Here is a 57,671-nt window from a genome sequence, read left to right as displayed (position 1 = left end):
AACCAGGCCGGTTGTAACGGTACGCAGTGGTTCCTGGATCAGAGTGGTTATCATCTGGATCAGGTTTGTATCAAATACATTGTTAAGAACTGCAGATATAAGACCAAAACCGGATAACAGCAGGATGAACGGGATCAGAACGTTAAATGATTTTCCAACAGACGGCGGGATGCTGTCTCCCAGGTCGATCTGCAGCTTTTTGATCCCTGAGATCCATACAAAAAGTTCTGTTGCGATCAGGCCGATGATAACGCCCGCAAACATCGCCTGTGTTCCCACATTTCCAAAAGTTAAGGCGCCGGATACTGCTACGCTCTCGCCTCCTTCTAATGGGGTTACGCTGACTACATTTGGCATCATAACTACCAGGGCTGCCAGTGAAACAATCGCCGCTGCCATGGGATTATCAAAGCCTTTGTTTCTTGAAAGACAATAACCGATCACAGGTGCAATCAGCAGGGAGCTGATATTTAAAGTTCCGTTTGTGATCACAGTGCCCCAGTACTGGGCTCCTGTAAGAGTATCGCCGGATAACAGCCACACAAATACCGTATTGTTGATCAGCACTGCCAGACCTGCCAGGATATACAGCGGCATAATGGTAGCAAATGCATCACGCAGGGACCGTAAATGGATCTCATTTCCCATTTTTGATGCGAAGATCGTAAATTTCTCTACAAACTTTGACTCCTGAAATGATACCTCTTTCATACTTTTGCCTCCCTTTCTTCTAGCAGTCCCTTCATCCAGCGGGCTGACTTTTTAAGTTTTCTGGAATAATTCCCCATAAGATCTACTTCTATCATACCATATCTGTTTTTAAATGCATTATTCCAGGACCAGTTATCGATCACTCCCCAGTAGTGATATCCCAGACACTTTGCACCGTCTTCAATGGATTTAAAGATCCACTGGAGATGTTCTGTAATAAATTCGATCCTGTAATCATCCTGGATCTCACCGGATGCATCCCTGAAACGGTCTTCATGTTCTACTCCCATTCCATTTTCAGAAACAAAGAACTTAAGATCCGGATATTCATTTTTCATTTTCATTCCAAAATCATAAATACCCTTTGGATAGATCTCCCATCCTCTGTATATATTCATCTTTGCTTCTGGCCATACATATGGATCAGAAAATTTAGGGTAACCGTTTTCATCTGTCTTCTCTTTCGGTGCCTGGATCCTGGATGGATGATAATAATTAAAGCCCAGCCAGTCTACTTTTCCCTGCTTTAATATCTCTTCATCTCCCGGCCTTCTTTCCGGAGCCAGACCTTTTTCTTCCAATGTAGAAAGAACGTCCTCTGGCAGATGTCCTTCTGCCACCAGATCCAGCCACCACCGGTTGTTGATCCCATCCTCCATCCGCAAAGCTTCCAGATCTTCTGGCGTAGGATCTTCTCTTGTATAAGGCGGCGCAAAACAGTTGATCAGGCCGATCTTTGCATCCTCTCTTACATAGCCCTCTTCTTTTGCCTTTCTGAATTCCCATACAGCCAGACTGTGGGCAAGGGACAGATGATACTGAACCTGCATTCCTCTTTTTGCATCCTTTATAAAAGGATACCAAAAACCGTTGCGGTAGCGCTGATCTGGTTCTACGATGGGTTCGTTGAAAGTAAACCAGTACCGGATCTCTGAACCAAACTCACGAAAAGCGGCTCTGGCATAGGCTGCATAAGCTTCCACCACATCCCTGCTTTCCCATCCGCCTCTTTCAAACAGATAGGTCGGCATATCAAAATGATACAGGTTCATAAAAAGTTCGATCTGATTTTCTTTCGCACATTTACATACCTTATGGTAAAACTGTGCTCCTTCCTGATTGAGCTTTCCATCTTTTGTAAGAAGTCTGCTCCACTGCATGGAAGTACGGAAAGAATCCATATGAAGGCTTTTCAGAAGTTTAATGTCATCCTCATATTTCTCATAAAAATTGTTTCCTACATAGCTTCCCACTTTATTGTAGAAATCAGAAATTGAAAGATCTGACCAGGTATCCCAGATACTTTCCAGACGGCCTCCTGTTTTATAAGCGCCTTCTGTCTGAGGACCTGACATTGCTGCGCCTACAAAAAAGTTTTCCGGAATTTTAAGCTCCATGCCCATACCCCTTTCTTTTTTATATGTCATTTTCTCGTTTTGTTATGTTTAATTATTTATTTGTTATGACATTTGTTATTATATAATATTTTCCAAGAATTGCAAGGGTATTTTTTAAGTTTTTAAGCGAAATTTTAAAAGTGCCAGTTTGCTGTTTGCAGCATACTGACACTTTGCACAATTACTTTTTATATTTTTATTTGTTTTGCACATTGATTTTGATATTTTTCTGAAAATTTAATGAATACTTACACTTTTAAGTTCAAATCGATCTGCCCTGTGACGGGAAATAGAGTACTCAAAAATACGTCCATCATCCAGATATGCTACCTGTTCCACTTCCAGGACAGGCAGGACCTGATCACCTATATCCAGCCACTTTTTTTCCTGTTCTGTAGGCATGTCTGCCCTGGCGATCCGATGGGCACTTTGTATCTTTAAGCCCAGATCATTTTCCAAATAGGAATAAATAGAACTTTTTACTACATCTTCCGTAATACCTGTAATAAAATCCGTAGGCATGTAGGTGTATTCTACTACATAAGGTTTGCCATCCACCAATCTGGTACGGCATATATAGCAAACAAAAGCATTTTCTGCCACCTGCAGTTTTTCTGCCACTTCTTTACTTGCTTTTTTCAGGCCAAATTCATGGACATCCGAAGATACCTTCCGTCCTGCCTGGTCTTTGCTAAATCCACTGAACTGACCGGATTTTGAAAAGCCCACCTGGTCCGTCATGCCCGGAGCCACGGCTTTTACAAAGGTTCCTGCACCCCGTCGTTTTGTGATCAGACCTTTTGCTACCAGAAGCTCCATTGCCTCTCTTATGGTAATACGGCTGGCATCATAGATCTTACACATTTCCATTTCCTGTGGCAGTCTTGTATCCGGCGGGTAAGTTCCATCTTTAATTTTCTTCTGTATCTCTTCCGCGATCATCTCATATTTATACATGATATATAAACTCCTCTTCCTGTCTCGTCACATAGGTTATATCATTTTATAAATAAATTATAACTTACCAATTATAAAATTACAAGGAAACCACTTTTTATTTTATGCATTTGTATCCTCTGTTTTTTCAGCAGGCACTACCGGCTCTCCCGGATATTCGATTACATAAAATTCATATCCATTGATCACCCTGGTAGTACCATATACATCTTTTCGTTTGAAACCGCTTCCATAGTTAGCATGAACATGACCATGTAAAAAGTACTTTGGATGATATTTGTCCATCAGGTCTAAAAATGCCTTAAATCCTCGATGGGGCAGATCTTCCATATCATTTAACTTATATGCCGGGGCATGGGTCACAAGGATATCAAAGCCTTTGTGGCGCCACAGCTTCCACCAAAGTTTATGAATACGTTTCCTCATCATCTTCTCTGTGTACTGATTAGGTGAGTCCGGTATATATTCCATGGAACCTCCCAGTCCCAGAATACGGACTCCCTTGTATACAAAAATATCATCATCAATACAAATGCAGCCTTCCGGCGGTTTGTATTCATATTTTGTATCATGATTTCCCTTTACATATAATAAAGGGGCATGGCACAGAGTTGCAAAAAAAGTAAGATATTCAGGTTCAAGATCTCCACAGGAAATGATCAGATCAATATCTTTCATCCGCTCCGGGGCATAGTATTCATACAATAGCTTTGATTCCTGATCAGCAAATATCATTATGTTCATTTATTCATTCTCCATCTCTGTCTGCTCCGTTGCCTTAATGCCCTGAAGCTGCATCAGTTCCTGGGCGCGCTCATTCATTTCCCCGATCTTTGGAATATAGCCAACTACATTTTGCGCCAGCCAGTTCATAGTGATGATCTCCTCTGCATTTAAGCTCTTGCCCTGGGTGCATTTGGTGCTTCCATCCTGGGCATAGATCAGTCCGTCAAATGGATGGAAGCTGCCGGCACGAATGGAATTTTTCAAAAACTCGATCAGCCGCCTGGTACCATTTGGCATATTTTCAGAACAGATCACATCGATCACATCCGCTGACATACCCCACCAGTAGTTTACTGCTTTCTTGCCTTTCATGGCTTCGATCTCTTCTGTACTCTTAAATGCAAGACGGATGATCTGCTCATAGAATTTACCCCAGTGCCATACCGGCATAGCAAGGTTTGTCACTGTTCCATCTTCATTTTTCCGATACAGACCATATTCCCTGGACGGATGGTCCGGATTGATCATGTCATGGCCGGAAATATAATGGATCCCTTTTTCATGTAAAATATCTTCTGTATGCTGCGCCTCTTTCCTTCTGGCCCATTCCAGATGTACTTCCACATAAGGATTAACCATTCTTGCACCAAGGGCAAAGGCATTGATATCAGCTAACATTCCATAGGTAGGCTGCTCTGCAATATATCCCAGCCTGTCTTCCCTGGACAGTGCTGCCGCGATCGCTCCCATAAGGAATTTTGCCTCATACATTCTTGCATAGTAATTGCTTACGGAAGAATAGGACATATTAATGGAACAGTTGTAAAATTTAATATCCGGATAAAGAGCCGCCGAACGGACGCTCTGTCCTAACATCCTGGAAGTAATAGTAAAAATAATGGTACAGCCGGCTTTTGCCTCTTTTTCAATAGCCTCCGCCACCGCTTCCTCTGTATCTGCCTGATCTACTACCATAGTCGTCAGTTTTCCGGGGAATGCCTGTTCCAGATACATTCTTCCCAGTTCATGGCCATAGATCCACCGGGAAGTTTCTGCTGTTCTTCCATAGATAAATCCCACTTTCAGACCGCTTGGTATCTCTTCCTGAGGCAGGAACCATTTTAAGATGGCCGGTTTTTTATCTTCCTCTACTTCCTGGGGATCTTGGATCAGTTCGATCTTATTTCCTCTGTTGGCCAGCTGGATCTCTTCCCAGATACGCATCAACGCCCGGTACATTTCTCTTTCTGTCTGGCCTTTTACATTGTCATATCCATAAACTTCAATATAAACCAGAAAGGCATCTCCCTCTGTAAGCTTTAAGCGGTCTCCATGAGCCATGGAAAAGGCTTTGGCAAAGCGTCCATAGGCAGATCTGAAATATACACGGTCCTCTTCTTCCCACACCTGATCCGGCTTCATTCCCATCAGTTTCAGAAGTTCTTTGTATCTTCCTTCCTTGCTGAACCACACATCACAGTTAGAAGAAACCTTATAAAAATCCAGAAATTCATAATACAGACGGTTTTCCAGATCATCCGTCCTTTTAGGGATCAGACGGGTCACCGTTCCGGGAATACTGTAAGCACCCAGGTATTTCATAACACTGACTCTCTTATTTCCCTCCTGGACATAGAACCGGTTCATAAATTCATAGGCCACAATAGGATCCTGAATTCCGTCCTCTACCTGATGATTGTAAAGATTTAACCATTTGATCCCAAATTCAGACCGTTCCGGCAAAAGAGGCATAAAGTTGTTGGCAAAGGAATTGGACCGTTCCGCAGTCTTGGTTCCCACCAGTTTTGCCAGCGGAATGTCCATCGTTCCAAGGCTTACTGTGGATACAATATCCGTATAGGATAAAACATCATCCAACACCGGCAGATACGGGTATTCTCCCTTTGCCACTGCATCCTGATATTGTTTTTTACCAAGTTTTAACGCTGCTCCATATTCTGTATCCGACATAGCTACCTCCCCGTTTCCCTGATGTATATTCATGCATTATAGTAAGTTATTTTTGCTTATGCTCATTATAGCCTCAGGACTACTGTTGCGCAAGACACTTACCATTTATTTACAGTTAAACATATGTTATACTTTTTTAAGAAGCACCGCAACATGTACAAACCGAAAGGAGTTCCCACCCATGGAAGACCGTTTAGCTGTTATCAGCTGCATTATAAGTGACCCACAATCTGTTTCCGTTATGAATGAAAAACTTCATCTCCACGCCTCTATGATCATTGCCAGACTGGGAGTTCCCTGTAGGGAATACGGTGTATCCGTAGTCAGTGTTGTGCTCCATGGTACCCAGAATGAGATCAGCTCCTTTGCCGGAGACCTTGGAAAGGTAAAAGGGGTAAAGGTAAAATCCATTCAGGTGCCGGTAAACAGTACATCTGATTAAAAAAGCTGCGGACTCTCACATCCGCAGCTTTCTTAATCCCTTTAATATCTCTTCTGCCTTAAACAGCATATCTTCAATGGTAATGCCCTTAGGCTTTCTTTCCACATAGTGGAACACAGGCGCTTCACCAGGTACCAGTTTTAAAGCACCGCCATAGGAATTTACCAGATCCGGTATGCCTCCTACATTGATCTTCGCCTTCTGGTACATGGTCAGTTTCACTTCTTTTTCTTTTACCAGAATCTCTGTCACATAGCACTTATGGGCCAGCGCACGGACTCTGGCAATGACCAGAAGATTTTCCACACTCTTTGGAATATCCCCAAAGCGGTCCATCAGCTCATCCTGCATATCCATATATTCATCTTCTGTCTCAATGGCAGAGATCCTCTTATAAATATCCAGTTTCTGATACTCATTTTTAATATAAACAGCCGGAATATAGGCATCAATGTCACATTCCACACTGGTAGCATAGGACTCTTCCTCTGTTTCCTCGCCCTTTAATGCCAGAACCGCCTGATTTAACATTTTGCAGTAAAGGTCATATCCCACTGCTTCCATATGTCCATGCTGCTCTGCTCCAAGAACATTTCCGGCACCCCGGATCTCCAGGTCACGCATGGCGATCTTGATACCGGAGCCTAATTCTGTAAACTCACGGATAGCCTGAAGACGTTTTTCCGCCTCTTCTTTTAAAAGCTTATCCCGCTTATACATTAAAAATGCAAAGGATGTGCGGTTGGAACGGCCTACACGGCCGCGAAGCTGGTACAGCTGGGAAAGTCCCAGTCTGTCTGCATCATGGATGATCATGGTGTTGGCATTGGGAATATCAAGACCTGTCTCAATAATGGTAGTGGATACTAAAACATCGATCTCCCCATTGATAAAGTCCGTCATGATCCGCTCTAACTGATGCTCATGCATCTGACCATGGGCGAAGGTAACTACTGCATCCGGCACCAGTTTCTGTATCTTTGCAGCCACTTCATCAATATCCGTCACACGGTTGTATACATAATACACCTGGCCTTTTCGCGCCAGCTCCCTGTTAATAGCTTCCCGGACCATTTCCTCGTTGTATTCCATTACATAAGTCTGGATAGGTGTACGGTCTACCGGCGGCTCTTCCAGTACGCTCATGTCACGGATCCCTGCAAGGCTCATATGCAGTGTTCTTGGAATAGGGGTTGCAGTCAGAGTCATAACGTCTACATTTTCTTTTAACTGCTTAATCTTCTCTTTATGGGCTACGCCAAAACGCTGCTCCTCATCGATGATCAGAAGCCCCAGATTTTTAAACTTTAAATCCTTAGAAAGCACTCTGTGAGTACCGATCACAATGTCCACCATGCCTTTTCGCAGGTCTTCCAGCGTTTTTTTCTGCTGGGACGGGGTGCAGAAACGGCTTAACATGTCAATGCGCACCGGAAAATCCTTCATTCTCTGGACAAAGGTATTGTAATGCTGCTGGGCCAGAATGGTAGTAGGCACCAGATATACCACTTGCTTGCTGTCCTGAACTGCCTTAAAAGCAGCCCGAAGGGCGATCTCCGTCTTACCGTAACCAACATCACCACAGATCAGCCGGTCCATGATCTTTCGGCTTTCCATGTCCTTTTTCACTGCCTCAATGGCATCTAACTGGTCATCTGTTTCTTCATAGGGGAACAGTTCCTCAAATTCCTTCTGCCAGACTGTGTCTTCCCCATACTGATAGCCCTTTTGCGCCTGACGGGCTGCATACAGCTTTACCAGGTCCCTTGCGATCTCCTGGACTGCACCTTTTACACGGGTCTTGGTCTTGTTCCACTCCGTACCGCCTAACTTGTTCAGTTTCGGCTTTTTGGCATCTGCTCCGGCATATTTCTGGATGCTTTCCAGTCTGGTGGCAGGAAGATACAGATTGCCTCCATCTCCATACTCGATCTTAATATAGTCCTTAATGACCTTGTCCCGCTCTACTTTTTCAATTCCTTTGTAAATGCCAAGACCATGTTCCTCATGGACTACATAATCTCCTACTGCCAGCTCAGAGAAACTCTGAATAGCTTTTCCCTGGTAATTGCTCTTTTTCCGCCGTTTTTTCTTCTTTTCCGTGCCAAACATGTCACCTTCTGTAATGATGACATATTTGATCAGGGGATATTCAAAACCCCTGTGGATATTTCCGTAGGTAACCAGGATCTCACCTGGCGCCGCTTTATGTTCTTCCCCTGTTCCGTCCGGACAATAAGCCCGCAGATCATATTCACGCAGGTCACTGGCTAAACGGCTGGCTCTTGTCCTGGAAGCAGACAGCAAGACTACCCGGTAACTTTCTTTTTTCCACCGGGTCAGATCGCTTATAAGCATGTCAAAGCTGTTCTGATAGGAGTTGACATTTCGCACATCAAAGCTGAACTTTTCCTTTACCTTCATGCCCGGAAGCTTCTGGTCAAGACCTGTAAGCATTACAGTATAAGAACTTTGAAGCTTTGCAAGGACCTGGGCGCCTGCATAGAGAAGTTCTGTCTGCCCCGGAAGAAGATAGCCCTTTTCCAGGCGGTGGATCATGCTTTCACGAAATTCCTGCTCTACCGTCTCGCCTTTTTCCTTTAATCTTGCCGGTTCATCCAGACAGATCAGAGTATCTCCTGCCGGGAAATAGTCCAGAAATGACACAGTCTCCGGGCAGAAATACCGGATATAGGCATCCAGTCCATCCCGTTTCCAGCCTTGCCGGATCCCTTCTGTCAGTTCTTTGATAATACCCCGGATACGGGATGCTTCTTCAATCTGATGTTTGGCCCTTAAGGCTGCTTCATATTCTTTTTCTTCCTTTTCCAGACGTTCAATCCCTGCTTCTAACTGCTTTTTTGTTAAAATGGTCTCGGCTGAAGGATAAATGGTAATTTTTTCCAGCTGTTCCACAGACCGCTGGCTTTCCGGGTCGAAACTGCGGATGGAGTCCACCTCATCATCCCACAGTTCAATACGCACCGGCACTTCCTCTGTCAGCGGGAAAATGTCCACGATACCGCCACGGATGGAAAACTGGCCCATGCCGTCTACCTGGGCTGTACGCTCATACCCCAGTGCTGTAAGGCGTTCTTTCCATTCATCCAGATCCATGATCTGGCCGTTTTCCACAGTCACTGCCTGCTGCTTTAAAAATACTAAAGGCAGGAGATGATCCATAAGACCGTCCAGCGTGGTGACGACCACGCCTTCTTTCTCTTCCATCAGGTGCCGCCATACGGCAATACGCTGACGGGTCATCAGGTTTCCATGGATATCCGCACTGTAAAACAGCAGATCCTTTGCAGGATAAAGCCATACGTTTTCCGTAAAGCTGCGAAAATCATCATAGATCTCCCTGGCTCTCTGGTCATCATAAGTCACCACCAGTTTCCAGGGAAAACCCCCGTCTTTTCCCAGCCAGTACATCAGGTGTACCTTCTGGGAATCAAGGGTTCCCGTTGCCTGGACCGGTCCTTTTGCCTTTTTTAACGCTTCCTGTAGATTTTCATATTCCTGTAATTCCAATAACGGATTTTCCATGTTTTCCCCTTATATCCTGTTCCATTATCATTTCAGTCTGTGTTGTATCTGTTTCAACGTTTCTGTGTTCAATTATGCAAAAATATCTATTTGTGTCCATTAAACCGGTTCATAGCCGCATCTGGTCCCTCTGCGATCATAACCTCCACTGCCTCTGCCGCGTCTTTAAATGCCTGTTCCATTTTTTCACGGTCTTCCTTAGAGAAGCGGCTGAGCACATAATCTGCCAGATCCATTCTCGGCGGCTTGTCACCTACGCCTACCTTAATACGTGGAAACTCCTGGGTTCCCAGATGGGCAATGATATTTTTGATACCATTATGACCGCCTGCACTGCCTTTCTTGCGGATACGCAGCTGACCTACATCCAGACTGATATCATCATATATAACAATGATATGCTCTGGGTCCACTTTATAGAAATCTGCCGCTTCTCTTACGCTCTCACCGCTTAAATTCATAAAAGTCTGAGGCTTTAAAAGGATCACCTTTTCCCCTGCAATGATGCCCCTTCCATAAAGTCCCTTAAATTTCTTCTCATCCACAGATGTATTTAACTTGTCCGCCAGCACATCAATGGTATCAAATCCCACATTATGTCTTGTCTTCTCATACTCCCTTGTAGGGTTTCCCAATCCTGCTATGATATACATAAAATATTTTCCTTTCCAAAACACGCCTGAAAGCGCTAGATTCCACCCTATAGGGGGTATCTAACGCTCATTTTAATTAGTCGTTCACTTATTCTAGCAGATATAGCTTTCTTTTACAAGCCGTGATATTTCACATCTCTTTACATCCTATTTTCATACTTACATTTCACTTCCGGCCAGTGTCTCCTGTGCCCGCTCTTTTGTAAAGAGTCCGCAGGCTACCAGACGTTCTACCACCTGCTCCTGGCGTTTTTCTGCCAGCTCCAGATTGACAGTGGGGGAATATTTAGACGGTGCATTAGGAACGCCTGCAAGAAGTGTGCTTTCGTAATCTGTCAGGTCTTCCGGCTCTTTTCCGAAATAGCCTTCGCTGGCATCTTTGATACAATAATATCCGTTTCCGAAATAAATGGTATTTACATAAAGTTCCAGGATCTCATTTTTACTGTAATCCCGCTCCAGTGCAAAAGCCATAAATACCTCTGCTACCTTACGCTCCATCTTCTTTTCCTGGGTGAAATACAGATTTTTTGCCAGTTGCTGGGTAATGGTACTGCCGCCTTCTACAAAGCGTCCGGCCTTTACATCATTGACCATGGCTCTTGTAATGGCAATGGGATCGATCCCAATATGACCGTAAAATCGGTGATCTTCCACAGAGAGGACTGCATCCGTATACGTTTCCGGAAGATCAGAAAATACAGTATAGCTTTCCTTGGACCGTATCTCGCTTACCTTATCTTCCAGGCTGACCTGGGCAATGGCATCCTTATACATATCATAACCACGGATACCGGTAGTCACTGCAAAATACATAGCCACTGCACAGAGCACAGCTGTTACTCCTTTAAGCCAGTTAAACGCTGCACACTTCTTTTTCCCGGTGTTTCCTGCTGTATTGTATTTTCCATTGTCTTTTGTCCTCATCTGCTCACCTTCTCTCCTGTGCTATATAACTCAGGCTCAAGCACCTATGCGCTCTCCCGCCCGCGGCAGCGGGCGGGGCCTTCCCTTAATTACAGTATAGCACATCAGTATAAGCAAGTCTTTGAGGCTCCCTTAAAGAACTCTGACTAAAATCTGACTATTTCTAACGTTTTTCTAAAGAAGTATGGAAATAATTTGAAAACTGCATCTGGGCATCGGAAAGGGCCTCTTTTGGGGTCACAATTCCGGTATAAGCATTCTTAACTGCCAGTCCCAGGATGCTCAAAAACTTACGCTCATCAAAGGGTACAGAAAGCTCCGCCGGAAGCCGGTTCCCTTTTGAAATGGGGAAGCAGTGTCTGGTAAGCTTCAGCCATGGATAGTTATGTAAAACCTCATAATTATCATAGGTCCTGCGGCATGGGGATGTACTTCCCAGTAAAGCCGATGCTGAACAAAGCGGCTCACTGCACATCCATTTAATAAAAGAAAGGGCATCCTTCGGCCGCTTACAATATTTAGAAACACCTAAACTGCCGCCGCCAAGCACCGGGTTATTTCCCGGCATCATAGAGTACCCTACATTTCCTACTACATGGGAACTGTGAGCCGACAGGTCACTGGCATAGTTGCTGTACAAAATGGACATGGCAAAATTTCCTTCTGCAAACCGCCTTGCAGTCTGGGTCCACCAGCCACAGTACTCCGGCGATGTACAACGCCGCAGCTGTACTAACTCCGCAAGAGCCTGCTGGCACTGCAGGGAGTCTAAATGGATCTGTCCGTCCGCACCGTACAGGTTTTCCTGAATGGCAAATAATCTTGCCAGAAACTCAGAACCAGCCACACCGGTAGAGCCCAGTGTAATCGTCGATCCATAAGGAACCGGTGATGAGGGTGTCAGATCTCTTGTGAAAAATGCAGCGATCCTGTTATATTCCTCAAATGTCTTCGGCGGCTGCAGTTCTTCATGGAACTGCTCAAAATAGGTCCGCTTGCAGATAGGGCTTTCAAACAGGTCCTTCCTATAATAAAGAATCTGCACGCTGGGCGTAACCGGCAGCGCATAGATCTGACCATGTACCCGGCAGTAATGCTCCGGAACTCCTTCCACGTACTGTCCCAGGCTGTTTTCAATATTTTCATCGATCTCTGACAATGGCCGGAGAAGCTTCTGGGCAAACCAGGAAAGCCAGGTCACATCCAGTCGCAGGATATCAAAACGGGAGGTTTCATCTAACGAGTTAAATGCCTCATAGATTTCATCATAAGAGAGAATGCACACATTTACATCAATTCCCGTTTTCTGGGTAAACAGTCTGGAAAACGTTTTCATAATATAAGCTTCCGGGCTGTCCAGAGTTACAATATTTAATGGCTGGGTACTTTCCGGCTTTCGGATATTCACGAACCAGTTCTGAAATCCGTCTCCCGGGATCATCCAATTGGCATGTCCCTCTGTCCCGACATTATCCGGTATTTTTTCTGATGCCGTATTTTCTTCCGTTGCACTTTCCTGTGCTGTGCTTTCTTCCGCACCGGACTCCTCTGCCTTTCTGATCAGCATCTTTGCCGCCCTTTTTCCTAGCTGGCGGTAATTCATTTCATATTTAATAAAGTCATTTTCCGGAATGGTAAACAGCGGCGCCACCGTATAGATATCCGGTGAGCCCTCTTCTTTTCCATAAAAAGTGGTACACATATCCTTGGCACTTTCTGCAAATCCATAATTGGATATAAAGAATGCCTGGGGCAGTGTTCCGTTAAATATCTGCATGATATTCTGGTATTTTCTAAATGAGTCTGTCCAGATCTGGATCACCTGGCAGGTAGAACCTTCCATCATGGTCAGAAAGCCCCTGCAAAAATCCTTTTCACTGGAATAATCCGGATTTCCTGTAAGCAGGCAGATGCTGCGATACCCCGCCTGCAGTGCTTTCTCTGCCATAGCCTGTCCCGCTTTTTCATAATCAAACCCAATAAAATCAGAAGGGAAACCTGTTTTCCGGTCTACAAAAAGTACCGGAATATCCGAGCCATTATTCTGGGCCGGTTCCATTTCCCCAAAGATCCCATTATTTTTATAGATCGCCGCCTCGCTGGCAGTTCCCGCTACTGCGGAAATGCAGGCGATCCCCTTTACCTGCTTTACTTTTGCCTCTGAAAATGCAGTCGCTTCACTTTCCGGTGAATTTTCATTGGTCAGATGGCGGGATACAAGATAACCATGTTCCTGGGCATAGTCTTTAAAACTGAAATAAAAATCTTCATACTGCCTTGCCCGGGAATCCGGCATGATCAGAGCCAGGCAGTCATTGGTTCCCTTGCGCAGCAAAGCTGCTCTTTCATTTGGAACATAGCCCAATTGCCTTGCAGCTTCCATTACCCGGCGTATTTTGTCACTGCTTACGTTCCCTTTACCATTTAATACATTGGAAACCGTTCCCTGGGCCACGCCGGCCTTCTTTGCAATATCTTTAATGGTTGCCATATGTGTTCCTCCTGATATACGGTGCTGGTGTGGTCTGCATTTTACTGTCAGGTCCACTCTATGACCGGACCTTCGTTGCTGCTCTCACTTGTATTAACTATAACATATATCTTAAGAAATCACAATTCTGCCCCAGAAATTGAACCTTGTTCAATCGTATTCCCTGTAAAGAAAATGTAAAAAATGTATAGCATAGGTAAAATTGTTAAAGTAACATGTAAATTCAAAATATTTATTGTGCAAAAAAACAAAATAATATTTGACACGTTTCAATAATGATGCTATAGTGAACTTAAGAGCAAATCACAGACCTTAAAAAGTCTATCAATGCGAACAAAAAGGAGGAGTATCATGAAAAAGAAACTCGTACTTGCATCATCTGCCTGTTTAGTAGCCTCTGCTATGGCATTAGGCGGCTGCTCCGGCGGTTCCAAACCAGCCGAAACCAGCGCAGCAGCTGAGAAATCTGAGGCAGCAGCTGAAAAATCTGAGGCAGCAGCTGAAGGCGGTTCATCTGACGCAATGCACCTGTCATTCTACTCCCCAGTAAACGTAGGCGGCGATGCTGCAAAGCTGATTGAGAAGATCTGCGCAGACTTCAATGCTGAAAATCCTGACATCGTTGTAGATCCTGTTTATACCGGAAACTACGATGATACCGTTACAAAGATCCAGACTGCTATCCAGGGAGGCACACCACCAGATGTATTCGTAAGCCTTGCTACCCAGCGTTTCACAATGGCTTCCACCGGTATGGCAATGCCATTAGATGACCTGATCGCAGCAGACGGAGACGAAGGAAAAGCTTACATCGACGATTTCTTAAGCGGCTTCATGGAGGACTCCTACGTAGACGGCAAGATCTACTCCATCCCATTCCAGAGAAGTACAGAGATCCTTTTCTATAATAAGGATGCATTCAAGGAAGTTGGCCTTGATCCTGAGAAAGCACCTGCAACCTGGGACGAACTGGTTGAAGACGCAAAACTGCTCACCAACGAAAACCGTTACGGTGTTGGTATCGCATTAAACTCCGGTTCTGCACAGTGGACCTTCACAGGCTTCTGCTTACAGAACAGCAAGAATGGTGAGAACCTGATGGCTGAAGACGGAAAATCCGTTATGTTCGATACTCCAGAGAACGTAGAAGCACTTCAGTTCTGGCTTGACCTTCAGAACAAGTACGAAGTAATGGCTCCTGGCATCGTACAGTGGACCGATCTTCCTACTCAGTTCTTAGCTGGCGAAGTAGCTATGATCTATCACACCACAGGAAACCTGGCAAACATCAGCAAGAACGCTACCTTTGATTTCGGTACCGCATTCCTTCCAGGAAATGCACGTCAGGCAGCTCCTACCGGCGGCGGAAACTTCTACATCTCCAATGGTATCTCTGAAGACCGTGTACAGGCAGCTTGGAAGTTCATCAAGTTCGCTACTGAGCCAGAGCGCGCAGCACAGTGGGCACTGGATACAGGTTATGTAGCAACCAGACAGTCCTGCTTCGATCTGGATATCATGAAAGAATACTACGACAAACTGCCTCAGGCTAAGATCGCTTACGAGCAGATCCCGATCTCCAAGCCAGAGCTTACTACTTACAACGCAGCAGAGATCTGGAGAGTCTTAAATGACAATATCCAGTCTGCAGTAACTGGTGACGCAACTGCTGAAGAAGCATTAAGCGCAGCTCAGGAACAGGCAACAGAAGTTCTGTCTGAGTATCAGTAGGATAAAATGATACTTTTGAAATGAAGTTGGTGCTGTCGTGCTTCACGGCAGCGCCAATTTGTTTCATATTTTTACTGTTCTCTCGAAATCTGATAAATGGGGAATAAAAGATGAAAACACATACAAAAAAGCAGCGTGAACTGCGAAACACTCTCATAGGATGGCTGTTGGTAATGCCTTCCCTGATCTTTATGGCAGCCTTTACTGTATGGCCGGTCTTTCGGAGCATCTGGCTCAGCCTTACAAAATATAAGCTCGGTATGAGCGCACCGGAATTTATCGGTCTGAAAAACTATATCAGTCTGGCCGGATCTTCTCTTTTCTGGAAAGTAATGGGAAATACGCTGTTTTTTGCGTTGATCACCATTGTTCCCAGTATGGTAGTCGGTCTGTTTTTAGCAACCTTAGTCAACCGTAAAAGCCGTCTCATCGGTTTTGTCCGTACTTCCTATTTCTATCCGGTAGTTATGCCTATGATTGCTATTGCAAGTATCTGGATGTTTATTTACATGGCAAAAAACGGCTTACTTGACCAGATGCTCATCAGCATGGGCCTTCAGCCTATGAATATCTTATCCAGCAAGAAGACCGTTCTTCCGGCTATGGCCTTTATGTACGTCTGGAAAGAAGCCGGATACCTGATGGTATTCTTCCTTTCCGGTATCCAGAGTATTTCCACCGATGTAAATGAGGCAGCCCGCATTGACGGCGCTAACTCCTGGACCATTTTCCGCAAGATCACTTTACCTCTTCTTGCACCAACCTTCCTGTTTGTATCCACCATTGCTCTGACCAACAGCTTCAAGCTGGTGGACCATGTAGTCATTATGACAGAGGGCGCTCCAAACAACGCTTCCACACTGCTTCTGTACTACATTTACCAGCAGGGATTTACAAACTTCAACTACGGCGTATCTTCTGCACTGACAACGGTTATGCTGCTTCTGCTCATGGTAGTAGCACTTCCTCGTTTCTTAAGCCAGGACAAGAAGATCCAGTACAACTAAAGGAGGCCTTACACCATGCAGAAAAAACATTTGATCGGTGCCGGGATCACCGCATTTTCCGTTATTTTAGGCCTGCTTTGGCTGATCCCACTTATCTGGCTGATCGGAACCGCATTTTCCGTTCCATCCTTCCATATGACACTGTTCCCGACAACAGCGTTCACACTGGATAATATTAAATATGTATGGAATGCCATTCCATTTGGCACCTATTACATCAACACACTGACACTGGTAGTATGCACCTTTGCCGTACAGTTCTTTACTTCCACCCTGGCTGCCTATGCACTGGCAGTTCTGGATTTCAAGGGACAGGCGCTGGTATTTGCTGTGATCTTTATGCAGATCATTATCCCAAATGACGTTTTGATCACACCAAACTTCATGACTCTGTCTGATCTGAAGCTCATCGACACCAAGATCGGTATGATGCTTCCATTCTACGGCAGTGCCATGGCTATCTTCTTACTCCGTCAGCACTTTAAATCCATTCCAAAGGCACTGGCTGAGGCAGCAAAGATCGACGGTGCCAACACCTGGCAGACCATCTGGGGTGTATACATGCCATGTGCAAAACCGGCATATCTTTCCTTTGCCGTTATCTCTGTCAGCTACCACTGGAACAACTACCTGTGGCCTCTGATCGTGACCAACTCTCCTACCAACCGTACACTGACCGTAGGACTTGCTATTTTCGCAAAATCCAAAGAGGCTAACATGCAGTGGGCCAATGTGTGTGCTGCAGCCTTTATCATCATTGTTCCGCTTCTTCTGGCCTTCTTAGTCGCTCAAAAACAGTTTATGAGCAGCTTTGTAAGCGCCGGTATCAAGGAATAAAATATCATGGCTGAACTGTAACAATAATACCCATTAAGGAGGAAAGGCATGGAATTAAATTTTACCGGAAAAGGCAGCGCTTTTTATCCTCCCTTTAAGAATACGGGAGCATACATGCTTTCCGGAAAAGCGCTTTATCTTATTGACTGCGGAGAGACCATGTTTGATGTGCTTTATCACAAACTGGACCTGGCTTCCATTGAAGATGTTTATGTTATCCTGACTCATATGCATGCCGACCACGTAGGAAGTCTTGGAACCCTGATCTCCTATTTTTACTGTCTCTTTAACAAAGCCATTCATGTAGTTTATCCACAGGAGACCATTAAGCAGCTTCTTACATTAGAAGGGATCACACCTTTAGGCTACCATTACCATGAAACACTTCCCGAAAACCCGGCCGGACTGACTGCAGTTCCCGTGGAAGTGAAACATGCACTGGATATGAAATGCTACGGCTATGTTTTAAGTGATGGAACAGAAACTATTTACTACAGCGGCGACTCCTCAGAACTGCCGGAAGATATCAGAACCCGCTTCCTTGCAGGAGAGATCGGCCGCATCTACCACGACACCAGCACCCACGATTCACCAAATCCATCCCACTGCTACTACGGCAAGATGGAGAAATGGATCCCCCGGGAAGAACGCCACAGAGTATACTGTATGCACCTTGACAGTCCCTGTGAGGATATGTTGAAAGAGAAGGGCTTTAGTATTGTGGAAGTTGTAGAAGGATAAATCCACAAACGCAGAGACGTTAAAAAGGCGGTCCGGTTTCGATAACCGGATCGCCTTTTCGTATACTCTCTCCTCAGTTCAAAATACAGCAAAATCCCCTGGATTGTTAAAACATTCAGATAGTCACTTCACAATACATATTGATATACTCTTCAAATCTTGGCAACGCCAAAGTCAGTTCCCCATGTCTTGAACCATCAACTACACCTCTCTCCATAAGACGTTTCCGATACGTATTTAAAAGTTGCGGTGATACTCCCAAACTTTCCCGTATGTCACCTGTTTTATTTACTCCCTGAGAAATAATATAAACGATTTTGCGGTCCAGTTCTGATAACTCACTCCATATTTTTTCATAAGCATAAACCGTCAGTTCTTCATCAAATTTTGGTAAAATATCGTCTATAGTCCCATCATTTTCCCATTTAAGATATCCAAGTATCTGAAATGCAAATGGATATCCTTTTGTGAGCCGCGCCATGGAAGCTGCCTCTTTAGGCGGCAGTCCAAATACAGTTCTGTAACTGGTAGTCATAGCCGGAATGCTTAATGGTTCCAGAAATATTTTGGGAGCGCGGTATAAAAATGTCAGGCTTTTTTCATTTTGAAGATTGCTGATATTATCATATAATCCAGCCATTACAAGATAGACCGGATAATTTTTTGTAATGTAGATCTGAAAATTACTTACGAAAAGTTTTACATATTGATTATTAATGATCTCATCAATAATAAAAAGTACTTTTTTCCCCTGTTCTTTTACCTTTTCCAAAATATCACGCAGCATTGTCTCTTTATCTAATGTATCCCGTTCTTTATTGAAAGCAATTTCCGCAATCCCAATATTAATATTAATTCCCAAATCTATCCCCCGGATCTTCAGAATTCGGTTTAATTCCGATACCGCCCCTGAAATCAGATCCATATCTACACTTAAACGCAATACGATCCAGTCTTCCTTTGCATTATAGTGATCTCCTATCACTGCAAGAGAAACTGTCTTCCCAGAACCTCGAACCCCGGCGATCATATAAACCATATTAGACGGATTTTCCATATCAAAGGTATTTATGATCTTTCCAATCTGATCTGTACGGGAAATAAATTCTACCGGCTTCTGCCCAAAAGTCAGTGTAAATGGATTTTCTCCTTTCATACGTATTCCTCCACATCTATGTTTATTTGTATTTATTTATGTTTATTTGTATTTTTCATGTTTATTTATGTTTATTTTAATTTATAAATATATTATACCCACATTAATGCAAAAAACAAGGTCTGCATTCAAAAAGATCCCCCTGGCATATTCAAAATACGCCAGAGGGATCTTTCTCCTTCACAAATGATACATTTTACTAATATTTTCCAATATTACTTTGCAAACAGCACTGCTTTATAATGACGTTCCAGTGTCACTAACAGGATATTTCCAAGTACACCGATAGCCAGGATCTCTCCGATCCCTACAGTCAGCATGGCATATGGGATCAGGTCTGTAGAACCATATGCATAGCGCAGTACCCATGGAACAATAATGGTGTTGGAAAGGATCGGTGGAACACATACCAGCCATTTGTTCTTCTTTCCAAGATAGTAAGAACCAACTGCTCCAATCAGAGTTGCAATGCTTCCGAACACTACATCCAGTGATGCTGCACCGCAGAGCAGGTTAGCAAGAAAGCAGCCAATGGTAACGCCTGGAACTGCACTGGTTAAGAAGTAAGGCAGCACGCATAATACTTCTGAGACTCTGAACTGGATCGGACCAAAAGCGATCGGCGCAACGATCATGGTCAAAACCACATAAAGGGCTGCGATCAGCGCACTCTGGGTAATAAAGCCAGTTCTTGATTGGTAATACTGTTTGTTCATTTTTCAATTCTCCTTTAGTTTTGTTTTACGAGTGGAAGGTCACGAACACTCGATTCATTTTACGCCGGGAATCGGCGAAAGCCTTATAAGACCTTGGTTTTTCAGGCTTTGCAACGAGTAGAAGTATAGCACAGCAAAAACGCAAAATCAAGGTCACATTTTGATCATCTTTCCAAGATATAAAAGGGGGCTGCCTTAGAATCCCATCATGCTGAGTACCCCATAACATCCAATGGCGATGAGCGTAAATAAAGTTTCAATAATGGCTCTGGCTTAATCCTTTATCTTTTGCTTACTCTGCATTAAATACTTATTTTCTGAACCTTTCATTGAAACAAAAAATCTCCGGCAATGGAGATACTATATTCATACCTGCACTGTCGGAGATTTAAATATACTGCTAGTTTATCTTATTTATCCTTCCAGGTTCTCTGCGATCTTACGTGCTACATACACGCCGCTTGCAGATGCATGGGAAAGGGAATGGGTCACGCCGCTGCCATCACCGATGATATAAAGTCCTTTGTGACGGCTTTCCAGGTTCTCGTCTACATCTACTTCCATGTTGTAGAACTTAACTTCTACACCATAAAGCAAAGTGTCATCATTTGCAGTTCCCGGTGCGATCTTATCCAGGGCATAGATCATTTCAATGATGCCATCTAAGATACGCTTTGGAAGAACAAGGCTTAAGTCGCCAGGTGTTGCAGAAAGAGTAGGCACAAAGGTATTTTCCTCAATACGCTTTGGAGTGCTTCGTCTTCCGCGGATCAGGTCACCGAAACGCTGTACGATAACACCACCGCCTAACATATTAGATAGACGGGCAATGCTTTCGCCATAGCCGTTGCTGTCCTTAAACGGCTCTGAGAAGTGCTTGGAAACTAACAGTGCAAAGTTGGTGCATTCTGTCTGCTTTTCCGGATCCTCGTAGCTGTGGCCGTTTACAGTAACGATGCCATTGGTATTTTCATTTACAACAATGCCCTTAGGGTTCATACAGAAAGTACGTACATTATCCTCAAACTTCTCTGTACGGTATACGATCTTGCTTTCGTACAGTTCGTCTGTTAAATGGGAGAACAGCACTGCAGGAAGCTCTACGCGCACGCCCAGATCCACACGGTTGGACTTGGTTGGGATATCCAGTTCCTTACAGATATGTTCCATCCACTTGCTGCCGCTTCGTCCTACAGATACGATACACTTCTCGCAGTCATAAGACTTGTCATTGCTCCATACTCTGTATCCGCCATTTTCCAGGCACTCAATATGGCTTACAGGAGACTCAAAATAGAAGTCCACATGCTCTTTTAACTCATCATATAACCGGCCTAATACAACCAGGTTGATATCGGTTCCCAGATGACGTACAGAAGCATTTAACAGCTTCAGGCGGTTCTGTAAACAGACTTTCTTTAAATTAGTTCCGGCTGTAGAATACATCTTGGTGCCTTCGCCGCCGTGTGCCATGTTGATGTCATCTACATACTGCATCAGCTCAGTAGCAGCCTTCTTACCAATATATTCGTACAAAGTACCGCCAAAATCATTGGTAATGTTATATTTACCATCAGAGAATGCGCCAGCGCCGCCGAAACCGCTCATAATAGAGCAGGACTTACACTTAATGCAGGCTTTCACCTTTTCACCGTCGATTGGGCAGTGACGCTTCTTTAATGAATATCCGGAATCAAATACAGCAATCTTCTTATCGCTGCACTTCTTCATCAGCTCATAAGCAGAATAAATTCCGCCAGGACCGGCCCCCACAATAATTACATCATATTTCATTCTCAAAACTCCTTTTTACGGTAAACATATTGATTTATAACGTTTCGCTCCCATTCCCATAAAAATGGGCTACCTTTCTATTCTACCGTGTTTTGAGAAAAACTACAATAACAAAATCCCCTTAAAACCGCTTAAAAACAGGAAATACACTCAGGAACCAGGGCTTCCCCGCAGTGTTCCCTTACATAAGCCCTTAAGCGCTCTGTATCAGCTTCAGAAACGCCCCATACATCTGCCTGGAGTACCAGTTTATTGCCTTCGCCGTAGCGGACATAGGCCTCTGCCTTTGTAACACCGTCTGCGCTCTCTAAAGTCTGCTCCAGCTTATAAAGATCTAAGAACTTTCTGCCGGTAAGACCTTCCCGCATCACAGTGCGTCCGCCCTGTTCCAGAAATTCCAGGCGGCCGTCCGGCATGATACGTGCTTCCCTTCCTGTCTGGTACAGCATTCCCGGTCCATAAGGATTGGTGATCTTATCACTCCATCCAAGGGTAGGATGATCCATGATATACAGCTTGCCCCAGGCTCCAAATGGCTGTTTGCGGCAGCTTTCATCCAATACATATGCCTTTACCTGTTCATTTTCATCCACTCCCGGAATCAGCTCACAGCCGGCTGCTTCGTTGACTTTTCCTGCTTCTATATGGTAATGCAGCGGGAACAGATCTACAGAAAGACGGTTTTTCAGGTTTGCCGCCTGTCCTTCCTCTTCCATAGCTGCCACGATCTGCTCCATAACTGTCATAAACAGCTTCAAAAGTTGTGTGTCAAACCGGTTCTTCCAGTAACGCAGCTCATAATAATATCCCTTTTCATCCCACATAACCTGTAAATGGAATGGCAACGCATCTAGCTGTATCTTTTCACGCTCCACCGGCCAGCCGCCGATCTGATCGATATTTAAAATATCTCCCTGGTACTGAAAGAACATTTCATCTGCATGAAGGTTGGAAATATAGCAGCCCATGGTCTTCATGATCTGCTTTCCGGAGGTCTGGAGCAGTTCTTTTACGCTTTCATCCGTCTTCTGGGTGCAGCGGAAATAGTAGGTAAGGAATAATGGTCCTGCCAGTCGGTTCCAGCGGCTGTCCGTTCTTCCGCTGTGGATGCTGGTGCCTACCGTATCTTTTTCATTGCTGAACAGACCAATGCAGTAATTAAAGGCAGTTAAGAACACTACATTTTCAGAAATGCCGTTTCTGCGGCAGAAGGATAACAGTCTGCCCCGGTTAATCCCCTTAAAATGTTCCTTTAAAACGCCGTCTTCTCCCTGTTCCAGGTCATGACTGTCACATCTTGCAAGGATACTCTTTCTGATCTTAAAGCCCTTCATCAGATCTGCAAAATAAGCTTCATTTTCCTGTCTGAGCCCTTTGGCATCCCGCTCTTTTTCATCTAAAATATACTCGTAAAATGTATATTTCTCCTTTTCCACCTGCTTTCCTGCATAAATAGCATTGATATCCTCAAACAGCACATTCATAGTCATGCCGTCTCCCATAATATGGGCAATATCTAAAAACAGGTAATTGGCGGACTCTGTCATATAAATGCCCGCATGGTAAAGAGGCTCATTTTCTGTATACATATATGGGCGTAAAAGTCCCTTTCTGGTCTCTTCCCACTGGGCATCGCTTAAGGTGATCAGAGGAATATCTACCTTGCGGTCATCCTTTCTAAAATTCTTGTATGCCCCTTCATGAAGCTGGATCACGCATTTTAATTCCGGATGCACATCAAACATTCTCTCTACTGCTGTCTTTAACAGGTACACATTTACATGTGGATCCAGTTTAAATAAAAATGGCAGGTTGGCTGTTGTATTTCCCCGCATTACATAGGCAAAATACAGCTGTAAATTGGTCAGTGGATAAATGTCACGGACCTCAAACTCTTTCTTTCCCTCAGCAGCACGCTCTTTATAAAGAGCTTCCAGTTTTAAAACAGAACCATGCTCTAACAGGTCATTTAAGGTCATGGAAAGCTGCAGTTTTTCATACAGGTCTGTAAGAAGCAGCACACTTCCCAAAGAATCCAGTCCTGCGCTGTAAAGGTCGGTATCAATGCCAAAACGGCTGTGGCCTAACACGGCAGATACTGCATCATAGATCTTCTGCTGGAGATCATTTTCCGGTTTATGTACATTGACCTGCTCCTCTGCCTCCTGCTTCTTCTGGCTGAAATACTGGCTGCGGATAATCTTTTTGGAAGAAGTTTTCGCAAATGGAATGTCACGCAGATGGAAACGGGCAATCTTCTTATAGGAAGGAAGTCCTTCATTGTGCTTTTTAATGATCTGAGCCACTGTTTCCTCAATGTGATCAATGCCTGCAGCGTCTGCATACTTAAAGTTTGGATAAATCTCCGCTGCGATCATGTCATCTTCCCCATATACCAGGATATCCTCAATCAGCCGGTCGTCCACAAACAGGTTCTCCAACTGCTCCGGTGCCACATTTTCACCATTGCTTAAGATGATCAGGTTTTTCTTTCTGCCGGTAAGATACAGGAAATTCTCCTCATCTACATAGCCCAGGTCACCTGTACAAAGCCAGCCGTCCTCTGTGATCGCCTCTGCTGTCTTATCCGGCTCCTTATAATATCCCATCATAACAGAAGGGCTTTTTACCTGGATCTCTCCATCTACGATACGCACCTGGCACCGGTCTACGATCTTTCCTACAGATGCCACTTTATCCGGTCTGCTCCAGTCCGGGGATGATATTTTTGGAGAGCACTCCGACATGCCGTATCCCTGTGCAATGGAAATACCCAGACGGTTGAAATTAGCAGCCAGCTCCGGCGCCAGATAACCGCCGCCGCTGATGATCTTGTGCAGGCGCTTTCCCAGCACCTCCTGTTTAATGGAATTCATAGAACGACCTGTGTCCTGTCTGGAAAGAATAGCGATCTTATTGTAAAGGGCTTTTGCCACCATAGGCACCATACGGATCACAGTAGGCTGGAACAGCTGGATATGGGCTGCCAGACGGGCCATGTCCCGGTTCAGACACAAAACGCTTCCATAACGCATGACCGTAAATACATCACCGTTGATGCAGAATACATGGTGGATGGGAAGGATATTTAAGTAAACTTCTTTTTCAGGATGGTCTTTATCTGTGGTGCAGAAGTTATTATCCATCAGGTTGCGGTTGGAAAGCATAACGCCCTTTCCTCTGCCTGTTGTTCCTGATGTAAACAGCACCATAGCACAGTCTTCCTCAGAAACCACCGGATCGACACTGATCCCTGCATATCCCTTTAAGATCTGGTCCGAACATGGCACATGTTTTCCGTGCTGTAAGGAAATGCAGGCCCGAAGGCGTGGACATTTCTCCTTTACTGCTTCTACCAGGCCATAATGATCCCAGTCGTAAAATAAAATATCCAGGTCAGAACGGTTTACATTATCTGCAAAGGTCTCTTCATTTAACTGTACATCTAAGGGAACCACTACATTTCCGCTGGCCATAACGCCTAATAAAAATACCAGGTAATGGTGACTGCTGCTTCCCATTAATCCTACTCTTACCTTGTGGCCCGCTGCCGCGTCCTGCTCCCGCAGCCAGGCAGCTACCCCGCGGCACTGAGTTGCAAACTCATCATAAGTTACTTCATATACTACGTCATTTTCCTCATAGCGTAAAAATACCCGTCCGGCATACTCTCTTCCCGTATTCCAGACCAGGTCTCTTACTGTCTTTGTATTCTCGTATGAAATCATTGCTTTTCTCCTCATAAAACCACTTGAAAGATCTGCCAGCGGCAGCTCCCTTTCAACACATAACAACGGATCGACCCGCTCTGGCGGGTGATCGTTCATTTTATTGTACACAATGTCTATTAATGTCTATTAATAAACATTTACGCCCTAACTATAGCACAGAGACTCCCCACATGCAATGCTAATATTTTGAATTTCAAACTATTTGGCAACCAAGCCTGCATGAGTAAGCAGGGCAATAGCCCGGATTACGAATGCGGGCGGCAGTTGTGGGAGTGCCGAAGGCATGTAACAACTGGCTTTCATTTATAGCGACATAAAAATACCCCGGACCAGTCATGGCATCTGCCATATTTTCTGGTCCAGGGTATCCCTGCTGCAGCTGTCGCTGCCTTTTATCTTTTGTTTAAGGTGATCACATGATTGTGCCTGTTGTCACCAGTGGTCCGCCGCTTATGCAAGCGCTTCTTCTTCATTCTCCAGCAAAGTACTTTCATACTTATCCAGGATGATGCTTTGTATCATTTCCCTAGTACCGGAATTGATCGGATGGGCGATGTCGCGGTATTCGCCATCTGCTGCCTTGCGGCTTGGCATGGCGATGAACAATCCCTTTTCTCCCTCAATGACTTTGATATCGTGGATCACGAATTCATTGTCTAAGGTGATGGAGACGATTGCTTTCATCTTCCCTTCTTTCTCCACCCGTCTTACTCTCACATCTGTTACCTGCATGCTTTAATACTCCTTCCGCTTCCTCCGTCAGCCCCCGTGCTGCACCCCTTCTGAAGGAATCAGAAAAAAACGGGCCGCACTATTTACTACTTATCTACAGTGTGTAGCGTTCATTCTTCTCAATAACGATCTTGATGTTATCAGGTGTTCCGATATAGGTTGTATTGGCGCGGATGGTATCCCGGCTCTCTACGATACAGTTCTCGATCACTGTATTATCACCAATATAAACATCATTTAAGATAATAGAATTCTTGATGATACAGTTATTTCCAACGTATGCCTTCTTAAAGAGGATAGAGTTTTCTACCGTACCATTTAAAATACATCCACTGGAAACAAGGCTGTTCCTAACAACTGCTCCTGGATTGTATTTTGCCGGTGGAAGATCATCGATCTTGGTATAAACATCCGGATACTGTTTGAAGAAATAATCTCTTACTTCCGGCTTTAAGAAATCCATGTTGGTCTTATAGTAAGAATCAACGGTTGCAATATTGCTCCAGTAGCTGTCTAACTTATAAGCATAGATCCTCTTTAAGTTCTTATAACGTACCAGGATATCATTTACCAGGTCGTATCTGTCTTCTGCTGCGCAGCGCTCTAACAGCTCGATCAGCTGTCTTCTGCGGATAACATAGATACCACAGGAAATGGTGGTAGCGTCAGAAGCCATTGGCTTTTCTTCAAAATCAGTGATGCGTCCGTCATCATTTAACTTAACGCATCCGAAACGGGTAACATCCGTTCCCTCTTCCATATCTTTGCAGACAACGGTAATATCCGCTTTCTTCTCAATATGGTATTCCAGAACCTTGTTGTAATCCAGCTTATAAACGCCGTCACCAGAGGTGATAACTACATATGGCTCATGGCTGTTCTTTAAGAAGGTCAGGTTCTGGTAAAGAGCATCTGCTGTACCACGGTACCAGTCTCCGTTTTCAGGAGTAATGGATGGTGTAAATACATACAGTCCGCCCTGCTTACGTCCGAAATCCCACCACTTGGAGGAACTCAGATGAAGGTTTAAGGATCTGGAGTTATACTGTGTAAATACAGCCACATTCTGAATGTGGGAGTTTGTCATATTGCTTAATGCAAAGTCAATACTGCGGTAGCTTCCTGCAACCGGCATAGCAGCCACTGCTCTTTTACTGGACAGTTCCCGCATCCTCTTGCTGTTACCACCTGCTAATACGATACCGATTGCTCTCATTTCACGCCACCTGCCTTTATAATGTAATTTCCGCTTGCCAGTAATCCATCAGGATAGTCGCCTACGGTGGTCTCGCCTGCTATGGCGGTATTCTTTCCGATCTTTACGCCGTCCGGGATAATGGAGTTCTCGCCGATGGTAGCCAGGTCAAACTGATATACCTTCTGGTCATATGTACTTGGTGCGTATTCGCCAACACCGATCTGAACATCGGAACCAACTTTTACATTTTCTGCGATAATGGCCTTTTCAACGGATGTGCCTGCGCCGATGACGCTTCCCTGCATAACAATAGAGTCCTTAACAACAGCACCCTTTGCAATGGTAACGCCTGCTCCGATAACGGAGTTGATAACATCACCGTAAACTTCTGTACCTTCGCCAACGATACTGCGCTCAATGTGAGCATCGGAAGCAATGTACTGAGGCGGGATCACATCACTCTTGGTGTAGATCTTCCAGTATTCTTCATACAGGTTGAACTCAGGAATGATATCGATCAGCTCCATGTTTGCTTCCCAGTAAGAGCCAAGAGTACCTACATCCTTCCAGTAGCCATTGTACTCATATGCGAAGCTGCGGTCGCCCTTTGCGTGGCAGTATGGAATGATATGTTTACCAAAGTCACATCCAGGCTCGTCCTTCATCTTGATCAGAGCCTCTTTCAGAACCGGCCAGCTGAAGATATAGATACCCATAGAAGCCAGGTTGCTTCTTGGAACAGCTGGTTTTTCCTCAAACTCTGTAATACGGTTATGTTCATCAGTGATCAGGATACCGAAACGGCTTGCTTCTTCGATCGGTACCGGCATAGCAGCAATGGTGATATCCGCATTATTTGCTTTGTGATAATCAAGCATTACTTCATAGTCCATTTTGTAAATGTGGTCACCGGAAAGGATGAGCACATACTCTGGGTTATATGCTTCCATATACTCCAGGTTCTGATAAATAGCATTGGCAGTACCGGTATACCAGTCACTTCCCTTGCTTCTTTCGTATGGAGGTAAGATTGTCACGCCGCCAACATTTCTGTCCAAATCCCACGGAATACCAATTCCGATATGTGAATTTAAACGTAAAGGCTGGTACTGTGTCAGAACACCAACGGTGTCAACACCGGAGTTGATACAGTTACTCAGCGGAAAATCAATGATTCGGTACTTCCCCCCAAAAGATACCGCCGGCTTGGCTACTTTCTGTGTAAGAACGCCAAGACGGCTTCCTTGTCCGCCAGCTAAAAGCATGGCAATCATTTCTTTTTTAATCACGTTATCACCTCTTGCTGTTATATAATTTTGGTAAACATAATTATACCACAAACTTTATAAATAGTACACAAATATTTTAATATATTTTGTGTTTTTTATGCAGTTTTCCGACATTTTTCGATATCATGTTTTATATTTTACACTTTTCCCAAGATGTTGTGCCCTAAAAATCCTCCGGGCACTATATGTCCCCCGCCATTAACCAAGTGTGTTGGTAGGTGGGACATTTTTTCCTTTTCATGGCTGTACCGGGACCCTGCATTTAAAAGCGCTAGGAAAACCTGCATAAACGCATGAAAACCTTGAAACATTATGTGAAATACCTTATAATACCTTATAATATTGCATTTTTGCTTTTAGAAATTTTGTATTGGAGAAAAGGAGATATTACTCATCATGGATTTAGTTACAGTAAGAGAACTTTATAAAAATCCGGAAAAGTTCCTGGACAAGGAAATTACCGTTGGCGGATGGATCCGCAGCCTTCGTGATTCCAAGGCATTCGGTTTCATCGTTATCAGCGACGGAACCTATTTCGAGACACTTCAGGCTGTTTACCACGACACTCTGGAAAACTTCGCTCAGGTTTCCAAGTTAGGCGTTGGAACCGCTATCATCGTTAAAGGTACTTTAGTTGCTACCCCACAGGCAAAGCAGCCATTTGAGATCCAGGCTACTGAGGTTACTGTTGAAGGTGCATCTGCATCTGATTACCCTCTGCAGAAAAAGCGCCACTCTTTCGAGTACCTGCGCACTATTTCACATTTACGTCCAAGGACCAACACTTTCCAGGCCGTATTCCGCGTACGTTCCCTGATTGCCTATGCCATCCATCAGTATTTCCAGGAAAAGGACTTCGTTTATGTCCACACCCCACTGATCACAGGAAGCGACTGTGAAGGTGCAGGTGAAATGTTCCAGGTTACTACTATGGATCTGAACAACATTCCAAAGAATGAAGACGGAACCGTTGATTACAAGCAGGATTTCTTCGGAAAGCCAACCAATCTGACTGTAAGCGGCCAGTTAAACGCAGAGACCTACGCAATGGCATTCCGCAACGTATATACTTTCGGACCTACCTTCCGTGCAGAGAACTCCAACACCACCCGTCATGCAGCTGAGTTCTGGATGATCGAGCCGGAGATGGCCTTCGCTGATCTGGATGATGATATGCGCGTTGCAGAAGGCATGTTAAAGTATGTCATCAAGTATGTATTAGAACATGCTCCGGAAGAGATGAACTTCTTCAACAACTTCGTAGACAAGGGTCTGTTAGACCGTTTAAACAACGTTCTCAACTCTGAGTTCGGACGCATTACCTACACCGAGGCAGTGGAACTGTTAATGAAGCACAATGACAAGTTCGACTACAAGGTATCCTGGGGCTGCGACCTGCAGACTGAGCATGAGCGTTACCTGACCGAAGAGATCTTCAAGAAACCAGTATTCGTTACTGATTATCCAAAGGAGATCAAGGCATTCTACATGAAGATGAACCCAGACGGCAAGACCGTTGCTGCTGTAGACTGTCTGGTTCCTGGAATTGGCGAGATTATCGGCGGAAGCCAGCGTGAAGATGACTATGACAAGCTGGTTGCAAGAATGGATGAGCTGGGACTTAAGAAAGAAGATTACGGCTTTTACCTGGATCTTCGTAAATACGGTTCCACCCGTCATGCAGGTTTCGGACTTGGCTTTGAGCGCTGCGTAATGTACCTGACCGGTATGTCCAACATCCGCGACGTTATCCCATTCCCAAGAACTGTAAATAACTGCGAGTTATAATATCAATATACGACGCAAAGCAATCCATCTGTTTTGCACCATATGTACTCTCGAGACTCTTTTGCGCAGGTGCAAGAAACGTTTCGGGAGTATATCTATTTAAAGGAGAAATTCATGAAATTTATCCACACAGGTGATATCCACTGGGGAATGACTCCCGATGCAGATAAACCCTGGGGAAGTGAACGGGCCCAGGCGATCAAAGATACCTTTAAGAAGATCATTGCCCAGGCTGGAAAAATGCAGGCAGACTGTCTGTTCATCAGCGGTGATCTGTTCCATCGCCAGCCACTGGTGCGGGACTTAAAAGAAGTCAACTATCTGTTTACCACCATTCCCAATGTAAAAGTTATCCTCATTGCAGGAAATCATGACCGCATACGGGAAAACTCCGCTCTTTTAAGCTTTTCATGGAGCCCCAATGTTACTTTTTTCATGGACCCGGACCTTAATTCCGTTTATTTTGAGGATATCAATACGGAAATTTACGGTTTCAGTTATCACACCAGAGAGATCAAAAAACCTCTGTTAGAAGATATGCAGGTTTCCGTGAACAATCATATCCAGATCCTGATGGCACATGGCGGAGACACTGCCCATCTGCCTATTAACTTTAACAGCCTGGAGTTATCCCCATTTTCTTACATTGCCCTGGGACATATCCACAAACCTCAGGTGATCTCTGAGGATAAGATTGCTTACTGTGGATCACCGGAACCTTTGGATCTGACAGAAACGGGAGTCCATGGATATTTTACCGGCGAGATCCATCCTGAGACCCATAAATTAACACACCTGGAATTTGTTCCTGCTGCCACCCTTCAATATCTGCCTCTGGCAGTAAAAGTTTCCAGAGAAACCACAAACATGGAACTGGCTGACCGGATCATGGCAGAGATCCGCAAACGCGGGGAAGAAAATATTTATCGTTTCCGTTTAAAAGGCATGCGCGACCCAGATATAGAATTCGACTTATCTTCTTTGGAAGCACAGTTTCGCATTGCAGAAATTATTGACGATACAGAGCCGGATTACGATTTTTCTGCCCTGTTTGCAGAGCATTCCAGTGACATGATCGGATTTTTCATCCAGGCACTTCAGAAAGAAGATATGAGTCCTGTAGAGAAAAAAGCACTGTATTATGGAGTAAATGCCTTACTCCACACTACTGACGAAAGGAGCTGACCCAATGAAGATACTCAGTCTGCATATTGACGGCTTTGGAAAATTTCATGACAGGGACATTTCCTTTGAAGATGGCTTAAATGTAGTCTATGGAAAAAATGAAGCCGGAAAATCCACTTTACATACATTTATCAAGGGCATGCTCTTTGGCATTGAGCGCCAGCGGGGCCGCGCTTCTAAAAATGATACCTATTCCAAATTTCAGCCCTGGACCCAGAGCGGGGTCTATGAAGGTTTCCTGCGGGTTGAATGTGACGGGGAAGTTTACCGCATTGAGCGCCGTTTCCAGAAGGGGGACAAGCGCCTGTGCGTGATCAACGAAACCTCAGGAAAAGAAGAAGAAAATACAACTGCATTATTGGACAAGCTGCGCTGCGGCCTGTCTGAAACTGCCTATGACAATACCATCAGTATCGGTCAGTTAAAATGTGCCACTGACGGCGGAATGGTCTCGGAACTGCGAAATTATATCGCAAATCTGAACACTTCCGGAAGCATTGCTTTAAATATCACCAAAGCCAGCGCTTATTTAAAAAACCAGCGCAAGCAGCTGGAAGCCCATTTTGTTCCGGAAGCAGCTAAAAGTTATGCCAATATTCTTGGTGAGATCCGCAAGATCGAGCAGGAGATCTCTGCCCCTGAATATGCCAACCACCTTACAGCCAGGCGCCAGGAAAAGGGACAGTTAAAGAATGATCTGGATAAAAAGCAAAAAGAAAAAGAAGTGCTTTTGGAAAAAGCGGCTAAAGGCCGGCAGATCCTGGTCAACAGCCAGTTTGAAAATCAGGCCTCTGTAGAAAAATATACAGAAGAAGCCCGGAAACACTACCAGGATTACAACAACGCCTTAGAAGCCTGCAGCAAACATTCCCGCACGATCGGAGCTGTTTTTCTGTTTCTGATGGCAGTCCCCGGGCTGGCAAGCGGTCTGTTCCTCCTCTTATTCCCAAATACTGCCATTTCCCTGCTTTCAGGATTTGCGCCCCGGTTTTTACAGCTTTCTGGATCTCTTATAAAGATCCCTGCTTTATTAGCCATTCTCTGCGGTATCCTGTTTGCTGTAGCCGGCAGTATGCTACTTGCCCGCAGCCGCCATTTTAAAAAGCAGCTGGATACAGAAACCAGACAGCTTCAGGAGATCTTTTCAAAGCATCTGCAGGACCCTTCTATTTCTGAAGAGGCAATGGAAGCGTTAGAGGGAAAACTGGCCGGTTTCCTGCGTTTAAGCAAGGCTGTGGAACAGTCTGAAAATACCTTAAATACCATGGCAGCTGATATCAGCAGGCTCCAGGAAAAAGAAGAATGCGTATCAGACGAGATCGAGAAACAGCAACGGCTTCAGTGGGAACTGGAACAGAAATTAGAACAGCTGTCTGCCAAAAAGAATGAGGCAGAGCAGTTAAAACATGTTCTGACAGAAAATGAGCGCATTCAGGAAGAATTAAATGCTCTTGATCTGGCCCAGGAAACCATGACCCATTTATCTACTTCCATCCGCGACTCTTTTGGTCTTTACTTAAATAAAACTGCATCTGAACTGATCGAAGGTATTACCGGCGGCATCTACCGCAGTATGAGCATTGACCAGAACTTAAATATCTTTATGAACACACCAACCCGTCTGGTTCCTATTGACCAGGTCAGCAGCGGAACTATGGACCAGATCTACCTTGCAGTTCGTCTTGCCGCAGCAAAGCTGGTTATCAGCGACCGCGGCACCATGCCACTGATCTTTGATGACAGTTTCGTCCTCTATGACGATGACCGTTTAAAAACTGCCTTAAAATGGCTTGCAGGTGCCTGGGACAGCCAGTGTATCATCTTTACCTGTCATCAGAGGGAAGAAGCTATATTAAAGAGCGAAGGAATTGAGCACCACCTGATACAGATTTAGACTAAACAGACATGTCACCTGATAGTTTTTCCAGGTAGATAACAACAATCCCCGTGTCTATGTACAAATATGTACAGACACGGGGATTTTCTTATGTTTGTTACCTCAATGTAATACCGCACCTGCGATCACACACAAAATAATGGTAATGATCATATCCGGCAGTGTATTTCCTACAGGAAGGTCCACATTCATCAGGATACGGTACAGAACAAAACCGATGACCCAGATCACCAGGTTTCTGGTATCAAATGCAGTTTTTCTTCTGTCTCTGTGTAAAATAAAATAATCTGCGATCTGAATGGCGATCATTGGCGCAAATACAGAACCGATGAGATATAAAAATCCGGTAATATCATCCATTGGGAACACAATAGCGCCAATGGTTCCCACAACCGTAACAGCTACTGCCACATACTGTCCCTTAAACTGTGGGAAAATGGACTCGTTGGAGATACCTGCAGAATAAGCATCCAGGAAGGTAGTTGTTACAGTTGAAAATACTACGATGATCAGGGCGATCACACTTAAACCGGCCTTTAACATGATCTGGGCGATGTCAGACTCACCAGTGAGGATAGATGCGCCCATACCGATCAGATACATCCAGCAGCTTACCAGACCATATACCACAGCGCTGACTGCAGTTGCGGCTACCGGCTTTTCTGCCTCTCTGGTATAGTCACTGATCAGCGGCAGCCATGATAATGGCATAGCTACTGCCAGTTCTACAGCAGCACCAAAGGAAAGGCTGTCATCCGGCTCTGTAAGAATACTGTTTCCACTGAAAAAGATCACCTTGCACAGTACCAGTGTCAGTAAAAACAAAGCTGTCATTGCAACGGTATTGATCTTTCCAAGATTGGTGATACCTACCATGATCCATACAATGATCAGAACGCCGATAACCAGGCACCAGATCCAGTGTCCGGAAGAAAAGATACCGCCTGCTGCCAGTGCGCCGTCATAGATCATGATCGCGGTCCAGCCAACCAGCTGTAATACATTTAACAGGGCAAAAAACAGTCCGCCCTTATTGCCGAAACTGCTCTTTACTGTCTCCATAGCACTTAAACGGCTGTTTCCGCCGATGACGCCTGCCAAAAACAGAAGAACGCAGCCGATCACATGTCCCAGTAAGATAGCCGCAAGTCCACGGCCAAATCCCAGGGTGGAAAAATAAGTACCTGTCAGGATCTCAGCCAGGGAAACACCTGCGCCAAACCAGATCAGTCCATTATCAAAAAGGGAAGTTTTCTTTTCCATTCTTACTTTGCCTCCCTCGTGTATTCATTATCAATGGCAAAACCATGATCCATAGGGCCGCTGCCTTTTCCAAGATCCAGCATTGCTGCCAAAGCGCCTGAAATATAGTCCTTTGCACGCTCTACGGAAGTTTCCAGATCAAAGCCTTTTGCCAGGTTGGAAGCAATGGCAGATGATAAAGTACAGCCTGTTCCATGGGTATTTGGATTATCAATACGCTTTCCTGCAAACCAGCGTCCTTTTCCTTCGCTCCAAAGCAGGTCATTGGCGTCATTTAACTTATGTCCGCCTTTGCACAGTACGGCGCAGTTATATGTCTCAGAGATCTTCTTTGCGGCAGCTTCCATATCTGCGACAGATGTGATCTTCATTCCCGTCAGTTCTTCTGTTTCCGGTATATTTGGTGTAAGGATCTTTGCCAGCGGGAATAATTCTGCCTTTAAAGTCTCAATAGCATCTTCACTGATCAGTCTCGCTCCGCTGGTCGCTACCATGACCGGATCTACTACTACATTTTTCGCATCATACTGCTTTAACTTTGCCGCGATCATGCAGATCAGCTCTTTGTCTGATACCATACCGATCTTTACTGCATCCGGATAAATGTCAGTAAAAATACAGTCTAATTCCTGTCCTAAAAATTCCGGAGTGGCATTTAAAATTGCCTCTACTCCTGTTGTGTTCTGCGCAGTCAGTGCTGTGATCGCGCTCATGGCAAATACTCCGTTTGCCATCATTGTCTTAATGTCGGCCTGAATACCGGCGCCTCCGCTGGAATCACTCCCGGCGATCGTTAATGCTGTTTTCATAATCGTCTTCTCCCTTCTCAGCATTCCCACAGTGTATACAATGTACGTTTGACATGTTCTACTGCAGGCCACGTTTTATTATGCGACATAAGGTGGTGCCCCCAATATGCCGCCTGGAAGACCTAAGACCGGAAAAAAGCTCCGCATTTTTCCGGTTTTCGCGGCATTCGCCATGGTCTCCCGCAAGCGCGGACTTTGGCTCATTGCACACGAAAAAGCGGATATGCCTGCAACAGACATATCCGCTAAGATCACACTCTAAAAAGACCTCGGTTTTATATCCCTACGTTGGCATTATCCAAATCAGGTTACGGGTCTGGGAAACACATCCCACTCTCAGCCGACTGACTGCCAGCTCCCCTTTTCCAGTTCTTTACTATTATAGTGCGGTTTTATTTGATTTTCAAGTTATTTTTAGTTGGTACCAATAGACATGGTCTCTGGCAGTGTGCTGCCACCGTCGATAACGATCTGGGATCCGGTCAGGTAGCTGGATTCGTCGCTTCCAAGGAATGCGAACAGTTCGCCAACTTCGATCGGTTTTGCAAGACGCTTCATAGGAACACCTACAGCGATATCTGCAATAGCTGCCTCTGGGTTCTCAGGATTGGACTCAACTGCCATCTTCTCAACCATTGGTGTACGTGCATATCCTAACTGTGAGCAGTTTACACGGATATTGCGGCTTGCATACTCAACTGCCAGGCACTTGGTCAGACCTACTAATGCAGCCTTTGTCATAGCGTATGCTGCTTCACCAGCATCAGCAACGATATCACCGGTTACAGAAGAAGCGATAACGATGTTGCCGCCGCCCTGCTTTAACATGTATGGGATAACTGCCTTACAGGTGTTCCATACACCCTTGATATTTACATCAATGTGGAAATCACGGGTCTTATCATCCATTTCCTCAAAAGGAGCCAGACGGCACACACCTGCGTTGCAGCATGCAACATTGATCTCACCAAATTTTTCAACACCCTGTGCAGCAGCTGCATCCATCTGTGCGCGGTCAGCTACGTTTGCAACAACAGTAATGATCTCTGCGTTGTATTCTTTTCTCAGCTTTTCAGCAGTCTTTTCTACTTCCGGAGATAAGTCTACCATGATCAGCTTTGCGCCGTATTTTGCGTATGCGGTAGAAATACCTTCACCAAGTCCTGCAGCAGCTCCTGTAATTAATGCAACCTTACCATCCAATTTAGCCATTTTACATTCTCCTTTACATATAAAAAATTGTTATTGTTTTAACTATTATAGTTATTATATATGCCAGACGGTTTCCCGTACAGGTTCAAAATTAAGTTTCTAAAACTTCTTTAAGCCTTCCACTGTTTCGATCTCTACCGGATGTTTTTTCCAGTTTACAAGGACCATCCACAGCCATAAGAGGACTCCTACTCCCAGGTAAATTCCAAATGACTTCCAGGAACCAGCGCTTTGTCCTAACGTACAGAAGAAAGCGATGACTACTGCAATGATAAGAGCTAATACTCTTGTGAAATTTCCACCTTTTAATTTATAAGGAGATACCCAGTTTGGATATTTCTTGTGGATCCGCATTGCTGAGATCATCGTCAGCGCATATGCGCAGGCACAGCCAAAGCTCATCAGATTGAAAAAGTCATTCATAAAGGTGGTGGCATTCTGCAAAAGCAGGAATACCAGGGATATGATGAGAAGCAGGATATTTGGTAATACCGGCTGCTGATGACTGTTTAATTTTGTAAATGCCTTTGGAAGGAAATTGTTTTCTCCCATTGCATACATCAGACGAACGGTTGACAGCCAGAAACCAAGTAAGCAGGTGCCAATGGCACAAAGGATCGCTGCAATACCAAAGATCACTGCAAATACACCCCAGCCGCCGCCTAACTGCTCCATCATGGTGATGGCCAGAAAACCATTAACAGCTGCGCCCCCTTCTTCTACCAAAGGCTGTACCGGCATGCCGCCCAGTCCGAAGAAAAACAGGGAATATACAATACCGCAGGAAACGATGGAACCGAGGATAGCTTTGTTAGAGTCTTTAATTGGGAAGTCTCCCTCTTCTACCATCTGCGGCACTGTTTCAAATCCGAAAAACGGAGTGATCAAAAGAGCCATTCCTATGATCCAGGACGGAATGCCAAAATGGCTGCCCACCTGTGAATAGAAAAAGTTCTTAAAGTTATCAAAGCTCCACACACCTGAGAACAGGAAGGCTACCGTTGCCACGATACAACCTGCAATGGCAAACATGAGCATGTACAACTGGATCTTACCGGCGATCTCCACATTCTGCAGGCTCAGAGCACAATAACCAATAAGAGCGACCAGAGCAACTCCTTCTATAAGAAGGAAGCTGCTTTGGATATGAAGTACATGGAACATCCACTGGACAATGGCCATAACTGCAGACGGCGGAACTGCGATCCAGGCTGCCATGATCAGCCAGGAAGAGAAGAAACCAATATGTTTATTAATACCTACTGTATTGTAGATCAGCTCTCCTCCTGCCCTTGGAAACAACGGTGCCAGTTCGCAGTAGACCATAGCAATCGGAAGGATCAACAGCGTCATCAGGATAAATCCTAAAAATGTACCCGCACCACAATATTCATAGAAAATGGTATCCCAATATCCGATAAAGGTGAAAATAGCACCTGCGGCAATGGCATATACATAGATCAGACGAAGACTTTTCTTCAGTCCGCCAGACTCATTTTCTGTATTTTTTGTATCAGACATGTTTTTATGCTCCTTCTTTATCCAGGCATGTCTGCCATGTCATTTAAACTTTTCTCAACTTTCTTTTAGAACTTCTGGATACCATCCGGAGTCTCGATCTCTACCGGATGTTTCTTCCAGTTTACAAGTACCATCCAAAGCCAGATCACAACACCTACACCCAGATATACGCCAAAGCAGATCCAGGAATCAATTCCCTGTCCCAGTGTACAGAAGAATGCGATAGCAACTGCGATACACATTGCAAAGAGACGGAACGCATCACCGCCCTTTACGGTGTTGGAACTCTTCCAGTCTGGATGTTTTCTATGAATACATACTGCGGAGATCATAGTCAGCGCATATGCACATGCACAGCCAAAGCTCATCAGGTTGAAGAACGCGCTCATAAAGTCTGAGGAGTTCTGAAGTACGATAAAGATAAGAGATAATACCAGCAGGAATACGTTTGGAAGCATTGGCTGCTGATTTTTGTTTACAGCTGCGAATACCTTTGGCAGGAAGTTCTTATTTGCCATAGAGTACAGCATACGGACGGTAGACATCCAGAAACCCAGTAAGGAAGCGCCCATACCTAAGAGGCAGGAAAGGATACCTACAATGATCGGCCAGAATGTCCAGCCCAGTACATTCTGCATGGTAGCAATGGTTAAGAAACCATCCTGTGCAAAGTTTGTATACACATCCTTTAATCCATCCAGACCTGCTACGCAGAAATAATAGAACACATAAATGCAGCCACAGGTTAAAATGGAACCGCAGATTGCTTTCTTGGAACTCTTGATCGGGAAGTCACCTTCCTCAACCATCTGAGGTACTGTTTCAAATCCGAAGTATGGTGTGATCAGAAGTGCCATGCCAATGACCCATCCAGGAATACCATATACGGAGTCCAGAGTAGACTGGAAAATATTTCCAAAATTTGAAATATGCCAGTGACCGGAGAACAGAAGGATAAATCCTGTTAAAATTGTAACGGTAATGTTGCAGAACAACATACCTGCCTGAGCCTTAACTAAGAACTGTACATTCTGGATACTCATAAAGAAATACAGTACTAAAAGAACCGCTGCACAGCCTACCATCTGCCATGTTCCAAGTCCCAGAGCAAAGGTCTTATTTACCCATGTCATGATCGCCATAACAACAGCCGGCGGAACAGAGATCCACGCTGCCATGATCAGCCAGGAAGCAAGGAAACCTACGTGTTTGTTGATACCAACTGTGTTATAGATCAGCTCTCCGCCTGATGTATGGAACAGAGATGCCAGTTCACTGTATACAAGGGCTACCGGAAGAATAGCCACTGTCATCAGTGCAAATGCAAGGAATGTACCGCTTCCGCAGTATCCGTAAAAGACAGAATCCCAATAGTTTACGAACGTAAAAATTGAACCCGTAGCAACTGTATAAACAAAGATGAGTTTCAAGCTCTTGTTTAAACCGCCGCCCTTATTTTGCTTGTTTTCCATTATGAAACGACTCCTTTTCGTAAGTTTTTTCCGGCAGTTGTAAAACCGCCGCCGGGAGAGACCCATATAAAGGCCCTAGAGCCCTTAACTGGGCCACAACTCCAGGTAACGTCCGAAAATCCACGCAGATCATAAGCAATAAAAAAGCCCAAAAACTCTGTAAAAAGTTTCTGGGCTTCGATGCCTTTCTGTGGTACTGATATACGCCGTTGCATATCAGGTTTAATTGAATTTTCAGTGTTAAAGAGATATCGCTTTAATTGTCTACATCATAGCACTCACACATTATTTTGTCAATAGTTTAACAAGTTTTATTTTAAACTATTTTTATTTTATGTTTAGAATTATTTTAGATTATCCAGCCTGGGGCATGGAAAAAGAAAATCTTATACTGGTTCCATTTTCCCCTGTTTCTATAAACAATTCTCCTTTCAGGCTTGATTGTACCAGACTGCTGATCAGGCGGAGCCCCAGTCCGCTGTTTGCCCTGGAAATCTTCTTATTGTCAAAGCCGCAGCCATCATCCTGCACTGTGATCCAGGAGTAACTGGCGCCTTTTTCGATCTTCAGCCTGATCTGTCCCTGTTTCCGGTCCTTAAATGCATATTTTAAGCTGTTTTGAACCAGTTCATTAACAATAAGAGCCACCGTAGACGCCGTTGTTTCTGTAAGTATCACATCATCCCCATCTACCCTTGTAGAAATACTGCACGTTTCTTTTAAACAGTTATTTTCCAGTAAAACATCTGTAATACGGGAGATCAGGACTTTTAATCCCACATTTTCACTTCCTGTATGAGAAAGCAGGTCATAAGTGATATTCATGCTGCGCACATGACTGGTAATGGTCTTTGCAAAAGCTTTTACTTTTTCATCCTTTGTATGGACCGCTTCCAACCCGATCAGACTGATAATCGTCTGAAGATTATTCTTGACCCGGTGATGTACCTCATGGATCAGCGCCACGCGGTAAGCGATCTCATCCTCCATCTGATGTACCACTGTCTTATCCCGGAAGATAATCGCTGCGCCCTGGCAGGTGCCATTTTCCCAGATACCGCTGATGACCGCATCCATGATGAAATTCGGTGTACGTACCTCTCTCCGTATTACGCCACGATGTTCTGTAAGATCAGACCAATTGCAATCCGTAATGTGCAGTTCGCTGCATCTGCGGCCAATCAAAGGCAGTTCAAATCCCTTATCCTGATACAGAACTTCTGCCTTGGGATTGACAAATGTACATATTCCATTTGCATCATAAAGAAGAATGGCATCCTGAAGATAATCGCTGGCTTTTCCAAGCTGCCTGTTAAAAGGATCCTGTTTTCCTTCCTGATTATTGATAATACGGATAGACTCTGTATCTGCACCGGCATTGGGATATTCGTATGTCAGCGCCCCTATTACCTTTTTTTCGCTGTTAAGTATAGGGCTTACAGTATGCCGCACTACCGTTCTTCCTTCATCAATGATGCCGATTAGTCCACGGCCGGAAATGCCTTCTTCCAGCGCCCGGTACACAGCCGGCTCATCTTCCCTGCGCTCAATCTCCCCAATGATACTGCGTTTATACAGATCATAGTTTGGATGTCTGTACTGAGCAATGACCATGGACTCTTTTTCTCTTGTAAGCACATTGATGTATGTATCTCCGCCTTCCAGATTTCCCACAAAAGGGAGGGAATGCGCCACCTCTAAAAGGGTGCAGATATCCCCGCAGCTAAGATCCGTTGCCGCTTCTACCAGTTGCACCATTTTTTTATCTGTATCATTTTGTATCATGTCACTGAGAAGCTTATTTTTCTTCTGTTCCATAAATTCCCTCTCTGCTTTTGTGTCAGCCTTCATATGCTTTCAAAAGCATTTTTGACAGTTCCGTCATAGAGATCCCCTTATCCATGGACAGACTGCGGATATAAGTAAATGCTTCTTTTTCAGACATGTTTTTCCGCTCCATCACCAGACCTTTTGCCCGGTCTAAATATTTTCTATCATCCAGGGCTTCCTGCGTCTTGTGAAACTCCTTCGCCATAGCTTCTCTCTGCTTATAGTTATGGATCGCGATCTTTACTGCCGGTATCAGTGTATCTTCATCTACCGGCTTTACAATATATCCCATTACATCTGTATTGACTGCCTGATCAGCAATTTCCTTGTCACGGTAAGCCGTCAAAATAATAACAAATCCAGCCAGCTTATCCTCGTTGATCACTTTCGTTGCTTCCAGACCAGTCATCACCGGCATATTAATGTCCATAATAACAAAATCCGGCTTTTTCTGTCTGCACACTGCGATCGCATCCAGACCGTCTTCTGCTTCTCCTACTACTTCATAACCATTGTTTTCTAAGATTTCCCGAATATACATGCGGATCAGCACTTCGTCATCTGCGATCACTACTCTGTACATATTGTCCCCCTTACATTGTCTGCTTATTCTGTCTCTCTCTTCTGTCTGTTATCTTAATTTGTTTCTGTTTTTCCTACCCCATTTTTATCCATTTCAATAGCCTCCGTAATATTGGAAGCTGTTCCGGACTGGATCAACTTAGACAATCCTAAAAGCTTATCCGTATTCAGGTACTCTTTTCCAAGATATGGACCAAAGGTGTCTGTAATATGGATGTTCTGCTGGCGGATGCTGCTTTCTAACTGAGCAAGACTGTCGTTTACTTCCTGTAATTTCTGTTCTTTTTCTTCGATCTCTGCCCTGTGGTTCCCCTCGATCTCATCGGCAATAATATTTCTGGTCACATTTTCAAAGCTGCTGATGGCATCTTTTTTCTTTGCTGCTATATCAGACAGTTCCTGCTGTGCGCAGGCAATCTCATCATCATATTTCTCCAGATCATAAATATCTTCATTGCCGTCCTTTTCAATACTGTGGACAATGACTTTGATCTTCTTTTCATTGGAGCTTAACAGGTTGCGGATCTCCCGGCCCTGCTTTAAGGCATCATGATAACGGGAACGGCTGCGGTTTCCAATGGTCACATACAGACCGCCGAAAATAATGATATCTGCAAAATAAACCAGTACCAGATACCAGATCTTACGGTCCGGAAGCAGGAAATAAACACCGCATGGAAGTGCTAAAAAGCAGATCAGGAACGTAATAAAACCAATCAGACGCTCCTTAAGTCCTCTTGCATAGTACAGGGAATAATAAAATGTAGTGCGACAGAATACAGGCACTTTATCCTTCTGGAACATGGTCTTCATCTGGATCTGCAAGTCCCTGTTGTGTTCCCGAAGTTCACTGGTCTCCTCTGCGATCCGTTCCTTCATTCCCTTGTTTTTGGCTTTTTCCCGCTGGGTCCTGGCTTTTTTCAGCCGTTCCTGACCTTTTGCGATCTCTTTGTCATAGCTTGTATCGATCTCGCTGCGCCGCTTTTTTATGGTCTGGTTCACCGAATCTGTCACTGCCTTTTTCGCAGCTGCCAACTCTTTTTCCTGGCGCTCTCCCTGTTCTTTTAACTGCTTTGCTGTCGCCTGATCATTATTCAGACGATACACTGCATCCCTGGCATCTGCCAGAAATTTCACATAATCAGTAATAGCCTGCTCCACCGCCCAAGTACCTCCTCTCCTCCCGAATTTCGGGGGATTTTGTCAATAGTTATAGCTTACTACAAAACCTGTAACAGGGCAAGGGCCAGCTGTCTGTTTGGCAGCTGGCCCTTGTTTCCACGCCGCCGCAAAGGTGGATCTTTACTTTCGCATTTTCCTTCTCCCCAGAGAATGCATTTGGCTTTGCTTTTACCCAGCAAGCGGCATGTCCGCCCATAACAGGTACTGCTTTTAAACATGATTTAATATTATTTTTATTCATAAAGTGAATCTAATGTAAACAACAATACATCCTCTTCTGATAATGCTTCAAACCACTCTGTGTATCCTGATAATAAATCTCTCCCTGCCCCATCTCGATCACACTGGTAGCCTTTGGGATAAACTCATACCAGAATTTGAACATATAATCTCTTAAAACATACTGGGTCTTCTTTTTATTTTTCTCATCTGTAATACACTTTTTCTTTTCAACCAGACCAACATTTATTAATTTATCCAGGGAGTATAATACTGTTGGTTCTTTTTCTCCAATTTTTCCCGCAATCGTATTAAGCGTATTTTCGCCAAACGCGATCTGCTCAACAATATTATTTACAAGGGATATATCCGAAAATTCCATAACAAATTGCCTTATCCTCATTTGAATAGTTTGGAACAAATTTCGCAGCATCTAAGTAATTGAACGCCTCTAATTTGATCTGCGAATCACGTCTTCCAAACAGAGGGCTCTTTTCACTGAGTACCTTTTTCTCCATAAAGCTAAGTGCAGAGCCACATAAGATCACTTTAAGGTCCTTATCATTCCAGTCTCTATCAATATATTTCTGCAAAACAGATAAAAGAGCGTCATCTTTTTCGGCCCAATATGGCAGTTCATGGCTGCATGAAAGAATATTCTGATTGCAGCCGTTTTTTATAGATTATACGCAGTATTCTATGCTATACTAACTAACATGTACACACGGTTCAACAAAAAAGAAAGGCTGGAAAATACATGTTTCGGATGTGGGGAAAGATCATGAAAGACAACCATCTGGTGAAAGATATGGTGGCCTGCTGCGGCGATTATTCTATTTCCAGAACCCAGATGGTTTTTAATTGTTTAGATGAAATATGCTATAAGTTTGACCTGGAAAAGCCCATGTGGCTGGATGCTACAGTCCAGGATTTTAAATATCACGACAAAGCCCGGTTTACCCAGGATAATTTTATTGAGACTGTGGATTTTGATTATTTAGAGATACAGGTGATCGAGGAATAAAACGGTTAACCGCGCCTTTGGCGCGGTCGCTTGTGTCAAACTTTTTCATTGCACAAGTATGCACCATTGAGACAAAAACACCCCGGCAGCTGCCATTTTTCAGGCGGTCACCGGGGTATCTTATTATTGCGATATCAGGATGCGCCTTCGGCGCATCCATCGATTTTTACGTCTTACAGACTCTTTACAGTCTCAGCAACACGCTCTGCGGTAAATCCAAACTTCTCAAACAGCTGTGCTGCAGGGCCGGATGCACCGAAGCCTTCCATGCATACAGTTGCGCCGTCAAGGCCTACATAACGGCCCCAGCCGAAGTCAGAAAGTGCTTCTACTGCAACTCTCTTTCTTACAGCCTTTGGAAGAACGGACTCTTTGTATTCTGGGCTCTGCTCTTCGAACAGGTCCATACATGGCATGGATACAACGCGGACATCCATTCCATCCTTTAACAGCAGTTCTTTTGCTTCTACTGCCAGGCTTAACTCAGAACCGGTAGCAATGATGATCGCATCTGGAGTTTCCTTTGCGGAATCAGCTACAATGTAAGCGCCCTTTACTGCATCACGGCCAGTTCCTGCTAACTGAGGCAGGTTCTGTCTGGTAAGTACCAGAGCGGTAGGTGTCTTTTCAGAAGTAATCGCACTGTACCATGCTGCTGCAGTCTCTTTTGCATCTGCAGGGCGGAATACATGGAAGTTAGGCTGCGCACGTAACATAGCTAACTGCTCGATCGGCTCATGGGTAGGTCCGTCTTCGCCTACACCGATGCTGTCATGGGTCAGAACGTAGATCAGCGGCACCTTCATCAGGGATGACAGTCTTGCAATTGGCTTCATGTAATCACTGAATACGAAGAAGGTTGCTACATAAGGGATCACGCCGCCGTGAAGAACCAGACCATTTCCAATAGCAGTCATTGCCTGCTCTCTTACACCAAAGTGCAGGTTCTTTCCAGAGTAATCAGCCTTGGAGAAGTCTCCCTCGCCCTTTAAGTTGGTCTTGTTGGAAGGAGCCAGGTCGGCAGAACCGCCGAACAGGTTCGGAACTACCTTATTGATCTTATTTAACAGCTCGCCGGACAGATTTCTGGTTGCCTGTGGCTTGTCCTCATAGGACCAGAATTCTTCATTGTCCCAAAGCTTCTTAGGCAGGTCTTTGTCATGATACTGATCCCAAAGTTCCTTCATTTCCGGATACTTCTCACAGTATGCTGCAAATCTTGCATTCCACTCTTCTTCTGGTGCCTTTAAGCTTTCTCTTACCTTAGCCATGTGGTCATAAACATCCTGAGGTACATAGAATGGCTCCATGCTCTCCCAGCCTAAGTTTTCCTTCATGGCAATGATGTTCTCTTCGCCCAGAGGCTCACCATGTGCAGATGCTTTACCCTGTTTAGCCGGGCAGCCGTATCCGATCTGAGTATGAAGAACGATCAGAGAAGGTCTTTCTGTATCAGCCTTAGCTGCTTCGATCGCTGCGCCGATAGCAGCGAAGTCATTTCCATCTTCTACCTGGAATACGCCAAATCCATAGGACTCAAAACGCTTTGCAGTATCTTCTGTAAATGCGATATCTGTATTTCCTTCGATGGAAATATTGTTAGAGTCGTAGAGAACGATCAGTTTTCCAAGTCCTAAGGTACCTGCTAAAGAGAAGGCTTCAGAGGAAAGACCTTCCATCATACAGCCGTCTCCGCCCAGTACATAGGTGTAATGGTCAACGATCTTAATGTCATCTTTGTTGAATACGGAAGCTAAATGAGCCTCTGCCATAGCCATACCTACAGCCATGCCCATTCCCTGTCCTAAAGGTCCTGTAGTAGCTTCTACACCTACTGTGTGGCCGTACTCAGGATGTCCTGGTGTAAGGGAGTCGATCTGACGGAAGTTCTTTAAATCTTCCATAGACAGATCACCATAGCCAAATAAATGGAATAATGAATACAGCAGCATAGAACCATGTCCGCCAGAAAGGATGAAACGGTCTCTGTCCACCCACTTTGGATCTGCCGGGTTATGTCTCATATGATTAGCCCATAATTCATAAGCTGCGGAAGCACATCCTAAAGGAAGTCCAGGATGTCCGGATTTTGCCTTCTGGATAGCATCAGCAGATAATACACGAATGGCATTAGCTGTCTTTGTTTCTATCATGCCCATTTTAATAGTTCTCCTTTCGTTTTCACAACGTAATCTATGTCAATTCTACCATTGGAATTGGTTTACGTCTAGTCTGTGTTTTCCCGGACCTTTAAAATAACATTGAAAATGATAGCAAAAAAGGAGCCGTTTTCAGGCGACTCCTCTTTTACTATAAATAATGCTTATAGCCAACCGTATTTTACAGTCTCTTTAACAGCTCTTCTCTCTGAGCTTCATAGCCTGGCTTTCCAAGGAGAGCAAACATGTTCTTCTTGTAGCTTTCTACGCCTGGCTGGTTAAATGGATTAATTCCTAAAATGTAGCCGCTTACGCCACAGGCAAACTCAAAGAAGTAGAATAATTCACCTAAATAGAATTCATTCTGCTCTGGTACCTTAACCATCAGGTTTGGTACATTTCCGTCTGTGTGAGCCAGAATGGTTCCGTTCATAGCGCTCTTATTTACGAAATCTACAGTCTTTCCAGCAAGATAGTTCATGCCGTCGGTGTCTACATCCTCTTTCTTTAAAACGATCTCTTCCGGAGATTCTTCTACGTTGATAACAGTCTCAAACATGATGCGTGCGCCGTCCTGGATAAACTGTCCCATGGAGTGCAGGTCTGTGGTCAGATCTACTGCTGCAGGGAAGATACCTCTCTGGTCTTTTCCTTCGCTTTCGCCAAACAGCTGCTTCCACCACTCAGATACATAGTGAAGGCTTGGCTCATAATTTGCTACGATCTCTACTGCTTTGCCCTTGCGAAGCAGGATATTGCGGACTGCTGCATACAGAAGAGCCGGGTTTTCTTCGTAAGGAGTTTCCAGTGCTTTCTTACGTCCGGAAGCAGCACCTTCCATCAGCTTGTCAATATCGGCACCGCATACAGCGATCGGAAGCAGACCTACTGCTGTAAGAACGGAGAAACGTCCGCCTACATCATCCGGAACTACGAATTCTTCATAGCCTTCTTCGTCTGCCAGGTTCTTTAAAGCACCCTTTGCACGGTCTGTGGTTGCGTAGATACGCTTTGCAGCCTCTTCTTTGCCATACTTTTCGATCAGCATTTCCTTAAATACACGGAATGCGATAGCTGGCTCTGTGGTTGTACCGGACTTGGAAATGATATTGATGGAGAAATCCTTTCCAGCCAGAACTTTCTTAAGGTCTGCAATATATTTGCTGCTGATGCTGTTTCCTACAAAATAGATCTCAGGAGTCTTGCGCACATCCTTAGACAGCACGTTATAAAAGCTGTTGCTTAAAAATTCGATGGCTGCTCTTGCTCCTAAATAGGAACCGCCAATTCCTACTACCAGCAGAACATCGGAATCGCTCTGGATCTTTGCTGCTGCCTTTTTAATTCTTGCAAACTCATCCTTATCATAATCAACTGGAAGATCGATCCAACCAAGATAGTCGTTTCCAGCACCTTCTTTGCTTAACAAAGTCTCCTTTGCTGTCATAACTGTTTTTTTGAAGTTAGCCATCTCTTCAGCTGAGATAAAACCGGTGGCTTTTGAATAATCGAATACAACTTCCTTACCCATGTTCCCGCTCTCCTTTTCTGATTGCATACTTTTGAGATATTTATGTTCTCTCAAGCTAGGAAAACATTTTGTGAAAATTTTCCCAACTACGTGCTAGTATAGCATATTTACACTACCAATTCCATAACCTGTTATTATAATTTTTAACGTTAGTTCTGCCATGCGCTGGTTTGAATGAGAAAGTGTGTTGCAAGCTTGCTTGCATGAGCACTTTTTCATCCAAATCAGCATATGGTGGACCCACCATGCTTCTTGTTTTCATGAATATGGAAACAAGAAGATGTAATGGCTGAACACTTTTTAACTGACCTGTCCGTTCCATTTTAAAACTGCTCTACTCTGAAAGCTTTACAGCCACGCAGCCGTCATCCAGAAGGAAAACCGACTCCTTTGCAGGCCAGCAGGGCTTATCTGCTGCTTCCTGCAGCGCCTGTTCATATTCTTCCACTGTAGGCGTTGCCAGGTTCAGGCCCATAAGGTTAAATAAGCCCGTTGTCCGATTATTGATCCCGATATTTGTCAGTCCAAAATCAAAATAGGAATATCCGATCACTTCTCCTCTTGCCGCTGTATTTGGTATTCTGGCGCTGCGTGTTCCTACAAAAGCCACTGGACAGTTCTGCATATCAGAGCGGTCAGCCACACGGCGGATATCCCCATACATCTGCTGTGCGATGATCCGGTCATTGACCACCGTATCATGAAGGGTCTGGTTTAACTGTACCAGATCCATTCCCTGCACCCATGACTGATAAAACATTGCCACAAAAAGAAGGGAAATAACAACACAGCGGGTTCTTACGGAAAAGCCCTTAAAACGCTCCAGGCATCCCACTGCAAAACAATAAAAAATGCAGGCAAAAGCCCCTAAAAGAAGAGGAAATACCAGCTGTCCACGTACAGGTGTCCGCATTCCACTTAATAACGCAACAAACATAGGTGACGCAACCAACAGGAACAACCCAAGAAAATACCAGTACCATTTCTTAAAATGCAGTTTCACGCTGCGGACAGCCAGAAATATGGTACAACCAAATGCCATTATGCCAAAAAAACGATTATAAAGGACCGGCACCACACCGCAATACAATGCACGGAATTCATCCTTTACATAATGCAGGCATTCTGCCTTACTTAAGGTGCCCCACATAAACATGGCATCCACATAACTGGAGTCCCCGCCTTTGATCCTGCACAAAAATGAAGCTGTAAGGAAATATAAGATAAATCCTATAATAAAAATGATAACCTGTCGGATACCATAAAGAAAGGCTTTTTCCTGCCCCTTATGCATATCTGTCTCATAACTTCCCAGAAATGAGATCAGCACCAGTGCCATATAACAGACGCAAAACCCCTGATAAGAACCTAATGTCCATACCAGAAGCAGCACCGCTGCCAGATACCAGATCACCGAACCATTTCCATAAACCGCTCTCCCGGCGCAATACACTGCGATCATGCAGATGCACATAGATAATGTGATCTCAAAAGCCTGGAGCGTATAGGCATACTGTTCTGCAAGGGACGGCGCTGTTACAAAAAAAGCAGCTGCTAACAGCAGTCCCTTATCATATGGTTTCTTTTTCAGGACTGGGATCCATGTCTGCAGGCAAAATGCAAACAAAAGTGCAGCCAGAAAAAGAAAAGCAGCTGTCAGCAGATTGGATAAATAGGGAACCAGCCGGATCATATGAAATATTTTTTTCGTAAAGATCAGGCTGAAGCGTCTGCTTCCATACCAGGACTGAAGCAGTGCATATGGCTCCAGACTCATGATCTCACTGTCAATAAAATATCATCATAAACGATCTTTAATCCCCAGCAGACTAAGATCAGGGACAGGCAGATAAGTTTAAGTGCCTTTTCTTTCTTTAAAAACTGCCTTAATTCCCTGATATCAGCTGCTGCCTCTCCTGCAAATTGCCTGATCTGCCCAACAGCAGAAAAATGTGTTGCCATAAACTTTTTCTTTACTCCTTTGTATCATTTTATAAAGATCCGCATTTACGCGGACCTTTTGTATACTTACAGGTTATATATACTTACAGAAATTCCTTTAACATTTCTCCCAGCATCCGTTTCTGCTCCGGATTCAGATCATCCAGCCAGTCTTTAGCTGACCGGTCCTCTTTTTTATCCCGGTTTGATGCCTCACGGGCATTTTCCCTGCTGGCTGCCGTCTGCTCTGCGCCCCTTCTTGCACCAGACAACCGACGATCCCGGTCCCTTCCAATGGTCCGCACAGTTCCACCATCACGCCGTTCTTCGGCCTCTGTAACTGCACTTGCACGCTCGCTGCTGCTTTCCCTCTCCAGTCTTGGCCACATTACATTTTCCAGATGATCCTGAAGGCTGATGAGAAGCTGGTTTCTCTTTCCTTCCAGATTTACACCATAATCAGCCACGATCGTAAGCATCCCGCCAAGGATTCCCGCTGCTCCGTAAAGGACAATGTAAGAATTGTCACTGCGGTTCCAATAGGAAAGAAAAGCGCATACACCGCCTGCCAGAAAACTGAGCAGAGTCAGCTGGCCTGCCAGATTTTCAAGTCCCGATAAAGAAAAACCTAAAAATTTAAGATTTCCAAGCTGCCTCTGTAAATAAACAGCAGCATTGTTCATGCCCATGTTAATTCTATATGTATCTTCTGCATTCTGTTTTAAGTTCCGCAGATACCGGTTCTTGGTCAGCGCCATATTTGCGCTTTCTTTTATCAGTTTTTTGTAGAAGCTTCCGGCTGCCAGCCGTACAAAAATACCTCCAAAGCAGATAACTGCCAGCACATACAGTGCTCTTCCCGTCTGTAAAAAGCCCATCATAATATAAGCTCCCCTTTCTGTTTCCACTGTCTGCAAATGTTATTGTTTTTATTGCAGAATGATTATTCCGGCCGACACACCTGCAGGCCTGTGTCATTCGGTAAGCTTAATTATAACGACGGCTTTTTATTTGGGAAGTTGAGAACCCTTAAAATCGTTCGTCAAATTCTCCCACGAAACGATTCTGAACAGGGTTTAAAAGGCATTGATAACTGGCTGTGGATCATCTTGTATTAAAAACAGCGGAGCATCTCTGCCATTAAGTTCACACTGTGGCGGATGGCCTGTGCCTCAAAAGTCGGGTAATCCATAGAAGCACTGTCATCTGCCTTATCAGAAATCGCTCTTACAATAAGGAATGGAATATGGTTAAAATAGCATACCTGGGCAATAGCTGCACCTTCCATTTCTGTGCAGTAGCCTGCAAAAGTATCAGTAAGCCATTTCTTCTTCTCTTTATCAGAAATGAACTGGTCTCCGGAAACAACTCTTCCTGTAAATACGCCGATCTCCGGGTTTACTTTTTCGCAGCACTCTTTTGCAAGAGCGATCATTTTCTCATCTGCCTTAAAAGAAAGTGTGTCTACTCTTGGGATCTGTCCTGGCTCATAGCCAAATGCCTGGGCATCCATATCATGCTGTAATGCATCTGTAGACAGCACGATATCCCCAATGTTGATCTCTGCCTTTAAGGAACCTGCAATACCAGTGTTGATCACATGGTCTGCATGGTATACATCTGCCAGGATCTGTGCACACATAGCTGCATTTACCTTACCGATACCGGAACGGACAACTACTACGTCCTTTCCCTCTAATTTTCCTTTATAAAAGTCCATAGCAGCCTTTGTTTCTACCTGAACCTCTGTGAGTTTTTCCTTTAACATTGCCACTTCTTCATCCATGGCCCCGATAATTCCGATCATTCTTTTCCTCCAACTTGACAATCTTATTTACATGAAGCATAATGAAAGGTACACTGTTGCTGGTCATGCAACAACATGAACCGTAACGTTATACATGTGTACAAATAAAAATGTACACAGATACATGGTAACAGTTTGGCTTCTGCCCGTCAAGAACCGGGCGGCATACTTTTCTGCTGCCATACTTATTTACAAAACTAAACCCCAAGGAGGTACATGTGATGAATTATACAACCCACGGCGTCTGTTCAAGAGCTATTTCTTTTGAAGTAAAAGACAATAAGGTAACCAATGTTCATTTTGTAGGCGGCTGCTCCGGCAATACACAGGGCGTTGCAGCACTGGTTGAAGGAATGGATATCGATGAAGCCATCAAACGTATGAAAGGCATCAAGTGCGGCCCTCGCCCAACTTCCTGTCCTGACCAGCTGGCAACCGCTTTAGAGCAGTATAAGGCTCAGCAGTAATTAAAAATGATCCGAAATGATCCGCTTAAAAAGGGCACCTCGCTGTGAGGTGCCCTTTGATCTGTTTATGAAATATTATATTTTAAAAATCTCTGTCGATCACCTGATTGCTTTCATAATATCTGTAGTATTCCGCAATGGTAGCCTCTCTGTAAGCGTTTACCCAGAAAGTTCCAATACCCAGACACAAGCTTCCGACAATCTGCCAGCCAATAAAACTCAGATCCAGAATAAACAGTTCCCATTTGTGTCCATATGTCAGCTGGCTGCTGGCATCTAAGCATTCTCTCCAGTCATATGATGGATGATCTGCTTTTATAAAAAATGCCATGGAGTAAGAATACATTTTTACAATGCCCGGAATGATCAGCAAAATGGACCATAAGGCAATGAAAAGGTATCTTAACAGATATAAGATAAAGCTTCCGCCAAAGTCTTCTGAAAAGCCCTTAAATACTTCTGTCGGGTTCATTTTCTGTCCGTCATCACACTGCTGTAAAAACAATTTTGCCACTCCGTAGCTTAAAGGGCCTCCGATCACTAACATGATCAGGGTTCCAAATCCTGCGATACCGTTTACGGCTCCCGTCAGTATATAAAAAATGTCCATTACAAGGACTGCATTGACCCAGTTAGGACCGAACAGCTGTCCCCCAAGTTTCTCCCTTGCGTTCCGTTTCAGTTCTGCTCTTGTCATCTAATGTTCCTCCGTTTTTTATTTTTGCGGATCGAACTTGCTTCTCCGTTACTACCATGTTACAGCATAGCAATCGTTCGGTCAATGCAATCCGGCAATCTTTAGAAAACCTTTTGAAATCCATTTATAAATCAAACTTAAAAATCCCTAAATTTATAATTGACAGTCAATATAAATTGTGCTACTTTATTACCATAAAATTCAAAAGCAACGTCGATGAGCAAAGAGAGTACATCTGGAATGATATCACAGAGAGCTGCTGGTGGTGGAAAGCAGTATGGAGTTCCTTATGGAATGGGTTTGTGAGACGCCAGGCGAACGCAATAGCAAGTAGCTGAGGCCGTGATTCCTGCGTTAAAGGATAAGAGTATCGAAGTTTTATTTTTACTTTCCGTACTCTGAAAATGAGACAGATTGGTGGCAGATATTCCGATTATGGGATAGCTGCTATTTTTGTTAACATCAGGGTTCAAAAATCAAAAATCCGATACAAGCTTGCTTGTAAGAGGATTTGTAATTTTGGAACCCTGATGTTAAACAAGATCTGTGAATTCGGGTGGCACCACGAACAATTCGTCCCGGACATGATGTAAAAGTCATGTCCGGGATTTTTTATTCCCAGATTTATTCCCCAACAAACAAAAATTTTATTTCAGGAGGAGAACACTATGAAAAAAATGCGTAATTTCTTAACCCTGGCTGCAGCTGCAGCGCTGACCGGCATCCTGCTTACAGGCTGCTCTACAGAAGCAGATGAAACAACTGCCCCAAAGGCTGAGACTGCTGCACAGACAGAAGCTGCTTCCACTACCGAAAAAGCTTCTGAAGATGCCGCTTCCGGCGAAGCTGACATAAAAACAGCTGACAGTACTGCTCTTGCCGGTAAAAAGATCTCTGTTATGACCCCTTATCTTACTTCTGTTACCACCAACCAGATGGCTGGCTTTATCAAGAATAACTTAGAGGCAGAAGGCGCAGAAGTATTCGTGATCGATACTGCCAATGATTTTGCAGAGCTTGCAAGCCGTATTGAAGATGTGGTTTCTTCCGGCACTGACGGCATTGTTTTAGTAAGTGCTGACCCAAACCAGGTTGCCAATCAGCTGACAGAAGCCTTTGACGCAGATATCCCTGTATTCGGCTGCGACAGCGGTTTTATTGATGGAATGCAGGTCAATGCTACCAGCGACAACTACCAGATGGGCGAACTGATCGTCCGTTACCTCTTTGATGACCTGATGGGCGGTAAAGGTACTGTGATCGCACTCACCCACAGACCACATCCAGGTGTTGTAAAACGTTGTGAAGCATTTGATGACATTATTAAAGAATATCCTGACATTCAGCTGATCACAGAACAGCATGTACCGGCTGAACAGCCGATTAATGATGCAGAAGAGATCACGGCTAACCTGCTGACCGCAAACCCTGACAAGGACTCTGTAACTGCTATTTTCGCAGCATGGGATGAACCGGCCATCGGCGCCGCAAAGGCATTGGCAGAAGCAGGACGTGACGAAGTTATTGTTACCGGTGTTGACGGAAATGAGCAGGCAGTACAGATGATCAAAGACGGTTCCTGCTTAAAAGCAACTGTAAAGCAGAATTTTGAAGGCATGGCTGACATTGTCTGCCAGCAGATGGAAAAATATTATGCAGGAGAGACCATTGAAAAAGGTGAAATGTACGCTCCTGCAGAGCTTATTACTCAGGAAAACGCACAGTAACAGAACGAATTTCCCAGGGGCTCCAGACGGGGCCCGGGAATTTAGGCTGATACAGATTAGGATCAGATCATGGAAAATGGCAGGTGGCAAGAATGCTGTTAGAAGCAAAGAAACTGGACAAATCATTTAATGGTGTATATGCCCTTAAGGGTCTGGATCTCTCTTTAAAAGAAGGGGAGATCCACGGCCTGGTAGGTGAAAATGGCGCTGGAAAGTCTACGTTCATTAAGATCTTAGGCGGCGTGTATACAAAAAACGGAGGGGAGCTGTCCTGGAACGGAGCTCCTTTTCCTGCTGATTTCGGCCCGGTAGAGAGCCGGGAACTGGGCATCAATATCATTTTCCAGGATCATGTGCTGATACCTGCATTTTCCGCCCTGGAAAATATCTGGCTTGGACGGCCTTATCCCCGAAAAGGCGGTCTGATCCAGTGGAAGGAAATGGAAAAAGCGGCTCAGAAAAAAGGGGAAGAACTTGGGATCCATTTAGACCTGAAGAAATCCATTTTCCAGATGACTCCGGCACAGAAGAAATGCGTAGAGATCCTGCGGGCCATGATGAGCGACTGTAAGTTAATGATCTTAGATGAGCCTACTGCTTCTCTTTCTGATAAGGAAACGAATTTACTATTCTCTATTATAAGGAACCTGAAAGCAAAAGGAACTGCTGTCCTTTATGTAACCCACAGGCTGGAAGAGATCATGGCGCTGACGGACCGGGTAACAGTGCTGAGAAACGGAGAACTGGTAAGTACCTGCGATACTGCCTCTACCAGCCAGAAGGAGCTGGTCCGGCTGATGAGCGGGAATGGGGAAGCGGATAGTAAACACATGATGCCTGACAGTACATGTTGTTCCCGGTCGGCAGCCACACAATCATTCCCTGCACTCACCATCTCCCACCTTTCCTCTGCCGACCACATTGTAAAAGACGCCAGTATCACCGTCCACACCGGACGCATCACCGGCATGTTCGGTCTTTGCGGCAGCGGACGGACGGAATTTCTGGAATGTATCTACGGCATCCGGCGCATATCCGGCGGAACCATTGAGATCAGTGGGGAAAAGGTGAAAAAGCCCACTCCTGTTAATTCCATAAAAAAGGGCATCGCCTTTATCTGCGAAGACAGGCGGCGCAAAGCCATGATCCCGTCTTTTACAGTGGAAGAAAATATGAACCTTTCTTCCATTGACCATTATTCCAAAAAGGGGCTGTTTTCAACAACAGCTGCTGTTTCTGCTGCAAAAGGTATGATAAACGCCCTAAAGATCCGCTGCACCGGCACTTCCCAGCCGGCCTGTGAATTATCCGGTGGCAACCAGCAGAAGGTGGTCTTTGCAAAAGCATTACTTACATCCCCCTCCATATGGTTGTGCGATGAACCTACACAGGCCGTAGATGTTGCCACCAGACAGCAGATCCACAGTCTGCTGCACCATCAGGCGGCAGAAAACAAAGCTGTTCTCTACGTTTCATCGGACCTTACAGAACTTTTGGAGGTAGCTGATGAGATCGCGGTCATGGCATCCGGGAAAATACGTAAGATCTTTCCAAATAAGAATTTAAAGCCAGCGGACATACTGGCCTGCTGTTATGAAGCAGAAAGAGAGGAAACACATGAAAATGAAAGCATTTAAACATTATGGAACCGTAGCTGCACTGGCGGTGATCATCCTTATTTTTTCTATTCTCCGCCCGGCCTCTTTCTGCACAGTTAAAAACTTTCTTAACATCAGCAGACAGGCAGCACCATTGGCTATGGTGGCTTTAGGAGCTACTTTTGTAATGACCATCAATGAATTTGACTTATCCATTGGAAATATTGTAAGCCTTGGGGGCGTGATCGCTGCCCTGTTATCCATTAAACAGGTTCCTGTGGCTCTTTGTTTCCTGATTGCTGCCCTGATCTGCCTTTTGGTTGGCTGCGTAAATGGTATTGTAGTTGCCCGCTTCCAGATTTTATCTTTTATTACTACTCTTGGTATGGGAACTGTATTAGACGGCGTGATCTATGGACTGACCGGCGGCACCACCGTATTTAATGGTATTCCAAAGGCATTTACCATTCCCGGTATTTTAAAAATCGCAGGTATTCCCTTTATTACTTTGGTGGCAGTTGTTTTATACCTGGCATTTTATGTTTTCATGGGACATACTGCTCCGGGCCGGAAGCTGTATGCCATCGGCGGCAGCAAGGAAGCGGCTGAAGTAGCAGGAATTCCTATTTTCCGCTACCGGGTACTGGCATTTTCCCTATGTGGCGCGATTGCAGGTCTCGCAGGTGCTCTGGTGGCTTCCAGAGTCGGTTCTGCCAACACTACTGCAGGACAAGGCTATTTTCTCCAGTCTTATGCAGCCGTATTTATCGGCTGCACTGTATCTAAAAGCGGTGTTCCCTGTGTCGTGGGAACGCTGATCGGCGCAGCAGTTCTGGCGGTTTTAGCCAACGGTCTGACCATTTTGCAGATGCCAAGCTTTATGCAGAACATCATTACCGGCGGTATCATTATCCTGGCGGTTGTGATCCAGAAGATAGGGGCCGGAAAGAATTAACTTAGGGGGTAAAATTATGTTAGTTGCAACCTTTGACATTGGAACTACCGCA

At 44.6% G+C, this 57,671-nt stretch carries 45 protein-coding genes, 1 riboswitch and 1 other annotated feature (1 of these 47 running past the window's edge); of the genes, 13 read left to right on the top strand and 32 right to left on the bottom strand.

Annotated features, from left to right (window positions below; translation table 11 throughout):
• The 5 genes from DW251_RS12510 to DW251_RS12490 form a co-directional block, all read right to left on the bottom strand.
• Positions 1–711: the 5' portion of a PTS transporter subunit EIIC gene (locus DW251_RS12510; protein WP_021868822.1), read on the bottom strand. Its footprint begins 603 nt before the window's first position; the window shows 711 of its 1,314 coding nt (coding positions 1–711); it begins with the start codon at positions 709–711; its stop codon lies beyond the left edge, outside the window.
• On the bottom strand, positions 708–2,108 hold the full coding sequence (locus DW251_RS12505; protein ID WP_021868823.1) for a glycoside hydrolase family 1 protein: 1,401 nt from the start codon (positions 2,106–2,108) through the stop codon (positions 708–710). Before DW251_RS12505 ends, DW251_RS12510 begins: the two co-directional genes overlap by 4 nt.
• A gap of 237 nt (positions 2,109–2,345) precedes the next feature.
• Positions 2,346–3,065, bottom strand: a complete 720-nt coding sequence (locus tag DW251_RS12500; protein ID WP_021868824.1) for a GntR family transcriptional regulator — start codon at positions 3,063–3,065, stop codon at positions 2,346–2,348.
• Between the two features lie 102 nt (positions 3,066–3,167).
• A complete protein-coding gene (locus tag DW251_RS12495; RefSeq protein ID WP_118301331.1) occupies positions 3,168–3,809 on the bottom strand; it encodes a metallophosphoesterase in 642 nt (213 codons plus the stop codon).
• Complete coding sequence (locus tag DW251_RS12490; RefSeq protein ID WP_118301330.1) at positions 3,810–5,762, bottom strand: BMP family ABC transporter substrate-binding protein; 1,953 nt, start codon at positions 5,760–5,762, stop codon at positions 3,810–3,812. It abuts the gene before it with no gap.
• Positions 5,763–5,943: 181 nt separating this feature from the next.
• Between DW251_RS12490 and DW251_RS12485 the strand changes: the two genes are divergently transcribed.
• Complete coding sequence (locus DW251_RS12485; RefSeq protein ID WP_021868827.1) at positions 5,944–6,204, top strand: TM1266 family iron-only hydrogenase system putative regulator; 261 nt, start codon at positions 5,944–5,946, stop codon at positions 6,202–6,204.
• A 15-nt stretch (positions 6,205–6,219) separates the two neighbouring features.
• Here DW251_RS12485 and mfd read toward each other — a convergent pair whose 3' ends face one another.
• From mfd to DW251_RS12465, 4 genes are all read right to left on the bottom strand, one after another.
• On the bottom strand, positions 6,220–9,750 hold the full coding sequence (mfd, locus tag DW251_RS12480) for a transcription-repair coupling factor (protein ID WP_118301329.1): 3,531 nt from the start codon (positions 9,748–9,750) through the stop codon (positions 6,220–6,222).
• Between the two features lie 86 nt (positions 9,751–9,836).
• Positions 9,837–10,403 carry an aminoacyl-tRNA hydrolase gene (gene pth / locus DW251_RS12475; RefSeq protein WP_118301328.1) on the bottom strand — a complete coding sequence of 189 codons (567 nt, stop codon included), beginning with the start codon at positions 10,401–10,403 and terminating at the stop codon, positions 9,837–9,839.
• 159 nt (positions 10,404–10,562) lie between these two features.
• Positions 10,563–11,330: a biosynthetic peptidoglycan transglycosylase gene (locus DW251_RS12470; protein ID WP_118301327.1), complete on the bottom strand. Its 768-nt coding sequence runs from the start codon at positions 11,328–11,330 to the stop codon at positions 10,563–10,565.
• Between the two features lie 163 nt (positions 11,331–11,493).
• A complete protein-coding gene (locus DW251_RS12465) occupies positions 11,494–13,821 on the bottom strand; it encodes an extracellular solute-binding protein (protein WP_118301326.1) in 2,328 nt (775 codons plus the stop codon).
• A 351-nt stretch (positions 13,822–14,172) separates the two neighbouring features.
• On the opposite strand from DW251_RS12465, the gene DW251_RS12460 reads away from it, so the two are divergent.
• The 4 genes from DW251_RS12460 (at position 14,173) to DW251_RS12445 (ending at position 18,137) form a co-directional block, all read left to right on the top strand.
• The gene (locus DW251_RS12460) at positions 14,173–15,552 is read left to right on the top strand and encodes an ABC transporter substrate-binding protein (protein ID WP_118301325.1); all 1,380 of its coding nucleotides are present in this window, start codon (positions 14,173–14,175) and stop codon (positions 15,550–15,552) included.
• Positions 15,553–15,662: 110 nt separating this feature from the next.
• Positions 15,663–16,559, top strand: a complete 897-nt coding sequence (locus tag DW251_RS12455; protein WP_118301324.1) for a sugar ABC transporter permease — start codon at positions 15,663–15,665, stop codon at positions 16,557–16,559.
• Positions 16,560–16,574: 15 nt separating this feature from the next.
• A complete protein-coding gene (locus tag DW251_RS12450; RefSeq protein ID WP_021868834.1) occupies positions 16,575–17,396 on the top strand; it encodes a carbohydrate ABC transporter permease in 822 nt (273 codons plus the stop codon).
• Between the two features lie 48 nt (positions 17,397–17,444).
• Positions 17,445–18,137: an MBL fold metallo-hydrolase gene (locus tag DW251_RS12445; protein ID WP_021868835.1), complete on the top strand. Its 693-nt coding sequence runs from the start codon at positions 17,445–17,447 to the stop codon at positions 18,135–18,137.
• Between the two features lie 115 nt (positions 18,138–18,252).
• On the opposite strand, the gene DW251_RS12440 is transcribed toward DW251_RS12445, so the two are convergent.
• The 7 genes from DW251_RS12440 to DW251_RS12410 all read right to left on the bottom strand — a co-directional run bounded on the left by DW251_RS12440 (position 18,253) and on the right by DW251_RS12410 (position 28,753).
• Entirely contained in the window at positions 18,253–19,293 is a 1,041-nt protein-coding gene (locus tag DW251_RS12440; protein WP_021868836.1) for a hypothetical protein, read from the bottom strand.
• A 215-nt stretch (positions 19,294–19,508) separates the two neighbouring features.
• Positions 19,509–20,009: a QueT transporter family protein gene (locus tag DW251_RS12435; RefSeq protein WP_021868837.1), complete on the bottom strand. Its 501-nt coding sequence runs from the start codon at positions 20,007–20,009 to the stop codon at positions 19,509–19,511.
• 414 nt (positions 20,010–20,423) lie between these two features.
• Complete coding sequence (locus DW251_RS12430) at positions 20,424–21,803, bottom strand: FAD-dependent protein (RefSeq protein ID WP_118301323.1); 1,380 nt, start codon at positions 21,801–21,803, stop codon at positions 20,424–20,426.
• A 131-nt stretch (positions 21,804–21,934) separates the two neighbouring features.
• Complete coding sequence (locus DW251_RS12425; RefSeq protein WP_182433617.1) at positions 21,935–25,531, bottom strand: AMP-binding protein; 3,597 nt, start codon at positions 25,529–25,531, stop codon at positions 21,935–21,937.
• Between the two features lie 453 nt (positions 25,532–25,984).
• Positions 25,985–26,266, bottom strand: a complete 282-nt coding sequence (gene spoVG / locus DW251_RS12420; RefSeq protein ID WP_021868840.1) for a septation regulator SpoVG — start codon at positions 26,264–26,266, stop codon at positions 25,985–25,987.
• A 94-nt stretch (positions 26,267–26,360) separates the two neighbouring features.
• Positions 26,361–27,482: a glucose-1-phosphate adenylyltransferase subunit GlgD gene (gene glgD, locus DW251_RS12415; protein ID WP_021868841.1), complete on the bottom strand. Its 1,122-nt coding sequence runs from the start codon at positions 27,480–27,482 to the stop codon at positions 26,361–26,363.
• Complete coding sequence (locus DW251_RS12410) at positions 27,479–28,753, bottom strand: glucose-1-phosphate adenylyltransferase (protein WP_021868842.1); 1,275 nt, start codon at positions 28,751–28,753, stop codon at positions 27,479–27,481. Before DW251_RS12410 ends, glgD begins: the two co-directional genes overlap by 4 nt.
• Positions 28,754–29,149: 396 nt before the next feature.
• Here DW251_RS12410 and asnS point away from each other — a divergent pair, with 396 nt between their 5' ends.
• The 3 genes from asnS to DW251_RS12395 all read left to right on the top strand — a co-directional run bounded on the left by asnS (position 29,150) and on the right by DW251_RS12395 (position 33,620).
• Positions 29,150–30,541 carry an asparagine--tRNA ligase gene (gene asnS, locus DW251_RS12405; RefSeq protein WP_021868843.1) on the top strand — a complete coding sequence of 464 codons (1,392 nt, stop codon included), beginning with the start codon at positions 29,150–29,152 and terminating at the stop codon, positions 30,539–30,541.
• Positions 30,542–30,655: 114 nt separating this feature from the next.
• Positions 30,656–31,726: a metallophosphoesterase gene (locus DW251_RS12400; protein ID WP_118301321.1), complete on the top strand. Its 1,071-nt coding sequence runs from the start codon at positions 30,656–30,658 to the stop codon at positions 31,724–31,726.
• A 4-nt stretch (positions 31,727–31,730) separates the two neighbouring features.
• Entirely contained in the window at positions 31,731–33,620 is a 1,890-nt protein-coding gene (locus tag DW251_RS12395; RefSeq protein WP_118301320.1) for an AAA family ATPase, read from the top strand.
• 105 nt (positions 33,621–33,725) lie between these two features.
• On the opposite strand, the gene cytX is transcribed toward DW251_RS12395, so the two are convergent.
• The 9 genes from cytX to DW251_RS18350 form a co-directional block, all read right to left on the bottom strand.
• The gene (gene cytX / locus DW251_RS12390; protein ID WP_021868846.1) at positions 33,726–34,886 is read right to left on the bottom strand and encodes a putative hydroxymethylpyrimidine transporter CytX; all 1,161 of its coding nucleotides are present in this window, start codon (positions 34,884–34,886) and stop codon (positions 33,726–33,728) included.
• A gap of 2 nt (positions 34,887–34,888) precedes the next feature.
• Complete coding sequence (gene thiD / locus DW251_RS12385; RefSeq protein WP_118301319.1) at positions 34,889–35,695, bottom strand: bifunctional hydroxymethylpyrimidine kinase/phosphomethylpyrimidine kinase; 807 nt, start codon at positions 35,693–35,695, stop codon at positions 34,889–34,891.
• 263 nt (positions 35,696–35,958) lie between these two features.
• Positions 35,959–36,067, bottom strand: a riboswitch (TPP riboswitch).
• A gap of 42 nt (positions 36,068–36,109) precedes the next feature.
• Positions 36,110–36,907, bottom strand: a complete 798-nt coding sequence (ucpA, locus tag DW251_RS12380) for an SDR family oxidoreductase UcpA (protein ID WP_021868849.1) — start codon at positions 36,905–36,907, stop codon at positions 36,110–36,112.
• 99 nt (positions 36,908–37,006) lie between these two features.
• On the bottom strand, positions 37,007–38,428 hold the full coding sequence (locus tag DW251_RS12375; RefSeq protein WP_021868850.1) for an APC family permease: 1,422 nt from the start codon (positions 38,426–38,428) through the stop codon (positions 37,007–37,009).
• A 65-nt stretch (positions 38,429–38,493) separates the two neighbouring features.
• Positions 38,494–39,900, bottom strand: a complete 1,407-nt coding sequence (locus tag DW251_RS12370) for an APC family permease (RefSeq protein WP_021868851.1) — start codon at positions 39,898–39,900, stop codon at positions 38,494–38,496.
• Positions 39,901–40,254: 354 nt separating this feature from the next.
• Positions 40,255–41,718, bottom strand: a complete 1,464-nt coding sequence (locus DW251_RS12365; RefSeq protein WP_021868852.1) for a histidine kinase N-terminal domain-containing protein — start codon at positions 41,716–41,718, stop codon at positions 40,255–40,257.
• Between the two features lie 22 nt (positions 41,719–41,740).
• On the bottom strand, positions 41,741–42,313 hold the full coding sequence (locus tag DW251_RS12360) for a response regulator (RefSeq protein WP_118301317.1): 573 nt from the start codon (positions 42,311–42,313) through the stop codon (positions 41,741–41,743).
• Between the two features lie 53 nt (positions 42,314–42,366).
• Positions 42,367–43,473, bottom strand: coding sequence for a hypothetical protein (locus DW251_RS12355; protein WP_021868854.1), 1,107 nt, complete (start codon positions 43,471–43,473; stop codon positions 42,367–42,369).
• A 271-nt stretch (positions 43,474–43,744) separates the two neighbouring features.
• On the bottom strand, positions 43,745–44,095 hold the full coding sequence (locus tag DW251_RS18350) for a MarR family transcriptional regulator (RefSeq protein ID WP_243034948.1): 351 nt from the start codon (positions 44,093–44,095) through the stop codon (positions 43,745–43,747).
• Positions 44,096–44,470: 375 nt separating this feature from the next.
• On the opposite strand from DW251_RS18350, the gene DW251_RS12345 reads away from it, so the two are divergent.
• Positions 44,471–44,737 (top strand): hypothetical protein, encoded by a 267-nt coding sequence (locus DW251_RS12345; RefSeq protein ID WP_021868856.1) that lies wholly within the window; start codon positions 44,471–44,473, stop codon positions 44,735–44,737.
• 173 nt (positions 44,738–44,910) lie between these two features.
• Here DW251_RS12345 and tkt read toward each other — a convergent pair whose 3' ends face one another.
• The 6 genes from tkt to DW251_RS12310 form a co-directional block, all read right to left on the bottom strand.
• Positions 44,911–46,896 carry a transketolase gene (tkt, locus tag DW251_RS12340; RefSeq protein ID WP_021868857.1) on the bottom strand — a complete coding sequence of 662 codons (1,986 nt, stop codon included), beginning with the start codon at positions 46,894–46,896 and terminating at the stop codon, positions 44,911–44,913.
• Positions 46,897–47,077: 181 nt separating this feature from the next.
• Positions 47,078–48,427, bottom strand: a complete 1,350-nt coding sequence (locus DW251_RS12335; RefSeq protein ID WP_021868858.1) for a glucose-6-phosphate isomerase — start codon at positions 48,425–48,427, stop codon at positions 47,078–47,080.
• Between the two features lie 334 nt (positions 48,428–48,761).
• On the bottom strand, positions 48,762–50,204 hold the full coding sequence (locus DW251_RS12325; protein ID WP_118301315.1) for a glucosyltransferase domain-containing protein: 1,443 nt from the start codon (positions 50,202–50,204) through the stop codon (positions 48,762–48,764).
• Positions 50,201–50,389, bottom strand: a complete 189-nt coding sequence (locus DW251_RS12320) for a hypothetical protein (RefSeq protein ID WP_118301314.1) — start codon at positions 50,387–50,389, stop codon at positions 50,201–50,203. Before DW251_RS12320 ends, DW251_RS12325 begins: the two co-directional genes overlap by 4 nt.
• An 83-nt stretch (positions 50,390–50,472) precedes the next feature.
• A complete protein-coding gene (locus DW251_RS12315; RefSeq protein WP_021868859.1) occupies positions 50,473–51,249 on the bottom strand; it encodes a hypothetical protein in 777 nt (258 codons plus the stop codon).
• A 233-nt stretch (positions 51,250–51,482) separates the two neighbouring features.
• Positions 51,483–52,175, bottom strand: a complete 693-nt coding sequence (locus DW251_RS12310; protein WP_021868860.1) for a 5'-methylthioadenosine/adenosylhomocysteine nucleosidase — start codon at positions 52,173–52,175, stop codon at positions 51,483–51,485.
• A gap of 221 nt (positions 52,176–52,396) precedes the next feature.
• Between DW251_RS12310 and DW251_RS12305 the strand changes: the two genes are divergently transcribed.
• The gene (locus tag DW251_RS12305; protein WP_021868861.1) at positions 52,397–52,642 is read left to right on the top strand and encodes a TIGR03905 family TSCPD domain-containing protein; all 246 of its coding nucleotides are present in this window, start codon (positions 52,397–52,399) and stop codon (positions 52,640–52,642) included.
• Positions 52,643–52,724: 82 nt separating this feature from the next.
• On the opposite strand, the gene DW251_RS12300 is transcribed toward DW251_RS12305, so the two are convergent.
• On the bottom strand, positions 52,725–53,339 hold the full coding sequence (locus tag DW251_RS12300; protein ID WP_118301313.1) for a DUF975 family protein: 615 nt from the start codon (positions 53,337–53,339) through the stop codon (positions 52,725–52,727).
• A 207-nt stretch (positions 53,340–53,546) separates the two neighbouring features.
• Positions 53,547–53,923: a binding site (T-box leader), on the top strand.
• Between the two features lie 84 nt (positions 53,924–54,007).
• Between DW251_RS12300 and DW251_RS12295 the strand changes: the two genes are divergently transcribed.
• The 3 genes from DW251_RS12295 to DW251_RS12285 all read left to right on the top strand — a co-directional run bounded on the left by DW251_RS12295 (position 54,008) and on the right by DW251_RS12285 (position 57,619).
• Entirely contained in the window at positions 54,008–55,066 is a 1,059-nt protein-coding gene (locus DW251_RS12295; protein WP_118301312.1) for a substrate-binding domain-containing protein, read from the top strand.
• Positions 55,067–55,158: 92 nt separating this feature from the next.
• Positions 55,159–56,703 (top strand): sugar ABC transporter ATP-binding protein, encoded by a 1,545-nt coding sequence (locus DW251_RS12290; RefSeq protein WP_021868864.1) that lies wholly within the window; start codon positions 55,159–55,161, stop codon positions 56,701–56,703.
• Positions 56,690–57,619, top strand: coding sequence for an ABC transporter permease (locus DW251_RS12285; protein ID WP_243034947.1), 930 nt, complete (start codon positions 56,690–56,692; stop codon positions 57,617–57,619). The genes DW251_RS12290 and DW251_RS12285 overlap by 14 nt, the downstream gene beginning before the upstream one ends.
• The last annotated feature ends 52 nt before the right edge of the window (positions 57,620–57,671 follow it).

It is taken from the genome of Clostridium sp. AM22-11AC, from assembly GCF_003473545.1.
Taxonomy (GTDB): domain Bacteria; phylum Bacillota; class Clostridia; order Lachnospirales; family Lachnospiraceae; genus Enterocloster.
The sequence above is the reverse complement of the archived record's forward strand: the minus strand, read 5'-3'. Positions and strand labels throughout refer to the sequence as shown.

Excerpts from the sequence above, each read along its gene's own strand:
- glgD (WP_021868841.1), bottom strand. The coding sequence starts at position 27,482 with ATGAGAGCAATCGGTATCGTATTAGCAGGTGGTAACAGCAAGAGGATG.
- DW251_RS12425 (WP_182433617.1), bottom strand. The coding sequence starts at position 25,531 with ATGATTTCATACGAGAATACAAAGACAGTAAGAGACCTGGTCTGGAAT.
- DW251_RS12440 (WP_021868836.1), bottom strand. The coding sequence starts at position 19,293 with ATGAAAGGAGAAAATCCATTTACACTGACTTTTGGGCAGAAGCCGGTA.
- DW251_RS12325 (WP_118301315.1), bottom strand. The coding sequence starts at position 50,204 with ATGAGTCTGGAGCCATATGCACTGCTTCAGTCCTGGTATGGAAGCAGA.
- tkt (WP_021868857.1), bottom strand. The coding sequence starts at position 46,896 with ATGGGCATGATAGAAACAAAGACAGCTAATGCCATTCGTGTATTATCT.
- cytX (WP_021868846.1), bottom strand. The coding sequence starts at position 34,886 with ATGGAAAAGAAAACTTCCCTTTTTGATAATGGACTGATCTGGTTTGGC.
- DW251_RS12320 (WP_118301314.1), bottom strand. The coding sequence starts at position 50,389 with ATGGCAACACATTTTTCTGCTGTTGGGCAGATCAGGCAATTTGCAGGA.
- DW251_RS12455 (WP_118301324.1), top strand. The coding sequence starts at position 15,663 with ATGAAAACACATACAAAAAAGCAGCGTGAACTGCGAAACACTCTCATA.
- DW251_RS12430 (WP_118301323.1), bottom strand. The coding sequence starts at position 21,803 with ATGAAATATGATGTAATTATTGTGGGGGCCGGTCCTGGCGGAATTTAT.
- DW251_RS12285 (WP_243034947.1), top strand. The coding sequence starts at position 56,690 with ATGAAAGCATTTAAACATTATGGAACCGTAGCTGCACTGGCGGTGATC.
- DW251_RS12295 (WP_118301312.1), top strand. The coding sequence starts at position 54,008 with ATGAAAAAAATGCGTAATTTCTTAACCCTGGCTGCAGCTGCAGCGCTG.
- asnS (WP_021868843.1), top strand. The coding sequence starts at position 29,150 with ATGGATTTAGTTACAGTAAGAGAACTTTATAAAAATCCGGAAAAGTTC.
- DW251_RS12435 (WP_021868837.1), bottom strand. The coding sequence starts at position 20,009 with ATGAACAAACAGTATTACCAATCAAGAACTGGCTTTATTACCCAGAGT.
- DW251_RS12505 (WP_021868823.1), bottom strand. The coding sequence starts at position 2,108 with ATGGAGCTTAAAATTCCGGAAAACTTTTTTGTAGGCGCAGCAATGTCA.
- DW251_RS12345 (WP_021868856.1), top strand. The coding sequence starts at position 44,471 with ATGTTTCGGATGTGGGGAAAGATCATGAAAGACAACCATCTGGTGAAA.
- spoVG (WP_021868840.1), bottom strand. The coding sequence starts at position 26,266 with ATGCAGGTAACAGATGTGAGAGTAAGACGGGTGGAGAAAGAAGGGAAG.
- thiD (WP_118301319.1), bottom strand. The coding sequence starts at position 35,695 with ATGAAAACAGCATTAACGATCGCCGGGAGTGATTCCAGCGGAGGCGCC.
- DW251_RS12360 (WP_118301317.1), bottom strand. The coding sequence starts at position 42,313 with ATGTACAGAGTAGTGATCGCAGATGACGAAGTGCTGATCCGCATGTAT.
- DW251_RS12375 (WP_021868850.1), bottom strand. The coding sequence starts at position 38,428 with ATGTCTGATACAAAAAATACAGAAAATGAGTCTGGCGGACTGAAGAAA.
- DW251_RS12370 (WP_021868851.1), bottom strand. The coding sequence starts at position 39,900 with ATGGAAAACAAGCAAAATAAGGGCGGCGGTTTAAACAAGAGCTTGAAA.
- DW251_RS12365 (WP_021868852.1), bottom strand. The coding sequence starts at position 41,718 with ATGGAACAGAAGAAAAATAAGCTTCTCAGTGACATGATACAAAATGAT.
- DW251_RS12335 (WP_021868858.1), bottom strand. The coding sequence starts at position 48,427 with ATGGGTAAGGAAGTTGTATTCGATTATTCAAAAGCCACCGGTTTTATC.
- DW251_RS12310 (WP_021868860.1), bottom strand. The coding sequence starts at position 52,175 with ATGATCGGAATTATCGGGGCCATGGATGAAGAAGTGGCAATGTTAAAG.
- DW251_RS12315 (WP_021868859.1), bottom strand. The coding sequence starts at position 51,249 with ATGATGGGCTTTTTACAGACGGGAAGAGCACTGTATGTGCTGGCAGTT.
- DW251_RS12495 (WP_118301331.1), bottom strand. The coding sequence starts at position 3,809 with ATGAACATAATGATATTTGCTGATCAGGAATCAAAGCTATTGTATGAA.
- DW251_RS18350 (WP_243034948.1), bottom strand. The coding sequence starts at position 44,095 with ATGGAATTTTCGGATATATCCCTTGTAAATAATATTGTTGAGCAGATC.
- pth (WP_118301328.1), bottom strand. The coding sequence starts at position 10,403 with ATGTATATCATAGCAGGATTGGGAAACCCTACAAGGGAGTATGAGAAG.
- DW251_RS12400 (WP_118301321.1), top strand. The coding sequence starts at position 30,656 with ATGAAATTTATCCACACAGGTGATATCCACTGGGGAATGACTCCCGAT.
- DW251_RS12470 (WP_118301327.1), bottom strand. The coding sequence starts at position 11,330 with ATGAGGACAAAAGACAATGGAAAATACAATACAGCAGGAAACACCGGG.
- DW251_RS12490 (WP_118301330.1), bottom strand. The coding sequence starts at position 5,762 with ATGTCGGATACAGAATATGGAGCAGCGTTAAAACTTGGTAAAAAACAA.
- DW251_RS12500 (WP_021868824.1), bottom strand. The coding sequence starts at position 3,065 with ATGTATAAATATGAGATGATCGCGGAAGAGATACAGAAGAAAATTAAA.
- mfd (WP_118301329.1), bottom strand. The coding sequence starts at position 9,750 with ATGGAAAATCCGTTATTGGAATTACAGGAATATGAAAATCTACAGGAA.
- DW251_RS12300 (WP_118301313.1), bottom strand. The coding sequence starts at position 53,339 with ATGACAAGAGCAGAACTGAAACGGAACGCAAGGGAGAAACTTGGGGGA.
- DW251_RS12460 (WP_118301325.1), top strand. The coding sequence starts at position 14,173 with ATGAAAAAGAAACTCGTACTTGCATCATCTGCCTGTTTAGTAGCCTCT.
- DW251_RS12465 (WP_118301326.1), bottom strand. The coding sequence starts at position 13,821 with ATGGCAACCATTAAAGATATTGCAAAGAAGGCCGGCGTGGCCCAGGGA.
- DW251_RS12305 (WP_021868861.1), top strand. The coding sequence starts at position 52,397 with ATGAATTATACAACCCACGGCGTCTGTTCAAGAGCTATTTCTTTTGAA.
- ucpA (WP_021868849.1), bottom strand. The coding sequence starts at position 36,907 with ATGGCTAAATTGGATGGTAAGGTTGCATTAATTACAGGAGCTGCTGCA.
- DW251_RS12395 (WP_118301320.1), top strand. The coding sequence starts at position 31,731 with ATGAAGATACTCAGTCTGCATATTGACGGCTTTGGAAAATTTCATGAC.
- DW251_RS12485 (WP_021868827.1), top strand. The coding sequence starts at position 5,944 with ATGGAAGACCGTTTAGCTGTTATCAGCTGCATTATAAGTGACCCACAA.
- DW251_RS12445 (WP_021868835.1), top strand. The coding sequence starts at position 17,445 with ATGGAATTAAATTTTACCGGAAAAGGCAGCGCTTTTTATCCTCCCTTT.
- DW251_RS12290 (WP_021868864.1), top strand. The coding sequence starts at position 55,159 with ATGCTGTTAGAAGCAAAGAAACTGGACAAATCATTTAATGGTGTATAT.
- DW251_RS12450 (WP_021868834.1), top strand. The coding sequence starts at position 16,575 with ATGCAGAAAAAACATTTGATCGGTGCCGGGATCACCGCATTTTCCGTT.